This is a genomic window from Oligoflexus tunisiensis (assembly GCF_001748245.1).
GTDB lineage: Bacteria > Bdellovibrionota_B > Oligoflexia > Oligoflexales > Oligoflexaceae > Oligoflexus > Oligoflexus tunisiensis.
The window spans coordinates 2,063,843-2,119,164 of sequence record NZ_BDFO01000001.1 but is presented as its reverse complement, the minus strand read 5'-3'; the positions used below and the strand labels follow the sequence as shown (position 1 = coordinate 2,119,164).

Sequence of the window (55,322 nt, the reverse complement as noted above, 5' to 3'; positions counted from 1 at the left end):
GCTGCGAAAGATGGCAATAAGATGGGAAGCCGCCTCGCGCAAATGCCGCTTCTCATCAAGACCAGGAATCAATTCCTCGTTTTCCCAGCGATTGATAGTCCTCACATTGACATCAAGGATTTTGGCCAAGTCAACTGTCTTAAGTCCAAGGTCCTGCCGTGTGACGAAGATCGCGCGACAGACAGCGCGATTCTGTTTTTCGGCTCTCTCCGCGTCACTCATAGCTTGTTTGGATTTGACGGACATGATCAGGCCCTCCTGCCTTAAATCTTACCACCGTATCAGACATTTGTCGTATTTTGTCAAATATTAGGTTTTAATCGGCCATAACATACTATATTTAATCAGTTTATTTAATAGGCTATTTGTCGCATTGCAGCGCCGTCGGGCTCGGTTATTGACTTCCTCCCCACTTGTGCCATAGTTTATAAGATTTTTATTTTCAGGACACTCAACGCCGCCATGCACTCGTACTCCAACATTCTGAATTTTCTCCCGCAAACCTCGCGCATGGCTTGCGTCCGCATTCTTTTTGCCAACGGGTCGCTGACCTGTATTGGCCGCCTGACCGTTCCAACACGCTCGTAAGCCCAGGATGCAAGGTTCTCCCCGCGGAGTGCGCCTGGCAGCCTGGGGGCTTCCTCAACCATCATTTTCTTAATTAACTTTCTGAATATCTGAATGGAGCATCCATGCGTCTTCAGGTTCGCTGGGTTATTGCGCTTGCGTTGGTTACGGCCGCGGCCATGATCCTTTGGAATGAAATCTGGTGGGCGTTTACGCCCTGCACGTTCCTGTTGGTTGTCGCCGTCAACGATTTGAGGCAGACCCGGCATACGATTCGTCGCAACTTCCCCGTCATCGGCCATATGCGTTATCTTCTCGAATCGATCCGTCCCGAAATCAATCAGTACTTCATTGAATCCAACATCGATGGAACGCCCATCAATCGCGAAAAGCGCTCCCTCGTCTATCAGCGGGCCAAAAACCAACGTGATACCGTCCCCTTTGGATCCCAGCATGATATGTACGCACCAGGTTTTGAATGCGTGCATCACACGCTCTTTCCCACCCAGGTCAATGCCAAAAGCCTGCGGACGATCATCGGCGGCCCGGACTGCCGCCAGCCCTATGATTCCAGCATTTTCATCATTTCCGCCATGAGCTATGGCGCCCTCAGCAGCCGCGCGGTCGAGGCTCTGAATGCCGGAGCCGCGATGGGGAACTTTGCTCACAATAGTGGCGAAGGCGGCATCAGCGAATTTCATTTGAAACCTGGCGGTGACCTGATTTGGCAAATCGGTACGGGATATTTTGGATGCCGCACGCCCGCAGGCGACTTTGATGAGGAAAAATTCAGCCGCACATCCAACCTCCCGCAAATCAAAATGATCGAAATCAAACTCTCGCAGGGAGCCAAACCCGGCCTGGGCGGGCTTTTACCAGGGAAAAAAGTGAGCCAGGAAATTGCCCAGGTCAGAGGGGTCCTGCCGGGTCTGGATGTGGCTTCACCGCCTCGTCACAAGGCCTTCCGCACAAGCCGGGAAATGCTTGCATTCATCGCCAAACTCCGTAACTTAAGCAGGGGAAAACCCATCGGCATCAAAATGTGCGTGGGCCAAAAGGAAGAGATTGAAACGCTCTGCCGCGAAATGGTTGGAACTGGAATCATGCCGGACTTTATCACCATTGATGGCGCGGAAGGTGGCACGGGCGCTGCGCCCGTGGAGTTTACCAATCACGTCGGCCTCCCCCTGACCGAGGCCCTGGTTCTGGTCCACAACGCACTGGTCAAGCATCAGCTCAGGTCCCATATCCGCATCATCTGCAGCGGAAAGATTTTCAGTGGCTTCGATATCGTCAGAGCCCTGGCCCTGGGCGCGGATCTCTGCGCCTCAGCGCGCGGTATGATGCTGGCTTTGGGCTGCATCCAGGCGCTCAAGTGCGATTCGGATCGCTGCCCCACAGGAGTGGCGACCCAGGATCCTCATCTGGTTGCCGGACTGGTCCCCGCGGAAAAATCCTATAGGGTGGCCAGCTATCATCGCAAAACTCTCGAATCGGTCGCTCACATGATGGGAGCCATGGGCCTGCAGCATCTGTGTGAAATCACGGCCGACATCATTTCGAAACGCTCCGTCGACGGAGAACTCAAAACCCTCCGTGAAATTCATGGTGTCGCGCTGTACCCTTCCGGATCCCCGGATCTGGCAGGAACCAAAAATGGAACACTCGGTTAAACGGTGAAACGGCATGACCTGGGTCAACTACCACCATCTTTACTATTTCTATGTGATCGCCCGCGAAGGCAGTATTGCCAAGGCCGCGCGACGCCTGCGCCTCAGCCAGTCGACCCTCAGCATTCAGTTGCGCCAGCTGGAGGAACTCTTCGATCAGAAACTCTTTGATCGCAGTAAACAGAATCTGATGCTGACCGGTACGGGTCGCCTGGTTTACGAATACGCAGCGGAAATCTTTCGGATTGGCTCCGAGATGATGGAAGCCGTGAAAAATCGCAAGGAAGCGGGCCCGCTGCGCCTGCATCTCGGCATCCTGGACAGCATCCCCAAAGCCATGGCCCACGAGCTGGTCATCGCCGCCTATGCGATCGGGGACTGCTTTGTCTCGGTGGTGGAGGCCGGCAGCGAGGAACTGCTCAACGGCCTGAAGGCTCATGCCCTGCACCTGGCACTGACGAATTCGCACGCGCCCATGACCTCAAAATCCGGGCTTTTCAGCCGCTGCGTGGCCGACCTTCCGGTCACCGTGTTCGGTTCCCCCCGGTATGCAGCCCTGCGAGAAAATTTTCCTCAGTCACTCAATGGACAACCTTTCCTGTTCCCGACTCTGCACAGCAAGTTGCGCCATGATCTGGAACATCTGTTTGAACGGAATAATCTGAGCCCCAGGATCGTCGGGGAAAGTCAGGAAAGTGAGCTCGACAAGCGACTGGCTGCCTCGGGGCATGCCCTGATCGCCATGTCGAGCTATGGGGAGGAACCCCTCGTTCAGGAGGGTAAAATCATCGAGATTGGTGTCCTGGAAGCTCTGCGTGAGCAAATCTGGTTGACCGGCGTAAAAATGCACGTTGTCAATCCCATTGCGGCTCAGCTTCTGGAAACGTTCACTCTCACTGCACCTTGAGGTTTCCCGGGCGTCGCGGTCCGTCCATCTCCGGCTTTGCGCAGAATCAGAGCCATCATGGAACGGTGGAGCTGCGTTTGCTCATCAGGCCCATAGTAACGATCCAGACTCAGGGATTTGAGGCTCAGGATGCGACTGATGGATTCAAAGCGCTGACGCAACTGCTCCTTGGCAGCGAGACACAAAATGGGCCGCACATTCCTGACAGTTTCAAAAACCTGGTTTTCCATGGCTCGTACATAGGCACCTAAAGTCTGTCCTGGCAGCGCGTAGTAATTATCCACCAAGGTAATCTCGTCAGGTGACACAACGAACAAAGATCCGCGGTATCGATTGAATGAGAGGACAAAGAACCGATCCACACGGTGGGTATCCAGAGGCATGAGATGCAAAGGAGGCATTGTTCCGTGAATGGTAGGCGATAGCATGCGAATCTCCTTTCGTTGTCACTGACCGTTATCTGAAACAATCCACTGCTTTCTTCTAGTGATTCCGGACAGTAAGGGCCAGTATAAAAAATCAATGGCTGCCTTTGAGTTTATGAAGGTCCCCTTTTCCAGGGAAAAATGTTAATCCTTGGCAAACTCTTTAACTGAAGGGGGTGACATGCGATTTCTTTCTGTGACTGATTTTCATGAACTCATGAAGACACAAGAGTATCCCTGTATCTCGCTCTATCTGGACCTGGAATCCCCAACAGGTTTGAATCACGGTATCCACCCCAGGCTCTATGCACAGCTTGGTCACATTCGAGGTTCCATCTCCAGACTCTGCAACCGCGAGGACCGCGAACGGTTGCTGCAGCCTCTTCATGCCGCCGCCCGAAATCTCCATGCGATCCCTCATGAGGCCAAAGGCCTGGCCATGTTCCGATCCTTTGGCATGAGCGGCATTTTCCCGACATCCCTGCCGGTCCAGGATCATGTGGCCTTGAGCGACAGTTTTCATCTGAAGCCGATTCTGCCGATGATCCAGAATCAAAACATTTTTTATGTGATTACACTGACTCAAACCACGATGACGCTGTTTTCAGGAGATGCCACGGGTCTCAAGGAACTCAAGACTTATACGATGACGGACGGTGAAGGCGGCAAACTCCGATCGATCACGGCCAGGTTCAGCCGGAATGCTGCACGCGGAAGAGTCAGCCGTTATCCGGTGCTGAGCTATCAGTCCCCGACACGCCTCAACTCGTTCTTTCAGGATGCGCAGACCGATATGATCAACCGCATTCAGCCCAGCCCGGGGCCTGTGGTAACGGTGGGCTCAACCTATTTACGAAGGATGTTTGCGACCAACTGCAAAATACCGAACCTGCTCAAGGACGGCATTAATTTCCGTTACAGTCAGGGCAACCATGCGGTCCTCCATCGTAAGGCCTTGGCTCTTGTGGAGGATTACTTCAACAGTCGGGCGCTTGTTCTGTCCAACCAGTATCTGGCGCTGCTGGCCAAAGGACGTGCGTCCAACAACATGGAAGCGATAGCGGAATCCATTTTCATGGGGCGGGTCAATCATATCCTGATCGCCAAGGATCGTGCCCTCTACGGAAGGCTCGACAGGGGAACAGGACGCGTCATCAACCTGAAACAGAATATTGATCCCATCGGCGATGATGTTTTGTGTGACCTGGCTCAGGAAGTGATCCTGCGCGGTGGCAACGCTCACCTGATCCCGCAGAATATGATGCCCACCCCATCGCCGGTCGCAGCCCTCTATCGCTGGTGATCCCGTTCAGTGCGCTGGGGTCCCCATATTCCTCTCCTGCAGGTGCTCACGCACCGACTGCAGGCTGGGGATATGATCCCCGCGCATCACCGTGTTGCCCGCCTTGTCAATCAGGGCAAAGCAGAACTCCTTGGGCCCGCAGCGTAGTCTTTCGTGCAAGGGTCCATCGGGGTGATCCTCGATGGTGATCACCAGATCATCCTTATCCTCCAAAGCCGCGAATGTTTGCTCCGCGTTTTTGAATTCCGGATGCGTCCGATCAGGAGCCAGGATGGCAATCACGGATTTTTCGCCTTTGTAACGATCCAAATCCTCGGTGCTCAGCATGAATAATTCAGGAACACCTTTTAAACCCAATGTGGAAAAAATGTCGGCCATAAATCTCTCCTCAACAGCGTCAAGCACGCTGGGCTTCTGGCTGCATTATTCATGCCAGCACTTTTCTGATAGAATAGGGGGCAAAGCCTGGAGAGACCCCTCATGAGAACCCGTGGCCTCGTGTTTCTGCTTCTGACCTTGACGGCAGCCTGTCGCACGTCCCGTGCAACGGTGGACATCATGGATGCCAATGCCCCAACCCGTCCGCCCAGTGATGACTATCTCAACGTGGGCAAGTCAGTGCAGACCACTTTTGCCGTAAACTCCCTCAGCCTGCCTACGCCGAGGCGCAGCTACGATTTTCTGGAGCTTTCCCTGAAGGATCCAAACTCTGTGGTGATTACCCACAGCCGCGCCGACTACAAACCCGGCGAATCCATCGAAATCGATGCTCACAAGGACTATGAAATCATCATGAGTGCCATCGATGACGGCATCGAAATCTATTCCAGCAAATTCTGCAGCAAGCGCCAGACCTTTCGCGCCGAAGAGGGGGCCAACACCTTCACCGCCTTCCTCTGCGCAAAACCTGATCAACCCTGAGTTCAAACTTCATGCAGGAGGGCTGTATAGCCTTCCCGGTAGGTGGGATAAAGAAAACGATAGCCCGCATCGAGAATTTTGCGGTTGCTGATCCTCTTGTTGCCACGGGCCGGAATCTGCGTTCGATCCTCGGTGGACTGCAGCGTGGCCGGATCCATTCCGAGCTGTTGCGCCATCCAGCGGATCACCTCGTTGCGATCGGCGGCCTCACAATCCACTCCATTATACACCTGACGTTGCGCCTCGCTCTGCAGCACATGCAAAATCATGCCGACACAATCATCCCGATGAATCCGGTTGCTATAGATCCCACCCTGCGCGTAAATCCGTTCGACCCCTTCTTTTACGCGGCGCAGAAACCAGGTGCGCCCTGGCCCATAAATACCGCCCATACGCAGAATGGAATAATCCCCACGGCCCTCCATGAGCCACTTTTCGCCGCTCACCATAAAACGTGAAGATCCGGCCTGCGCCAGATTCTGATTCGTTTCATCGACCCAGCCTCCCTTTGACTCCGCATAGACGGATGTACTGGAAACATAGATCAGACGGCGGTAACCGCCCTGCTTCGCAACAGCCTCCACCAGATGGCGAAGACCGTCCTGATAAATCTTCTTATAACTCGCATCATCGGCCGCATCGGCTGCCGCACAGTAGACGATATCCCCGACATCGCGCAGGACCGTGAGCGACTCCGGCTGCAGAAGATCCGCCTGAATGCTTTTCACCCCCGGCCACTGCACGGGGCTGCGGCGCAGGACCGAGACTTCGTGGGTTCCGGCCGCCAGAGCTTTTTCCGCCAGAGCCTGCCCGACGTAACCGGCGCCGGCAATCAACAGTCGGGACATCAGTGGTTTCTTTCTGTTTCGGTTCTGAATTTCTTCAGCACATATTTCAGTTCACCGGTCGCCCGATAGAGGCAGCCGCTGTTATTCGATTGCATTTCCCCTTCGCTGCAGTAACTCGTGAGCAGCCGTGGACCGAGGGTTTTGGTCTGGGCCTCCAACCATTTTTGACAGGAAGCCACCGCATCCTTTTCCGAGGCTTTGGAGCAGAAGACCTTCACTTCTGATTTTTCCTGTTCCTCAACCGTTTCCGTCTTTACGTGAGTTCCGGCCCACGCGACCGCAGTCAAACAAAAGCCGCCCAAAACGATCAGACCTCGCTTTTTCATGCAAAATCTCCAAGCCAGATTTGTCTAAGGAACCATCCTGTGATAAACAAGGCCTTCAAACAGCTGCTCTGCTCATGGAGGCCTTGCTTGTCCAGGACACCTGATCTTATCAAACTCGAACCCGCCCTGCCATGGCTGTCGGAGCAGGGAAGTGCTGGATTTGTCCAGGCTCTGGGTCTCGACCGCCTTCTGCTGCAGCCTGCTGCTGGCAGCCGCGATGGCGCTCATCTTACGGCGATCACGGTCCGCCTGAACGAGGGGCCGACCTTTACCCTTCACGGAGCGTGCACGCCGACCGCTGCTGACTGGGTCTTTGTGGTCGAGGCGCAGGACCAGCCGCGTCTTCTTGATATGATCGGTCAGCTTCGCAAGGATCAGCATATCGAAATCTGCCGCAATAAGGATGTTGAGGCCAGTGATCGATTCACCGGCTTCAGCCGTCTCCATTTTATACCCGAAGCGCTGCCCCGGATGGACGAGTCCGCTCTGGATCTCAATCGCGAATTTCTCGGTCGCACCTTCAGCGCGCCGCTCCTGATCACGGGCATGACCGGAGGCATTAGCAAGGGCACGGAAATCAACCGTCGTCTGGCTCAGGCCGCGGCCCGCATGAATATTCCGATGGGTGTGGGCTCGCAACGCATTGCCCTCGATAACCCGGAATACGCCCCGATTTTCAAAGTCAAACCGCACGCTCCCGGTCTTTTCCTGATCGGCAATATCGGAATGTCCCAGCTCACCGGAGCGGATGCGCTCGAGATTTGTCAAAGGGCTGTGGAGATGATCGATGCCGATGCCCTGGCCATTCATTTCAATCTGGTGCAGGAGCTCGTGCAGGTGGAAGGTGACCGGCGATTCTCGGGCCTTTTGCATGGTCTGGAACGGATTTGCAAACATTTGCCGGTGCCCGTCATTGCCAAGGAAGTGGGCTGCGGCATGGCCCCGGACACCGTGCGTCGCCTGAAGCAAATGGGTTTCAGCGCCGTCGATATCGGCGGCAAAGGCGGCACATCCTGGTCGCATATCGAAGGTCTGCGCAGCCGCAGCGCTCTTTCCCAGGATCTTGGGGCGGGTTTCCGCGACTGGGGCATCCCCACGGCCTATAGCCTGGCCGTCGTGCATAAGGCCTTTCCTGAACTGCCCTTGATCGCCACCGGAGGCGTTCGCGATGGCATCACCGTGGCGAAAGCTGTCGCTCTGGGAGCGCGCCTGGTCGGGATTGGATTGCCACTTTTACGCGCTGCGCTGGAGAGTGAAGAGGCGCCGCTCGCGCTCTTGGAATCCCTGCGTCAGGGATTGAAGGTTACCTTGATGGCCACCGGCGCCGCCCGCCTGGATGATTTGTCGCAGCGGCTCGTTTTGGGTCATCCTTTTGAGCGGGAATTTGAAGCCATCGTTCGCGCCTAAGTCCTCGTAATCAAGGGCTGGACGCAACAATTCCAGGATGTCAGGTACGGTTCAAGAAAACTTGAACTGCGCTTGGCTTTCAGGCATGCTGAGGACGCTCTGTATCAGGCAGCTGACTCTGACCTTCCAGTGGAAATGAAACCATGACCGGTGAAAATCGCAATCTGTTTCAGAATCGCTACCAAACGGCCCAGACCCCAGTTTCCTCCCGTTTGCCAGGTTTTTATGAACTCCCTATCGGCCAGCGACGAGAAATCGTGATGGGCATGGGGCGCCTGGATCGGGGGCATACGCATCAGCTTGGAGATTTTGGCACTCTATCGGCGGAGCTGGTGGATGTCTTTATCGAGAATGGCGTCGGCACCTTTGCCATGCCGCTGGGGATTGCCACGAACTTTCTGATCAACGGCCAGGACGTTCTCGTGCCCATGGCGGTCGAGGAATCCAGCGTGGTGGCGGCGGCCAGTCACGGCGCCAAGCTCGCGCGAGCCGGCGGTGGCTTTCAAACCAGCAGCACCGCACCCGTCGGCACCGGCCAGGTTCAGGTCTTCCTGCGCGAGAGCTGTGACTATGAGAGCATTCTGAGCGCCGAACGCCAGAATCTGATCACTTATGCTAACGAAGGTCATCACCGTCTTCTGGCGCGTGGTGGAGGCGCTCAGAATATTTCCTGGCGCTATATTGAAGCCCTGAAATCCCTCGTTCTCTATGTGGACATCGACACCCGTGATGCCATGGGTGCGAACATGATCAATACGATGTGCGAGCGTCTTGGCAAACGCATGCAGGAACTTTTACCCTGCGAGGTGGGTCTCAGGATTCTCACCAATCTCTGCGACAAACGCATCGCCCGCGCGCACTGCAAAGTTCCCAAGGAAGCCCTGTCGAATCGCGAATTCAACGGCGCGGAAGTGGTCGAGCGTATTGAACAGGCTTATCTTTTCGCAGCCCATGATGTGTATCGGGCGACCACGCATAATAAAGGCGTCATGAACGGCATCGATCCCGTTGTGATCGCGACCGGCAATGACTGGCGCGCGGTGGAAGCCGGCGCGCATGCCTACTCCTGCCGCACCGGTGTCTATCAACCGATGACCCGCTGGTGGAAAAATAGTGACGGCGATCTGGAAGGCGACATTGAATTGCCGATGGCCTTGGGAACGGTCGGGGGCGTGACCACACTGCATCCCACTTCCCAGGCGGCTTTGAAAATTTTGGGTTCGCCGAACGCCCAGGGCCTCGCGGAAATCGTGGTCGCTGTGGGTCTGGCCCAAAATCTTTCCGCTCTGCGTGCATTGGCTTCAGAAGGTATTCAACGCGGCCACATGAGTCTGCATGAAAGCAATCTGCGTTTGGCCCAGCAAAAGGGAGCCCAGCGCCATTGAGAAGCGTGACGGTTCGAGTGCCAGGTAAAATACTTTTGACCGGCGAATACGCAGTGCTGGAGGGTCATCCCGCACTCAGTTTGGCCGTGGACAGGTATTTGACTGTGTCCCTCACCCTCAGTTCAAGCGGCGGCTGGCACCTGATCTCGGATATTTGGCCTGAGGCGCGCACTCTGGAACAGGCGGATGCCCAGGACATCGCGGCGGAACCTCTCCTTCAGGTGGCTGACTTTGCTCAGCATCATTTTGCATTGCCGCATGTCCGCTGCGAGATTCAGTCGGAACTCGATGTTCGCTTCGGGCTCGGCAGCTCCACAGCGCTGCGCCTGGGCGTGCTGCTGGCTGCAGCGGCTCTGTCACAGGGCTTTTCCAGCATCCCGGATAACATCCGCCTGGAAGCGGCGGCGCTGGCCTTTCGCATGCAGCGTGTGCAGCAGTCCTTTGCTTCCGGTTATGATGTGCTCACCCAGGCGCTCGGCGGGGTCATTCTTTGGACACCTGATTACCAGAACTGGCCTGGCTCTGCACTCAGGACATTGGATCCTGCTCCTCTCTCTCCCTATCTGCAGGTTTTTGTGGGCGGTGCGGGAGCCCCGACGCAAAAAGTCGGCGGCAGTGTGCGCACGGCCTTGGAAGAGAGCGGGCGGCAACGGGACTATTACGAAGCCTCCAATCGTGTGATCAAAAGCTGGCTGCAGCTCTGGCAAAACGAAGGCGAGGCCCTGCCCCAGCTTTGCCAGGATATTGCCGCTCAGCGGCACCTCTTTGAGTCTCTCCCTTATTTTCCCACGGAACTGTTTCGCAGTTTGGAACAATGTCCAGGTTTTGATCAAACCTGGACCGCCAAGACCACAGGAGCAGGAGGTGAGGACGCCATCCTGCTGATCGGCACCAGGGAACAAACACAGATGGCTGCCGAAGGCCTGGCTCGGGAAGGCTGGTATCGATTGCCCGTGCATCCGGCTGAACACGGCGCCAGCCTTTATTCCGGGACATCATTATGAATGCCAATTACAGCGCCACGGTCCCCAGCAATATCGCCTTTATCAAATACTGGGGCAAACGTCCGAACGCTCCGCAGTGGCCGGCGAATGACTCGCTTTCGATGACACTCAATCAATTGGCCACCCGAACCTCAGCCCGCCGGTATCAGGGGGACGATCACAGTCTGCGTCTCGGGGATCGGATGTATACCCGCAATGACAAGCAGCTGGGCAAGACCTTTGTGCATCTCGATCGTCTCGCCCTGCGCTTTGGTTTCACGCAGAAACTGCAGATCACTTCCACCAACAGTTTTCCCATGGGCGCCGGCATTGCCAGCAGCGCCAGTGGACTCGCAGCTTTAACGCTGGCCTCGCTCATGGCCTGGACGGATTCCAAAAATTGGGATGATCTCGAGCGCCACGGCTTTGATCGCACGATGCTGGCCGACCTGTCCCGTTTGGGTTCCGGCAGTGCATGCCGTTCCCTCTTCGGGGGTTTTGTTCAATGGGAGGCCGGACCGGATCCTGATTCCCAGCGCTATGCCTCGCTCTTTTCCGATGAGCATTGGGCCCTGCGGGATACCGTGGTGCTCTTCAGTTCGGAGCAAAAGGCGGTGGGATCCACGGCTGCGCATGAACTCGCCTGGAGCAGCCCCCTTTTTATTCCGCGACTCAGCGGTCTGCCGGAACGCATGGAGCTTGTGAAACAGGCTGTTGCGGATCGTGAAATTCAGGCTCTGGGTCTTTGGCTGGAAGTGGAGGCCCTCGAGATGCATGCGGTGATCATGACCGCGAGCCAGCCCGTCCACTATTTGAATCAGGAAGCCCTGCAATTTCTCGCCGATCTGCGACAGGCGCGGCAGCAGGGGGAAATCCATGCCTACTTCACAATTGATGCCGGTCCCAATATTCATGTGATTCATGAGGCAGGCGAACATGAGCGTCTCAAACTCTGGTTGCAAAGACGCATGGCCGCGGATCGCCTGCTGCATGACAGCGTGGGTGCCGGTCCGCGTTTGGACTTTCAAAGTGAGTGACAAAGCGTGAGTGAACATCCTAATTCCAAGTCTTCCTTGAATACCCGTCCTGCGCCGGTGGAAGCTCATGCGAGCGCCTGCGGAAAAGCCATTATCGTGGGCGAACATGCCGTGGTCTACGGAACGCACGCGGTGGCCCTGCCGCTCAAACAGATGCGCCTGCACTTGACGCTGACACCACTGCCAAGGCAGGAGCGGCAGCAAATTCACTTGACGATGGCCGGTCATGAGGCCTCGCCACGGGTCAACAGCGTGCTGTCCGATGCCATGGAACTTCTGGGCTCCGCTCCGTTTTCACTCAGTGCCAAAAGTCATAACGCTTTGCCGATCGGCGCCGGACTCGGTTCATCCGCAACTCTTTGCGTGGCCAGCCTGCGGGCTTTGACCTCAAGCCTCGGCTATGAACTGCCTCCCGCGCAGCTGGCCACCTATGCCAATGAACTGGAGAAACGCTTTCACGGTAATCCCTCCGGTTTGGATGCCGCGGTCGTCGCCTACGAGGCCTGTATCCTGTTCGCCAGAAGTCAATCCATTCTGCCGATCCAGTTGAAGGTTCCCGCTGGGCACAAATCCTGGGAATTCCTTTTGATCGACAGCTGTGTCCGCGCCTCGACCATGGCGATGATTCGTCAGGCTGAGCCTTATTTCAAAGGGCGCGCGGGGGAACGGCATCTGCAAAGTTTCGATCAACTGTCCTGGCTGGTTTATGGGGCCCTGCAGCAGGGTGATGTCAGCACCGTCGGGGCCGCGATGAATGAATGCGGTGACCTCCTGCGGGCGGCTTCCGTGGTCCCGGATAGCCTTGAGGCCATGATTAAGACCTGCCGCAAGATTGGATTGCCGGGGGTGAAAACCACCGGAGCCGGCGGGGGCGGCATGATCCTCGGACTGTTGGATCCGACCCAGGCCGATGCCCAGCAGGAAGCCGTGAAGGCCGCGTTTCCCAACCATTCCGTTTTTCGCGTGGCGATCGAATCCTGACGGGGCTACAATGGAGGGATTACGGAAAAGAGGCCAGACGTATGGATATCAAAGTCCTATTGAACGGACCGGTTCCCTTCGATCAACTTGCTGAGATGTATAACCTCGTCGGTTGGAATCGAGACGGCAGCCGCACCATCCCTGCGCTGCAGAAGATGCTGGAAAAAACCTCGCATTATGCCACGGCCTTCGATGGAAGCCGGCTCATCGGCTTCGGGCGCGTGATCTCGGATGATATCTTTCTCTTTCAGCTTTCCGATGTGATGATTCGGCCGGAATACCGCAAGCGCGGCATCGGGTCGCGGATTCTCAAAACTCTGATCGATGCCCTGCCGCCCAACGCTCATACCATTCGCATCATCGATGGTTTTATCAGTGCTTCGATCTGGGAGAAGCTGGGTTATCATACCGTCCCGGCTGAAAAGGTGATGTATGCGGTTCTGGAAAAGGACCCGTTGAAGGAAAAGAAATCCTCATGACCGCCACGCACTCGTCTAAAGCTCATCATATTTTTTAGCGAGTCCCCTGGCCTTGTCCACGGGATATTTCGCGCGGTTCTTGTCCATTTTCTGCAGGGCAGCCTCCACCGCATTGATGCCCAATTGATCCGCCAGATTCAAAAGACAGATCAGGACATCCCCGATTTCATCACGCGCAGCCTGGAGTTTCTCACCCTCCAGACGGCGGCTTTGCTCGGGCGTGAGCCACATGAAAAGTTCCAAAAGCTCTGCGGCTTCCACACTCACGGCGGCCGCCAGATTTTTGGGATCATGGAACTGACGCCAATCCCTTTCGTCCGAGAACTGCCGTATTTCAGCGATCAGTTTTGCGATGTCCATGAAAACCTTTCTTCTTCGCCGGCTGCGCTTTGGGTTTGATCGGACCGGGGGCCGCCTGAGGCAGGCGTGGAGCACCCGTCTGAGGTCTTTGCGGGGCACGGGCGCGATTCATTTTTTTCTGCTGCTTTTTGCTGAGATGCTCCTGCAGCTTTTCCTTTTCCTCATCCAGAAGGTGACCAAACTTCTCGGGAGTCACCACCTCACCCGGGCTGGCTTTTGCGGCCGCTTCAAACAGTTTCGACAGCATCCCGGCCTCTTCATGCTTATGGGTTTCCGCCGTATCCAGGGGACGCTTGCGGACGATGAAAAGATAATTGAAGCCCCGCAGAAAGAAATTTCCTTCAATGGCTGACGTGTGCCAGTGATTGCGCTTCAGGGATTTGTTGTGCCGGGTTACGCACACGATGTCGACCGGCTCAAAGAGCCGGCTCATGCGCAGAAAGAGTTCGAAGCCGATCGGACAGAAGGGCTTGTTTTTCGCTTGGGAATCGGACACATAGAGCGCAAAATAAGCACCCGGTTTCAGCACGCGGTGGATGTCCGCGATCACCTCCTCCATCGCTTCATAATATCCGCCGCCGCGCGCATCGAGTTCCCCGATGCACTGCTTGTCACCGGAGTATTTCACATGCGTGGAATACGGTGGGTCGATAAACACAAAATCCGCGCTGGCATCCTCCAAAGGGATATGGCGGGCATCCGCTTTGCGGACGTCGGGTCGTGAGGGGGCGATATCGAAACCAATCCCGCGCCGGTCCAGATCCTTGCAAACGTCCAGCGTTGTGCCGCTGCCGCAGAAGGGATCGACCACCACCGCGCCGGGTTTGGTGTAACGGTGGAGAAGGTTCCAGATCACATAGGACGGCGTGGCCCCGATATAGTCCGCATCCCCTTGCATGTCCTCACCATAGTGCTGCGAGGGAAAATCCCAGAGCGTGGTGGTCTGCATTTTGGGGGCTTTGGACGGTTTGGGCTGCGGTTTGAAACGATTATTGTTCATGTTCTTGTCTCATTTTCTGCAAGGGCCATGGTTCGGGCCAGATCTCATTCCAGTATGCGGGCAGCGGGGCTTCCAGAATGAGCGGCTTGCCGCCCACGGGATGTTTCAGGTCCAGACAGAAGGCATGCAGGGCGATGCGGCCTTCCCAATTCATGGAGGAGCCGTACTTGGCATCCCCGACGATCGGCGTCCCAAGCGAGGCGAGCTGCACGCGAATCTGATGACTGCGGCCGGTTTCCGGCTTCACACGAATCCAGCTTCGTTCCCCCTGGGTGGCGATCACCTCATAATCGAGCACGCTGCGCTTGGCTTCCGGATCCTTGGGACCGGTGATGCGGGTCAGGTTGCTGCTTTTATCCTTGGCCAAATAATGCTCAAGGCGTCCCCGCGATGCCCGCGGCTGGCCTTCGACCACGGCGACATAGATCTTGTTGAGCTGACGTTTGCGGAACATTTCATTCAAACGCGCGGCGGCCTTGCTGCTGAGACCAAAGAGCACCAGACCGGATACGGGCCGATCGAGAAAGTGAATGGGCACGCAGTAGCCTTTTTTTCCAGCCTCCTGGCGCTCCGCGTTCCACGCCCGCACGCTTTCGAGAAGCGTGGCATCACCACTGTGATCGGAAGCCACGGGCAGACGGGCTGGTTTGCTCACCGCCACGAGATGATGATCTTGAAAGAGAATGGTCAGGGATGAATCCATAGGTCCGTCACGTCGATTATGCGGATGAAGTTCCTGCAAGCAACGCAGACTAGGACAGGACTTCTGCCCTGTCAACAGCGCGTTGCGCGAGCCCACGGGCACCGGCTCCAGGCCCGGATGAGCCTTCAAAATCGGCGGATAAACCCCTGCCCTTTGTCAGATTTCCAAGCTGCAAGTTGAATTCAAAACTCAAACCTGGCGTCCGCCTGCCGAAAATGACCAGGACGAAAGGGTTCATCATGCACACCTGGCTTCTCATTCTGCTGCTGCTGTCCGGCTCCGCCTGGGCCAAGGACAATGACGCCTTCATTGACTACGATAAACTGGATCTGACCGTGACGGTCAAGGCACTGCGGGCGGGAAATCAGGACCCCAGCGGCCTCAACAGCTATTATTTCCGGCTGACTGCCGATGCCCTCCCCATCCTCAAGGAGGAGGTCAAAAAGCCCTTTGCCGAGCGCCTGAAGGTCGAGCGCGTGGTCGGCGAATTTGCGCAAATTGAAATCAAAAGCCTGAAGAACTGGACGCCGGACAAGAAACCCAATCCCTTGTTCAGCCTTGCGCTCAAAGGCGACCTCATCCGCGAGATTGCGGCCGAAACCATGCGGCAGTTCAAGGTTGCTGAAGAGGGTGTGTCCATCATTTGTCGCGTGGAAATGTTTGAACGCAGCAAGAAATTCGGCTTCTGGGGTGATGATCTGCTGGTGGGGGAAGCGACATTTCCCATTATTCCGGAAACTCTGCCTCATGGGCCGCGAGCGGAAAACCGTGAGCTGAAGATTGAAGATGACTCGGGAACGCTGGTGCGCGTAGCCGTGGTGTTCAAATATGCGGAAAAGAAGCCGGTCGCAACAAAAACAGCCGCAGATGCCTCGGCGGCTGCCCCGAAATAGCTCAAATCTCGTACACGACCACATCATCCGAGCGATACAGACGGTCGATGAACTCTTCCTTCTGTTTCACCACGACGTTGCGTTTTACCTTCAAGGTTGGTGTCAGCGCTCCATTCTCCACGGTGAAGGATTCCTTCATCACGCCCACGCGCTTGATCGATTCGTAACTGGCCAGGGGTTCGTTCACACGCTTGAGAAGCTTTTTCAGCTCCTCCTTGCGCGCATCCTCACCCAGGGACTTCGCATTCTCGCTTTCCAGAGAGACCAGGGCCACGCAGTATTTCTTGTCGTCGCCAATGATCATGGCGTCCTTGACCATGGGGTGCGATTTCAGGCTGTCCTCGATGGGCACCGGTGCCACGTACTTGCCACCCGAGGTTTTCAGGAGCTCCTTTTTACGACCCACGATCCGCAGGCGTCCGTCGGTATCGAGGGTCCCAAGATCACCCGTCGCAAACCAGCCGTCGTCCGACAGCACCTCGTGCGTGGCCTCCGGATTTTTATAATAGCCTTTGAACATGTAAGGGGCCCGGAATTGAATTTCACCGTCCTCGGCAATACGAATTTCACAGCCCGGGAAGGGCTTGCCGCAGCTGCCGATCACCGATTCATGCGCATCATTCAAAACGCCGAGGCAGAGGTTTTCCGTCAGACCATACACTTCCCGAATCATCATGCCAAATGCCGCGAAGAAACGCATGACTTCAGGCCGCGTTGGAGCCGCACCAGTGACCAGCATCCGGCAGCGATCGAGACCGAGGCGCGCCCGCAGTTTTTTGCCGACCAGGACGTCCGAAAGAATGCCGCCGATACTCTGATCCTTGGCGCGTTTGATGCGATCCTCCTCGATTCTTTGCTCACCCAGCGTTCGAGCCAGAGCAAAGACCGTGCGCTTGATCGGACTCGCTGTCAGCAGGCCAGCTTGAATCTTTTCATAAATCTTTTCCCAAAGACGCGGTACACAGAGGAGTACGGTCGGGCGGCAGCGCAGCAGATCTTCACCCAGAGTATCAATCGAGCGGGCAAACGCCACCTCGGAACCGGTCATGATGGAACCGATTTCCACCAACTGTCGTTCGGCGACGTGACTCAGCGGAAGGAAGGAAAAAAACCTATCCACCGTGCCTTCAGGCGGTTCCACGGTATCATAGGTGGCCGCCATCCCTTCGGCGATATTGCCATGCGAGTGAATCACACCCTTGGGTTTGCCCGTCGTTCCCGAGGTGTAGATGATGGTCGCGATATCGTCGTTGCTCAGCGCCACGGGTTCATCGAGGGTTTGCTTCGTTTCGTGCAGGATCGTGGGCAGGGCGTGGATTTTCGTCACGAATTGTTCCGCCAGCTTTTTAGCGACCTTCTCAAAGCTGACGATGCCGTTCAATTGGGTCTTTTGCAAATAAGGGATGCGATCGACGTGATCAACGACCAGCATGTCAGCGCCCGAGTGTTCCAAAATGTAGGTCACGTCCGCCTGCGAGGAGGTGGCGTAAACCGGCACGGAAATGGCTCCGATCGAAAGTATGGCAAGGTCAGCAATGATCCATTCGGGACGGTTGGCGGAGAGGATCGCAACCTTGGATCCTTTCTCCACACCCTGAGCCTGGAACCAGCTTGCAAGCAGGGAAACCTCTTCACGGTAACGTTTCCACGTCATGCTTACCCATTTGCCGTCGCGCACGCGGCAATAATAAAATGCCTTCTGATCCAGACGCGTTTGCGCCTGTTGAAAGAATTTCTCGGGCAAAGTCATCTTTGTGAACATAGGGAGTCCCCTGCTTAAGTATGAATTCTGTGGACGGATCAGCCTTTCTTATCACATGCGTCCTCCCCGACAAGGGCTTTTGTCAAAATCGTGTAAGATAAGCTTCCCAATCATAAGTAATGCCCCTAAACTAGGGTCCGTTCGCCTTTGGGCTGGCCAAATTTTCGCACAGGAACACCATGCAATTTTTGAAATTCTTCCCGGCTCTGCTCGTCTTCGCGCTGATCAGCTGCGCCACCTCCAGCCAGAAATCGGGAAAGCCCTACGATTTTTGTCTCTGTGGTCCGACGATCAATGCCGAGGCTGAGCCCCTGTGCGCGATCTGGGGCGAAAACAGCAATCCATCCGAGGGCACCCGGGTCTGGGCCAGCGAGCGCCGCCCGACCTGTAAGCCGGCCGACTGCGGCCAGCTTTTCAGCGGCCTTTGTGAAAAAATTCAAATGTCCGGCATCAGCCTCCCCACCCCCCCGGCCGCGACCGAGGCCTGTTACTGCGATGCGATCCTTATGGAAAACGACAAAGGCCAGGTGCAGCATTACTGTGCGGCCTGGGCCGAAGGCGGCAAAAATCTCTTGGAATACTATGCCTTGGATGAATGCACCCCCCAGCACTGCGGTCAGGCCCCCTTCGTCCTGGCTCCGAAGCTTTGCAAAAACGGATTCAAGCCGTTTTATTCGCCCCTTATGAACAAGCGCTAAAAAACTTGAGCGCAGGCCGCGTCGCTTAAGGATTGCCCCCAGGTGCCGATAGGCACCTTATGAAGCACGTCAATCAAATTCGTAAAATTGTTGAACAGGGTCGCCTGGATGAAGCCCATCAGGCCATCGAGGATCTCCTGGAACTGGGTCCTAAAAACCTGGAAGCCTTGAAATTGAAAGCCGCCCTTTTTGAGCACGTGGGGCGTTTCGACGACGAGGAGACCCTCTGGCGCCGCATCATCGAAATCGATAATGAGGACGAGGACGCGATCCGCTACTTTCAGAAGGCCCAGCTCGAGGACCGTGAGCATTATTACTTCACCGATCCCCTTCCGGGTGGTGGCCGCCGCTTTCTGGCCTATCCACGGACTTTGGTTTCGGTGTCCTTTATTGGTCTCGTCGGCTGTGTGAGTTTTCTCCTGCTCACGCGCATGAACGGGCAAATGATCGTGCAATCACCCATACTGCTGCTCGGGGCTTTTGCGCTGATGGTGGTCAGTCCCTGGCTGGCGATCATTTACCTCTACGTTCGCACCATTCGTTCGATCAATGTCACGAGCGCCGCCATCGAAGTCAGCACGCGCTTCAAGACTTTCCGTTATGCCTGGCCAGACATCCAACAGATATGCCTCGCCCATTCTGGCGAGCCGGAAGCCGGTGAGCTGAAACTTGTCATCGTGCCACGAGAGAAAAATGCCCCACCGATGAGTATCGACTTCGCCGAGGCGACTTCCGCCGTACGCGCCCGTAGGCACCTGATCCAGGAGATCCGCGACTACTTCCAGGATATCCGCTACGAGAACTTCGATTCCATACTCGTTGAAGGGCGTTCGATGCGACGCTTCTAAGTGCGCGTAACCCACGTAATCCCGCCGCGCCACGTTTTTTTTTAGCCCTTCCCTTGACACCTGAAAAAGGATACTTATTTTTCATTCGAAAAAGTGGCTGATCTGAGCCCATGGGCCGCTCATGTCTTCGTCGCTGAACGAAGCTGGGGCCTTATTTGAACCTGTCAAAATGTCGAGTGTTATTACGAGAGTTGGAGGCGAATTTTTTATGAAAATCAGACCATTGCAGGATCGAGTCCTCGTGAAGCGTGTTGAAGCTGAGGAAAAGACTGCCAGCGGCATTATCATCCCTGATAACGCCAAAGAAAAGCCCCTGGAAGCGGAAGTGATCGCGGTTGGCAATGGCCGTCGTCTGGAAAATGGCGAAGTCGTGAAGCCTGAGTGGAAAGTTGGCGATCGCGTTCTGATCAGCAAATACTCCGGTTCTGAAGTGAAGGTGAATGGCGTCGAGCACCTGATTTTGCGCGAAGACGACATTATGGGCGTCCTTGTTTAAGAGCATTCATTTTTAATTCCATCATTCAAATATGAGGAAATCATGACAGCTAAGACGATTAATTTTGGTGAAGAATCCCGCCGCAAGATTCTCGTTGGTGTCGACACCCTGGCGAATGCCGTGAAAGTTACTCTCGGCCCCAAAGGCCGCAACGTGGTGATCGACCGTTCGTTCGGCGCTCCTAACATCACCAAAGACGGTGTTTCCGTTGCCAAGGAAATCGAACTGGAAGACAAGTTTGAAAACATGGGCGCTCAGATGGTGAAGGAAGTTGCTTCCCGCACTTCGGACAACGCCGGTGACGGCACCACCACGGCCACTGTCTTGGCTCAAGCGATCTTCCGCGAAGGCGTGAAACTCGTGGCTGCTGGCCACAACCCAATGGAACTGAAAAAAGGTATCGACCTGGCTGTCAAAGCCATCGTTGAAGCCCTCGATAAACTCTCCCGTCCGACTCAGACTCGTGAAGAAGTCGCTCAAGTCGGCGCCATCTCCGCCAACAACGACCGCGATATCGGCAACATCCTGGCAGAAGCCATGGACAAAGTCGGCCGTGACGGTGTCATCACCGTTGACGAAGCCAAGGGTATGGAAACCACTCTCGAATTCACCGAAGGGATGCAGTTCGACCGCGGTTACCTGTCACCTTATTTCGTGACCGATGCCGAGCGCATGGAATGCGTTTATGAAAACGCTTTCATCCTTCTGAGCGAAAAGAAGATCAGCAACATGAAAGAGCTGCTCCCGGTCCTGGAGCAGGTCGCTCAATCCGGTCGTCCTCTCGTGATCATCGCTGAAGATGTCGACGGTGAGGCTTTGGCAACTCTGGTTGTCAACCGTCTGCGCGGCACTCTGAAAATCGCTGCTGTGAAAGCACCAGGCTTCGGCGATCGCCGCAAGGCCATGCTGCAGGACATCGCGATCCTGACTGGCGGTACTGTGGTTTCTGAAGACGTCGGCCTGAAACTGGAAAACACTTCCATTCAGCAGCTCGGCCAGGCCAAGCGCGTGTCCATCACCAAGGACAACAGCACGATCGTTGACGGCCAGGGTGCGAAAGCTGACATCGACGCTCGCGTTGGTCAGATCCGCGCTGAGATCGAAAACACCACCTCCGACTACGACAAGGAAAAACTGCAAGAGCGTCTGGCCAAGCTGGTCGGCGGCGTTGCCGTGATCAAAGTCGGTGCGGCCACTGAAGTGGAAATGAAAGAAAAGAAAGCCCGCGTGGAAGATGCTTTGAACTCCACCCGCGCTGCGGTTGAAGACGGCATCGTCCCAGGCGGCGGTACCGCTCTGATCCGTTGCCAGGCCGCTCTTGATACCGTGAAAGTCGAAGGCGAGCAGAAATTCGGCGTCGCCATCGTCCGCCGCTCCATCGAAGAGCCTCTTCGTCAAATCGCCCTCAACGCCGGCCTCGAGCCCGCTGTTGTGGTTGACAAGATCAAGGGCATGAAAGGCGGCGAAGGCTTCAACGCTTTGACCGAAGTCTACGAAGACCTCTACAAAGCCGGCGTCATCGACCCAACCAAGGTGACCAAAACCGCTTTGACCAACGCCGCTTCGGTTGCTGGTCTTCTCCTGACCACCGAAGCCATGATCGCTGACAAGCCTCAAGAGGCTGGCGCAGCGGCTGCTCCTGCTATGGGTGGCATGGGCGGAATGGGTGGTATGGGCGGCATGGGCGGGATGATGTAAGGTTTTGCCTTATATCTCGCTTAGTTACTGACCTTAGACACCTAATCGGACCAGAATTTCGGACCAAGTTGGGAATTCTGGTTTCGATGACAATTCAAAACTCCAACATTTTTCAGCGAACAGTGTTGGGGTTGAAAAGCAGATTGGAGGCTGGAGTTCATCTCTTGGCCTCCTTTCTTTTTATAGGAATTACTTTTTCTAAATTGGCTTTTCTTTCCTTTCGAGACCACTGCAGAGAGCTTGTGTTTTTGACACCTATACTGTGCACATAGATCATGGTTGTCTTAATGTCCGAATGCCCTGCCAGTTCTTTGACCTTCATGATGTCAACCGGTTCATCCATTCCAATTCCGTTAGCCAGATTGGTGAGAAAGGTATGCCTCAATGCATGGAAATGAATCTCACGTACCCCAGCCAGTTTAGTTAACTTGGAAAAGTTTTTGATTGTGTGGCTGCGCATGATGGAATAGAACGGTCGGAAGTCACCTGGATTGTCTTTGTACTGAAGCAGAATCTCATACACATCATCGTTCATCTCAATGCGCCTGAATCCGCCATTCTTTGTTTGGTTATTCAGCTTTTTGCCTTTAAAACTCCACGTTGACTGAACTGTTATCAACCTCTCAGAAAAGCTCACATGATCCATAGAAAGCGATGTAATTTCCCCTTTTCGCATTCCAGTCCGGAGAGCAAACAGGACCACTTCAAAAACTTTCTTGTGATTCCATACCTGCCATTCTCGAATGTAATCGACCATTAATTTGTTTCTATGTGGCTTTTGATAAGAACCCCCATTTTCAAGCCAATCGAGAAACTTATCTTCTTCATCAGGCCGCCAGTAATCATATGGCTGATCGCAGCACTCAGGCAGCTCGAAAGCCTTAAAAGGATTGTCCTTCATGTAGTCTCTCAAAAATCCAAACTTTGAGATCGTACATGCTAAAGTAAGAATCTCTCGCCGATAGGCGCTGCTCAAGAACTCACCTTCGTCAAAAAGTCCTTTTCTTATGCTTAAATATGGTCGGGTTTTTGGCTTCGTCTGCTTTAACTTCTTGGCGAGCGCCTCAATATCTCGAATACTCAGATCGTTTACTTTTATTGTTCCCATGAGTGGAAGAATATGGTGATTGAGTTGAGCCCTATAGTTTTTCAAGGTCGACTCAGCCACCTCACGCACAGATGCACGATGATCCAGAAACTTCTCTGAGAGATCCTTGAAATTACTTACCGCTGATGTTTGAGCAGACGCTTCTCCAGGGAACCACTGATCAAGTTCTTCCTGCCTGCGAATACAGCGAAGCAAAAAGTCTCGCTCCGTTACCGTTTTGATATTGATGCTTCGTCGAATATTCTGCTCGTCAGTGAATCGAACTTTATATGTGCCACTCGGGTTCTTTAGAAATGATCCTTTACCGTCTCGGCTTCGCATGATGATTCCTTCATTTGATAAGCGTCGCAACAACTTCTGCGACGACATATCTCACCGAGCGTCCAAATTTTTTTGGTACAATCTTCCCTTGGCTACGCCACTTCCTAATTGCATGCACAGAAACGCCAAGAATCTTAGCAAGCTCGTCAGAGCATACGTAGCGAGAAGAAATATTATCTATTTGATTTTCAAAGAGCACAGTGTTTCTTCTACCAAATTTCTTACCAGATTCCATTATCCAACCTTCACCAAGTTTACAAATTTGATATCTTGCTACTCAAGAAAAATTTATACTTTGTGCATATTTACAATTTCGATAACTCATCTCTGGATCCATCTATTGAGCATTCAAGATTGCTCTGAAAACCGGCGCCGTCGATCGAATGCTCGACGCTCTTAATAACCCACTCGCTATCGATCCCAGGTCCCAGGCCGCGTACATCAATTTTTCGTTCCGCAGCCAATTGCACATTGCCAGGAACTGTAAGTGTGAGGGTTTTCCCTTTGCGCACGACCTCACGGAACTTTGCCTCAGCCGCTTTGCGCGCGCCCACTTCCGTGATCTTGTTGTATTCTAGCTCTAGAACCACGCCGTCCTTGCCATACATGACATAGCGCTTTTCGCCAGCTTCATTGTCGTACCAGTAGGCTCGGACTCCGGTGTAGCGCTGGGTTTGATCGCCTGAATATTCAAAGCGGATCGGCTTTTCGATGCGAATGACTGGAATGGTGCCATCCGGGTTTGCCCCGCTTTTGTCGGCAGGAGTCAGCATCAGATAGCGACCGCTGACTTTGACCGTCAGATCATGACGCCGCCCAAGACGGCAAAGGAAAGCCAGATCGGACTCAGTCTGGTCCTCGTGTTCGATCGCAATGGATTTCAGCTCATCGAAAATCGCCGGCTTGAGCTGGTTGCGGCGTACAATCTCCTCTGCTATGGCGCCAAGCGTGGTCCCGTCCCAGGACTGCTCCCGCTGGCTTTTAAGCGACGAGCTCTGCTCCATTGCTGCGGCCTCAATCTTGACGATCCGCTTTCCATCCATGGCAACACCGACATGCTTTGTGGCAAAGCGCCCGACACTGGTCAGGACGTTGTCATAGCCAAGGGCCACGGAAAACTCTTGGCCAGCCTTTGGCCACTCAATGCCATCGTCGATCAGTTCCAGGGTCATCGCATCAGATTTCCAGGAGGCCTCATCCTTCACCGTCAATTTTAAAAGCCGCGAGCGGACTGCCTCGGTCAAATCCCTGCCATTGGTTTCGATACGGAAGTTTGGAATCATTCAAAAATCCTTATGGAATTTGTGACTGCGGTTGGACGTTTTAAATCGGGAAGGGTTATGAATGCCGCTGTTGGGAGGGACTTTGCCTCTCCAAGGTCATCGAATAGATGAAGCTTCTCCCAATTGGCTCTCAGCACCGCTTCCAGCGCCCCGGGAAGATCCCCATAGTATTTCCAGCAGATGAGGTCGAGTTCATCGCCGTCCTTGAGCTGCCATTCAGCCATAAAACTCAAGCTCCATGCTGAATTCAACTCGGCGTGGAATACCGTCACCATAAAAGATGGAGCGCGTTTCCTTGATCTTCTGAATGATCCAAAGTCCAAGGTTCTGACCAATCTCCGTGTCGGCATAGATGAGCCGCTGCGGTTTTCCAATGGCTGCCATGTCCCGGAGCCTTTTCAGGTGATCGATCCGCCCGGAAAATTCCGGATGAAGGACACCGGCAACAGTCAGTTTGTCCTCGGACGGTCCCGCGGCTTTTCCGATGACACCGATGTACTGGTAAATAGGAAGAGCACCGATGGGCTCCTGCTTCACCCACCTGTAGCCCGTTTCGCGCTCAACCTTCTCCGGGGAAAGCGTCAGAAGCTCGAAACTGAAATCCCCGAGACGTGCAAAGACCTCTTTTTTAAAGAGCGGAATGGGATCAAATGCCATCAGCTCACCACAACCGGATCGAGAAATGAAAAGCTCGGTACGTTTCGGAATGCCGACTGAATCTCGCCCTTGATCCTGCTCGCAACCTGGGCCGGTGCTGCCGGACCGGCCTCCACATGAATCGTGGCGTTGACCGTGATCACATTGCGTTGGGTGATGGGTGCAGCGGCTCCGGCCGCCTTCTCAATTGCGTGGGACGGCGGCGCCTCATATTTAAATCCTGAGTAATCAAACATGCCTTGAAGGGTGCTTTTCCCGGCAGTGGCGGCATCTGAGAGAAAGCCTTTGATATCGGATCCGACATTCTCCATCCACGGAAAGATCCCTGAGATATAGGGCCTGATTCGCGCGTAAATCCCTTTGAAAAAATCAAGGAAACGTTCCCACTTTTCCTTCACCCAGGCCACTGGATCCATGCTGAGCTTTTCCCCGATCCAGCCCCAGGCGGCGCCTGCGGTATTGGCGATCGATGTCCAAAGATTCTGAAACCATGCTTTCAAATCAGCCCAGGTTTTCTTCAGCTTTGGTCCGATCTCATCCCAGTTCCGCCAGAGATAAATCCCGGCTGCCGCGACAGCTGCAACGGCCGCTGCCACAGCCCAGCCCGCTGGCCCCATCGCAAGAAGGGCAGCACCGGCCGCGCGGGCGGCGTTCATGATCACGCCGAGCGAGGAGCGGGCAAGGGAACCTGATTTGACGAGCCCTTCCACAAGAAAATTTTTTCCAATACCGGCTCCGGTTCGAAGCCATCCAAAACCTCTGCGACCACGGGTGCCGGGCCCGAAAAGTCCAGCGCCCCATTTCCCCACGCGCCAAAGGTCAACGAAGCCTGAAAGCGCAAACTTCGCGGCAGCCATGGCCGCGCTGAATGCGAAGAGGGATCCGACACCAAGCATGATGTTTTTGGCCATGGTCTGATTCTCCCTGAGCCATTTGCCAAGTCCATCGATGATGGGCTGAATCGTGACCAGAAGGTCCTTCAGCAAAGGGATCAGGGAATTTCCAAGAGAGATTTTAATGTCATCCCAGGCGCTTTCCACCTTCTTGAGATCATTGATGGTCGATTCACTGAGACCCTTTTTGGCCTTTTCCATGTTGAGAATTTCGTCAAGCGCCTTGATCAGCTGATCCGCATTCTTTCCGCCTTTTTGAAACTCCATGAATAATTCCCTCACCCCGCTTCGCGTGCGCAAGAAGAAAATTTCAATGAATCTCAGCTGCTCGGACATGGGCAGCATCTGAATCCGCGTTTTGATTTCAGATGTCAGCTCCTCGCTAGTCTTTGTTCCCCCGAGAGGCTTGGTGCGGCTGATTTGAAGGCTTTTTAAAGCGTCATCGACCTTTTTTCCGGTACCGACAAATTCATCGGGCCTGATATCCTCCAACGTTGGTGTCAGATTCAACTCACTGAATATTCGCCCCATCTGCCGCTCAAATACCTCGCCCTTGAGCCCTTTGAGGGACTCCGCAAAAGCCAGGGCCATACCGCCGCCACTCATGGCCTTGTTCAGCTTCACTCCAAGGCTGTCAGAAGCCTTTTTCAGATCCTGATCCGGCATGGAGAGGAGCCGTTTAGCCATAAGGTTGAATGGGCCGGCGAGTTTCAAGGTCCTTTCCATGAAGCGGAGCGCGCCGCTGTCCACGGCAGCCAGAAGATTGGAAGCGGCCGGCGCATGCTCCTCGCCGCCCAGGGCCTTCGATACGGCCGCGCGTTTTGCGCTCCCGGCTCCCTTGAGCCTGAGATTGATATCCGAAAGAACATCCATCCAGTTCCGAACGTTATTGTCCTTATCCACGGTGCTGATATCCATGGCATCAAGAATCCTCTTCAGCTCCTTGGGCGGCTTGGCCATGCGAAGGAATATGGCGCGCATGCTCGTTCCGGCCATGGAGCCCTTGATGCCGGTGTTATGAAGAATCGATGATGCGGCGAGGGTCTGCTCAAGGGATGAGCCGACATCGACGGCCGGAGCCGCCGCGTATTTCAGCATTTCCCCGAGGGATTCAAGGCTGGAAGCGGAGGAGGAATAGGCGGCCGTCAGGGCATCGCCGACCCGGGCCATTTCCGAAACATCGATCCTGAATCCCTGCAGAACCTCGCTCGTAATCTCGGCCGTGCGGGCGAGGGATGTCATCGAGCTTTCAGAAAGGGCCAGCATGCTAGGCATGATCGCGATCATGTCATTGGTTCGATACCCAGCAGTGGCCAACTCGTTATAGGCTTCAGCCACCTCCTTTGCTGTGAAGATCGTCTCAGAGCCAAGTCTTCTGGCTTCATCCTTGAGACGCCTGTACTCCTCGGAGTTGGCACCCGACATGGCCTTGACCCTGACCATGGCCTTTTCGAATTCCAGGGCATGCCTGAGCGGAGCCGTAAAGAGATAGCCGCTGCCAAGTGTGAAATAAAGATGGCTCATGGCCTGTGACCTTAGATCCCGGGCGCGATCCCGAAGACGGTTCAGCTCCTCCTGCCGGCGCGCAAGATACTGCTGACGCTCGATGGCCTGATTATGCCTTCTTTGGGCATCGGTCAGATCCTCGACACTCAGCCCCTGCTTTTGAAGGGAGGATGAGTAGCGATTGGATGCCTCCCTTGCCCTTTCAATATGATGCTCAGTCCCTGCCACGGAGGCCGCATGGTCGCGCTCCTTTTTTTCAAGCTGCTCTAGGCTTTCACCCGCCTGAGAGGCGGCTTTGGCATGTGCGCGATGCGCGTCGGTGGCCTCCTTTTCCTCCTTTTTGGCCTCGGCCATGGCCCTTCCGGAGTCATGGACCTGCCTTTCAAGGGCTTCGAGTTTGGCAGTCTCCTCTTCAGTTGGCATGCCTGACATGAGCTTTTTCTGCTCAGAAAGCTGGCGGTTCATTTCATCAAGACGGGCGGCAGCTTCCGCTGCAGCGGCTGCGGCTCTCCGGGCTTCAGCTTCATAAATGTGCATAGCATCGGAAAGTTCCCGGGCCTTGAGCTTTTCCTTCTCCAGAGCCGCGGTGATCCGCTGGATCTCTGCCTCGGGAGCGCCCCCTTTGATGGCAGCGCTACGGGTCGCTTCAAGGGTTCCAATTCTCGAATGCGTGACGGCCAGAAACTGCCGTTTGCCTTCAAGCGCTCCCTCGGCGCCACGAAGCATGCGATCGGCCGCAGCCTTCGCATCCCTGGCCTCCTTCAGGCCATTTCTGAGCCTTTCAAGCCTTGCGATCTGCTCCTCTGTGGGACGCCGCGAGGCTTCAATCGCGGCACGCTCCCTGCCGAGTTCCTCGCGGTGCCGTGCATGGGCCTCGGTTGCCTGTTTAACTTTTTCGCGGGCTGATTCCATCCTCTGATCAAGCGCGGCATAGGCGGCCTTCTGCTGCTCAAGCTTCCCCCGAACATCGGAAAGGGCCTTTTTCTGGGCCTCGAGTTTCCCGGTCAGCCCGGCGATGTCATCCCTTGTCCGCTGGAGCCCCCGCATCTCAGACGCGGTGCGCTTCATTTCCCTCAGCGCACTGTTTACCCCGCGGAGCCTTTCATCAGCCGTTTGAAAAGTGCTTTTGAACGCGCTGTCTAATGCTGCGCGGATCAATACACTGACCTGTCTCGACATTTACCGCCACCTCTCCATCACCCGGACCCTCATTCGAATCATCCAGCGCCCCCAGCCATTCCTCAAATTCGCCCATGGTCATATCCAGGCACTCAAAGGCCGTAAAACCATAGCGCTCGCGCATGACGGACACAGCCCGCATGATCATGCGGAGCGAGCGGGCCGGGTCGGCTTTTTTCCAGGCTCCGCCTCGCCCGCTTTGGCTTCGCGGTGCATGAGCCGCCTGACATGGGCGTTGATCACTTCCATATCCTCTATCGAAAGTTCATCGAGCGCATCAGCCGGAAGATCCTCGCAGAACGCTTCAATCATGGCCCGATCGCTTTCAAGATTGATCTCCAGCATTCGGACAAGATCCGGACTTAAAAGAGCATCATCAGAGAGGGAAAGGTCCATTTTAAGGCCCGCACTTTTCTCTGCGGCATCCCTGGCCACACGAAGCGATGCCACCTGATGCCTGAGCCTTGCGGTATCGGGAAGGCTGATGGCGGCAATTGTTTCTCCCTTGTGCTCAAAGGGGTGAATAAGCTTATGGATCACTTGGATTTCTCCCATCTTAAAATCATGGCTATGCCATTAACCAAGCTTCAGGTTCTTTCTTGCCGACTCGAAGTGATCGAGAGGCCCGTGCTTCACAACACCATTTTGTGCATCGACGGCGAAGATGGGGATATTGTCGCGCGCGACAAGGAGCGACATGAGATTCATCTCCAGCGTCTGCACGCCCGCCTTGAGATCACCATTTTTTGCCGATCCCGGGTCAATCTTGAGAATGGTCCCGCGCATCGCATAGATCAGCTCCGATGTCGCGCCGAGTGCATTCTGCATGTGCCCGTGAACCACGGCATCAACCAGCCCTGCGGTCGGAGCACCGGCCAGAACATAACCTTCGAAGGTTTGCTCGGACATCTTGAACGTCACGTCCATGGCTTCAAGCACGGTCGGCATCTTGATCGGCATCGCCATGCCGGCGTTCAAAACCTCCTCGGTCTTGTAGGCAATTTTCGGAAAGGTGACCTCCTCCACAACGCCCGCGTAGTCGGTCGGCCCCAGGATCAGGTTGAAGTTTTTGAGGTACAGGGGAAATTTAACTGACATTCACGCCTCCTCACTTGCAGCAGATGGCAACAGCAGTGCCTTTGATCTGAGGACTGACTCCCGATTTCCAGATCCATTCGCAGAACCAGGTGGCATCCTCGATGACAGGAGTCGAAGTCTGAAGCTGCACACCACTCCCGCTTGTTATATGGCAGCCGCCACCAACGAGGATTTCGCCACTGCCACAAAAAGCGGAAACTTCCGCCGTATGCAAAACAGTGGTTTCTGCCGAGACGCTCCTGCAGCTGCCGACCGTCCCCTTGGGTCCCTGAGGACCCATAGGTCCGGTATTGCCTTTTGGTCCCTGAGCTCCAGTTGGCCCCATGGGCCCTCTCTCTCCTTGCGGTCCTCTCAATTCTTCAATGCTGATCGAGCTTCCATCAGCGCAAACTATCTTTGGATTCCTCCGGTCGTCATACCAGCAGCCCTGTCCGGGCTCACCCATGTCACCTTTGTCACCTTTTGGACCCTGATCACCCTTTGGGCCTTTGAGCGCTGCGACTTCAATCGATGATCCATCTGCACAAACAATTTTTTGTGCCTGATTGTCGTATGAGCAGCCCCTGCCTGGGTCACCAGGTTCGCCCTTGTTACCCTTGTCTCCCTTAGGACCGGCCGAACCAGGTTTTCCTTCATTACCTTGAGGACCAGGTTCGCCTTTGGGACCGGCCGGTCCTGGCTCGCCTCGATCACCCTTCAAACCCTGCGAGCCGGCTTGTCCTTTCGGTCCCTGTGGCCCCTGAGGTCCGGGCTCCCCCTTCTCGCCTTTCGGACCCTGAGGCCCCTGAAGACCTGTGGGCAACCCGACCCATTTCCCTGTGGCATCAATCACCGGATTTTTGCCGACATGAAGCGAGCGGACATTCACATCAACAGGCATGTTCACATTGCCTGTGGCCCCGGAAACAATCACTGATGCAGGGCAGTTCACCCTGTCTTTGCACTCACCGAATGGGGCGGTTTTGTGAATTCTGAGCGTAAGATCCCCTCCCTTGCTGTTGGTGCCGATATTGTCGATAAGGTAGGTGTTCTCAAACGTGGGACTTTCATTATCGGAAAAAAGCGGTGCCGTTTGCTGCGCGAACACGGCAAATCCAAGACAGAAAATAGCTGCAAATAAAATCAGGCGAAATGAATTCATTGGGCTCCTTCCCCAAAATTTTCGTAGTATTTATTGGTGTTGAATCCTTCAAAATGAAGCGTCTCGGCCACGGCGGTTGGCGTGAAGCTGTACTTCCAGTAGACATCGCCGCGGGCCAGAGCATCGGCTGTGTTACGTTCCGTATCGCCCCTACATTCGCCGCCGACAATGGCTCCCTCACGGATCAGATCCGAAAAAAAGTTATTCACTTTTCTTTCAACCGCTCCTATGAAGTCGCGATTGATCCCTGCTGCCACGGCCCAGCGGGTTGAGGCGGCTATGGCCTCCTCGATGGCATCGGCGATGCGGACCTTTTGTATCTGACTCGTTTTTGAGTCCGATGAACTTCCTGTGCCCTTGGCTCCCCAGACCCTGAAGCCTCCATCCTCACGGATAAGGGTCGCAACCTGCATTGCGTTATACTGCTGGGCCGTAGACTCGGGATCATCCATCTCAAAGGAGACCCCCACATTTGTTCCAAGAATTCCATAAAGCGGCTGATTCGATGGCGACTGCCAGAAGTTGATCCTGGCAAAAACGCCGGCCACATGGGAGCTGGCCGGGACAGCACTGGTCTTGTCGCCGTCTGCGACCTTGACCTTCGGCGAGACGACATAAAGCCGCGTGTTGCCATTGAGGCCCCTGAATTTTTTCAGCTCTTTTTCATCCTCCGGGCCATCGACAATCGCAATCGCTTTAAGGCGCCGCGCAACGGCTACGAGTTTTGTCACAATTGGATTTGCGGTATCAGCCATGTATCAGCTCCCCCGTGGTCTGTTTCGATTGTTTTCGGGTTCCGGCGCAGGCGTCGGATTGGGTGCCGGCGTCGGGTTTGGTGCCGGTGCAGGATTCACCGTGTCCTGCGTGATCTCGCTGCCAAAGCCGGGCACAATCAGAATCTTGGGTTTGTATCCCGTCACCGATTTGGCCATCGGCAAGGCATCGATGGCTTTTAAAATGTCGGCCTGGGAACCCGATACTGACTTCACAAGGACCATGCGCGCAAGGCCCTGTTCCTGAACACCGATCACGGCCTCGTAAAGCGTTCCCTTGTCCCCCTTTGATCCTTCCGGATAAATGGCTTCAAGAGCGGCCTTTTTTCCAAGGAAAGCTGCAGGAAAATTGACGACAAGTTCCTTGCTTTGTGGCGCTGTTCCCACAATCCCGACAACGCTGGTTGATGGCGAACGGATTTCCTGGGCTTCGCCAGTCGCTTGGCTGATGATGATTCCATGCACGTAAAGTGCGTCACTCATATTTGACCTCGAATGATCCATGAAAGATTCGTTTAAGTTTGCCGCGGGCCTGAACTGATACGAAAAGAGCGGCGCGAATCGCCTCAATTTCCCGCTCGGATGGAATGTGCCGGGGATCGACCTCATACTCAAAGTGGGAAAGCGGAATGAACCTGATATTTGAAAATCCAACCCAGCGCATGGCCGTCCGAATTGCAAAAAGTGTCCCATGGAGCCGCATGAATTCCTGGATCTCCTCATCGAGCCTTTTGGGGTCAACGGCATACGGAAGGAGCGGCTCAAGGCTGTATTCCCAAAGGATGGCCTCCCTGATTTCAGGGTCCGCGCGAAGCCGGACGTTCTCTATCGGTGCCGGATCGAACGATGGATAAAGCTTTCGTAAAATCGGCTCAATCATGCTGTCTCCACCGCCAGATCAAGAGTGGAGATCACCGCATAGCGCTCAGGCTGAACCGGAATATTGCTGACAGGCGAGCGCAGAACCACTGACCGGACGCCTGTATGGTGCAGCTCCTTGATGATCCAGCTTACGGTCGGAACCCAGCCGAGACGCTTTTCGGCTTCAAACCTTTCCCGGAAATTTTTCTCAATCGTGGCCTTGTGATCCTGGCCAAATCCCGGCATGAGGGAAATCGTCGCTGCGATCGGAAAGGGCGTTGTGAGAGCCGCGCGGAATGTCACCGAATCCAGCGCAGGTTTGACCGTTTCCAGTTTGAAGGCTTCCGTCAGGGCGGAAACCACAGCCGCCTTGAGATCAGCTGCCTCGCTGCTCACGAGCACATGAACGAGAATGGCCCCGCCCGAGACCTGAACATGGGCATCCTTGACTGCGGCCGAGCGCGCATCCCTCCCTGTGCCAAGGGTGGCTTCGCCATAAAGAAATGAAAGGGCCTTGTACATGGCCACGGTTCCCGCCGGCGAGGCGAGATACCTTGTGCCGCGCATCCTCGCCCGGAAGGCTTCATAGTCCTCACCCGGACGGAGTTTACCCTTGAAGATAAATTCAAGGTCGTTTGACAGCCTTATAAGCTGCGCGTATGCCGCTGCGTTGGTCTTCTCGGTAATGATGACCCGCAGCAGGGTGATCTCGACCAGAAGATGATACGCGGGATCCGCAGGGGTCGGCCTTGTGAAACCAGGGATTTTCTCCCGGGCGAGAGCCGTAAAGCGATCGAGGTTCTCCTCGAGGCTTCTTTGAAAGTCGGGGGTTTCGATAATTTTTGGCAGCTGCATGACTATGTTTCCACTTCAATATTGTTTGTCTCAAGCTCAAGCGAGACCTTGATCCGCTCGCCGTTTTCCTGGCCGATGACCGTTCTGAGTCTTGCCCCGGGAATCGTGGCCTCGATGCTGTCGGAAAGGTCAGCCGTCAGATCCAGGACCGAGCCGGCTGTGATCTGGCGGCCGAGGTATTTCAGATGATTGACCCCGTACCAGCGGAGCATCGGCCGTGAACCTTTTTGCGTTTTTATCGCCCGCCTGACCGCCTGCCGGATCCAGGCTTCGCCACTGATGAGATTTCCCGTCCCTTCGTCCATTCCCATCATGTGATTTTTCCCTTCATGATCGGACCGCCATTGGGCGTTGTGCCTGTGACCACCGCGTTCTCCGTGATATGGCGGATAATCGCATCGGCGACCTTTTCCCAGGCCCCGTCCGCATCGCCGTCCGTGGACTTCGCTGCCGATTTGAGCGCGGCTGCGAGGCTTTGTTCAGAACCCTGAAGTGGCACATCATCCCCCAAAGGAATCAATTTTTTCAATCAGCCCTGGTAGCTCCGTGGCAGCAGGGAGAAGATTTTGCGGCCCCATCATGGTTGAAGTCTTTGATTTGCTGATCGACTTCAAAGCGTCGGAAATCGTCTTCATAAGCCCAAACTTTGCCCTGCTGAATATCTCGAATTTGTCCGTCCAGAACTCCATCCGCGACCCCTTCACAATCACGCTGAGATCATCCGGCCGTCTGATGGTGAGTGTGTGGGCCGCATGGTCATAGGAAAGCTCAAGGCCGTCCGGATATTTTCTAAGCGTGAGGTTTTTTTCCTTCGCGGGAGCCGGATGGGTCGATGAATATAGCCCGGTCAGGACAAAGCCTCCGGCCAGCTCCCCGCCCGGGGCCAGAACAAGACACTGCTCGCCAGGTTCAGGCGGATCCCAGTCGATCGTGTTTCCGGCGCGACGGGCAAAACAGGGGAGCCAGGTCGTGTAAAGATTCTCACCGAGCCTTACCCTGGCCCTGGCCCGCTCATGATCCACAGCCAGGATCTTCCCTGGCCTTAGAAGGTTATCCATGCGCCGCGAGAGATCCTGGATCGCCAGCTCATTATCCATCAGCCTTCTCCCCGTTGATGGTGGGACTGAGGACCGGACTTATGAATTGAGCTGCTGGACGTGGATACGGCCGCTCGTAATCAATTCGCGCCGACATCGTAAGCACCGCCACGCGCTGGCTGCCTGCCATGTCATGCGAAAATTCGACATTCATAAAAAGAAGCTTCAGGACCTTCCGCATGAGAGCCTCACTCGACTCGATCGCATGCTCGATTCGCGCGCGAAGATCAGAGAGTTCCTGCTCGGCATCACCTTTGACGATAAAGCCGCCTTCGATTTCGATCATGACCTGCCGACGTTCAAGACCATTGCCTTCCTCGATCAGCCTATCCCTGTGAATGAACATATTCACGCAAGGCAGATCCGCTTCGGATATCTTTTGCACGCGAGCGGAAAAACGTTTCCAGTCTGGGAGAGCCTTTCCGAGCACACATTCAATTTCGGTTCGGATCGCAATCAGCATTCAGAATGTTCTTTCCACGCTGCGTCCGTCGACCGGGTGAAGATCAATCTCCACGAGGCCTGCGCCGGACATTTTTTTAGGCTTGAGCGAATAGGTCTGGCCGGTCCTGAGACGCCTGATAACATCGCCGCTCTCCATCAGTCCCGCATCCTCATCCAGAACCAGGATACGGATCACCCGCGTAAAGCGGCCGGGCTCGAAGCCCTCCGCTTTTTCATCAAACTCTGTGAAAATTGCCTGAAACACATGCCCGTCAATCTCGAAGCTTTCGGAAAATTCAGGAGCCGGCATCAAGCCACCGTAACAAGTTCTGCAGTGTTCGGGTCAAAGGTCGCAAGCAGCGGCGCCGACTGCAGCATGACCAGCCGCTGGCTTGGATCCTCAATGGTCCATGACTTTAGGAAGGTTTTTTGCGGAACCAGATTGGCATCAAGATCATGAATTGCCCCAAAGAATCGGATGCCGTCCACCCCATCGCAGCATAAAAGCACCTGATTTTCATCGATATAGGCCTTTCCGTCATCGGAAACGGCGTCGTACACGTAGATATCAACGTTTCCAAAATTTCCTTTGTAGACGAGGCTATCAAAGGACTGGGCACTGGGTGTTTGCAGGAGTCGAAGCTCAGCGCCACGAATATAGTCAGGCAGCATCCTTTGCACTTCATCGCAGGAAAGAAAAAGGTCATAGGCGCTCTCGTGCATGATCATCATCCCTGGCCGCCTCTGCCTCAGGTTAAGACGGGCCATGTTCGCCTGTCTTTTCTGAATCCAGGAGCGCATCGGAAAAGCCTTGTTGGCCCAGGACTTGTCACCTGTGAGTTTGACGCCGAGTGATTTGTCGCGCTCAAAGTCGAGCACAGCATCAAGGCCATCGCCTTTGATGGTGAGCATTCCTGTTTTGACCACCTCGGCCGCCATGAGTTCGATCCTGTTCATCCATCTATCCTGAAGGCGCTTGATGTCTCGGGTCAGAAGGATTTCAAGACGCTGCATCGGGGTCAGCTCCCCACCAAAACCCTCGCCTGCGAGGCGGGTGAAGCCACGGTCGGGCGTCAGATCCGTTTTTTCCTTGATGTAGGCTGGTTTGAAGGACTTCGTCCGATAGCCCTGGCTTCTGATCATCGGGGCTTCGTTGAGCGGGTGAACGAAAGGGGCAATACCGGCTTTGACGCCAGGAGCCTCATCAAAGTAAACCTCCTCCCGCAGCGACTGGACCACCGTCGGAAAGAATCTATCCGCAAAAAACATCGGGCGCGGCACAAGGCGCTCGATAAGGCGGTTCAGATAGTAGGTGCCGTAAATGGGCAGCGTATTCATGAATCAGTCCTCCCCCTTGTCGATGAAAATACAGCGAGGGATCAGATCCTCCTCCACGCTCGAAATCGTGTGACCGCTCCCCACGTTAAGATCAAGGCCCAGAAAGGCGCCTGTTCTGAACACCAGGACTTTCCTGTCGGCATCCGTTGCGTCAATTTCATGCTGGAGAATGCAGACCGGTTTTTCACTTCCGTCCGCGATGGCTGTTCCGTCCTTTGCCGTTTTTGAGCACAAAACGTATTTTCCGGAGGCTGTTTTCCGCCCGAGAATTGCACCGGCCGTAAGCTTTTGGCCTTTTTCAATCGTCACCGAATCGCGGCGGGCCGGAAAATTGCCTCTATGAATAAAAGCCGGTCTATGTTCACCGGCCGTTCGCCAGGACGGCTGATAGTCGTAACTCATTTGCCCCCCCGGATTTTAAACTCATCGATTTTTTGCGATAGATGAAGAGCCGCCTCAAGCTGCCGATCAAGTATCGCTTTTTCGTCCCCAGTTCTGGCAGATTCTGACACTGGGGGGGTGTTGAGTTCAGCCAGCTGTGCATCGTGTTCCTTCTGAGCGGCATTCGAAATAGTTCGGAGCGGATTTTTTTGCGCTTCCTCAAGAATTTGCATCGCGGCATCCTGAACTGAAACACCGCGATCGATCAGGGCGCTTAAAAACCCATCCGACACCTGGCCTTTTCCGAGTGCTCGGATTCGGGATTTGCGCTGATCCTCAGCAGCAATGCGGGCAAGAGTCACCTTTTCGCCTTCCGTCATGAAATACCGGGCAATATCCGGGTACTCTTCGGCGATATATGCTGCCGTAATTTCTTCTGGCTTCACAGTCTTCTCCCCAAGAAATGATATGATTTTTTCAAAAGTTGAAATTCCATCGACAAGTCCCTGCGTACGGGCTTTTTCGCCCACCAGGACCCCGCCCTGGCCGTACTTTTCCAGGACAATCTCACGGCTTATGCCGCGATTTCTGGCCACTTTTTGTATAAAAATCTCAGCCAGGGCGTCGGCACGCTCCTGCAGAGCCTTTTCTCCTGCCTCTGTTCCTGGATCGATATTTTTGTTTGGTGATTGGCTTGCGACGACGCGAATTTCATTATCTGAAATTCCGCAGTGAGCCACTATTTGAACGCCAATGCTTCCGACGATGGCGGAATCCGAGGCATAAATCCTATCACAGGCACTTGCGATCCAGTATGCAGCGGACGCGCCATAGTCTGAAATGTAAGCGAAAATCGGTTTTCTGCCCCGGGCCTCAAAAATAGCGTCCGACAGCTCTGAGCAGCCTCCGGCTTCACCACCAGGGCTGTCGATTTCAAATAGAATGCTTTGAATCGAAGCGTCCTCTATCAGTCTATGGAAATCGTGCATTAGTGTTTCGTATGCGGTGGCTCCGCAGTGCCTAGTCATGAGATTTGAACGCATGAAGAGTGAGTCACGGACCGGGATGATGCCCACCCCGCCCCGATTGTAAGCCCTGTGGGCATTTTTCACCGATTCGCCAGGAAACCTTTCAAGTGCTTTTCCCCTTTTATGAGTCCTGACTACCGAGATCAGATTTAGCAAAGCCTCATCAGTCATGGCCCAGTTGGTTTTCATTAGATAGTTAAGAGCGTAAGACAAAAGGCACCTCGCGTTGGCACGAGGAAAAGATAGATTGATGGGAGACAGTTGTGAAGTTTTCGATTGTCCGCTAATTTGCGGACATTTGCGAGCAGCTATAGGTATTGACAGACTTACTTCTACCGAATTCGGTCAGTTATGGTTCAACTCTCTGCATTTGATGGATGGGATAGATTGTTACAAAAAGTTGGATTGAATCGTCAGAGGTCCCTTATCGATGGAATCGAAATTTTCGAATCCGGATCTTCTGTCTAAGAAAATAACAAGCTGCTCATTGCGTTTCCGATTTCTGATCCTGCCTTGAAAAAATTCGCTGCTCCTCTTCATACTCGCGAATATGCTTTTCAAAGTCGCGTCCCTGGTTCTCAACAATCATACGCCGAGATTTGACACCATTTTCAATGTCCACTTCATTTGCCCTGGCCTCCTTCAAGGGATCAATTGACTCCATCTCGCTTCCGCACCACTGGGTGCAGAGGTAGGCCCGGCGTTTAAGTGGGTCCTTGAAGAATTCCGGGGCTTCGAGCATGCCTGAGCGTATCGCATCAGTGATTACCCATTCCCACACCGGCTGACAGAATTCGGAAACCAGCCAAGCCCTGCGCGTTTTGAATGCTTTCCAGGCCTCCAGTATTGCGCCTCTTGCGGCAGAGTAGGACGACTGGAAGTGCTGGGTCAGCACTTCATAGGGGATGCTCAGTCCAATCCCAATTTGCTTGATGACGGCCTGAACGAAAGGATCATAGTTCGAGTTGGGGCGGCCTGGAGCGGCGGCACTGATCTTTTCGTTAGGCAGGAGCCGAACCAGCTTTCCTGGACCGAATTTGACCATCTGACGCTTCGGCTCCACCTGCCCTGTAGGAGGAGAATCCCGATCCTCAATGGCATCGATATCATTGCCAAAAATGTCGGACTCTGAGGTGACAAACATCGAGAAATAGGCATTGATCACAGCCGCCGCGATCTCTGCGTCGGAATACCGGGAAATCTGTTTAAACTTCTCAATTATCGGAGCCAGGGCAGGCTCGCCACGACTCTGTCCGAGAAGCCTTTGATGATAGACGTGAAGAGCCAGAGGCATTCCTTCATCATCGAAGCGCGGCACACGAACGGTTTCCCTGCCCACAAAACGATCAGGACCTGCTTTTACGATGTGATAGGCGATTGGAAAGCCATCCCTCAGCTCCACTCCTTCGCGTATATCAATATTCGGATCAGTGCACCGGTCGGGATTCTGAAGCCTTGCACCATCGATCAGCTGAACTGTGGTCGATAGTATTGCGCCTGGGCGTTTCGCATGCCTTCGGATGGCCACACAATCCCCATCAAGAAAGGCCGCTCGCAGCACCTGAGCCTGCATCATTGGAAAGCTCGCCTTTCCATGAAAGTCCGCTGTATCCGACTTCATATGCAGCTCAAATATTCTCTCGGCCCTGCGCTCAAGCTCCCGCGCTTTGGCCTCAGGAATCCCGATCAGCTCATGGTCAATCCTGGCCTGGGGCCTGATGCCATCAGACACCACGTTGGTTACAAAATTTTCCACGGCGCCCCGGGCAATGCCCTCGTTCCGATCAAGATCGCGCGACTGATCACGAAGGGTCGGCATGGCTCCGAGCAGCGCCTCGTCAGCGCTTGCAGTGGCAGGGTACCACTCGGAAGACGCCATACTGCGCCGCGACGTTGACCGATACGGAGCATCGGCCGTCGGCTCGGTCCAGGCGGACTCCCTGGTAAACCAACCCTTCAGTCGGGCAGCGAGTGATGGCTTTTGGGCCTTAACGGGGGATTGCATCGACCATTCCTCCTCCCCTTCGGCGTGTGATAGCCAGCTTCAGCTGAGCCTCCCTCCGATAAAGATCCCGGAGATCCGCCCTGGAAACCCTTCGTCGATTTTGATTGACCTCAATATCAATCTCCTGACCACCGTCCTCGACCCTGGCTATCGCCTGCTGCACCGATTTCAGCTGCTCTTCAAGAGTCATCTCCCTGCCCTTTTCTCAAAGTTTTCACAAACCTGGTCGATATTAATCCCATCCATATTTTCGCGTGCTGCGTGCGCGTACCTCAGGCAGTCATGGGCATGATCAGCAACTCCTGCAACGGTTTCGTAGACCATCTGAAACTTCCCTTCGACCTTCCGCCAGATTTTCTTCGGAGCCGCGAGCTCCTTGAAAAAGGAATCGGGGAGGTTCTTATGAAAGTGGATGATCTCCGCATCACGATACCGGGCCTTTGGGTTGGTGCCGAGGGCCTCGCGATACTCCTTCATTCGCTCCATAGAGCGCTCCAGGGACGAAAAAAGGCGGCCATGGGTCGCGAGCTTTCCAACCGGGAAAAGGAAGACCTTGGCCTCCTTTTTTATTGTGGGATGATCGATATAGGGAGCAGCGGGGCCTTTGGAGCCTTTGATCGGCAGGATTCTTTGCTTTATATGCCGGCTGCAGAAGTCGTAAACCGCCCCGGTGTTATGACCGCCGGTATCAACGCAGGTGGTCGCAATGCGAAGTCTCGATACGCCATTGCTGTGCGGATAGGAAGTCCTGAGCCTTCTTTGAACGCGGGCCCAGAGCTCGGGAGCGTTCGAATCCCCCGGCTCAATCCAATAGTCGAGCACCCAGCTTTCGTTCCCGCAGCCCCAGCCCACGACCACAATGTCAACATGAGTCGGGTGGGTATCGACGCCCGCGGTGATTACGCCTATTCCCTCCGGAAGCTTTGCCTCCGGCCAGTAATCCTCCCTCAGTTGCATCAGATCGTTTGGATCACAGCTAGTGATCGTATCGTCCTCGTAGGGCTCGCCCAGGCAATTGTTGACAAAGACCTTCATTTCGACTGGATTGGCCAGACCTTTTCGAAACTGCTGCAGGCTGCTTTTCCATGACCACATGCCCGGAGGGGCATAGAGGGCCGGCAGATGATAGCCTCTGCCACCATCCACTGAAGTGGCAGTAGGGCGCCACTCCGCACGGGTCAGCATCTGGATTTTGTCCTGCTCGAAATGCCGATAGCCACAGAGGATGCAAGGATAGGCGGGATCATCCGTCGTAAGATCAAAATTTGCCCACACCAGAACCTGCATTTCACCGCAGCTGAGGCAAGGCACGAAGAGCTTTCTCTGATCAGTAGTCAGGTATTCCCGCTCTATCCGGCAGTAGTCTCTGATGGTGGGCGTGGAGTTGTAGAAGATTTTCTTGCGGCCGTCATAGGCCGACGTGCGGCCGAGGGCGAGGCCGCACGGATCGCCATGGCCCTGACAGTCCTCATCGTAAGCAGAAACCTCATCGAACGCCAAATACTGGGCCGACTCCGAGCGCAGGGATGGTTCCGAGGTCGATGTTGCAAGGTTGATATGGCCACCAGGAAACTGCTTTGAAATCAGAGTGTCCTTTTCCCGTTTGCTGTCGGGCAGCTGTTTCTGATATTCGGCTACCCTCTCACGAAGATCGCGACAGTTTGCGATAATGGGATTGATCCTCTGCTTGGAAAATTTCTCCCGCAGCTCATCGGTCGGCTGCACGATGATCATGGGAGCTGGCGCCACCCCCATCACCCAGAGCATCCAGGCGAGGATCGTGAGTGTCCCTCCTGTCTGCCAGCCTTTCATCAGAACAACACGCTCGATGCCGTTATCGGGCATAAGCGCATCCATGAGCTCGTGGAGATAAGGAGTTCGAGAAAAATCGACGAGACCCGGGAAAGGGTTTTTGCCGGATACGAGATAGAGGTTTTTTTCGGCATATTCAACAATACTGATGTCAGGGTTCGGCATCAAACCGTAATAAAAGTCAGGCACCACCGATCCGAGGCTTGAAGTCATCAGGTCACGCTTCAACGGACTTCTCCATTGAAAGCACCGCAGCACCAAAGCGTTCGTCGAGCATGTCTCTTAGTGCTTTTCTGATCGTGGCCTTTTGAAAGGTGCGGAATGCGAGCCCCATCTCGTCAAGGTCCCCGGCAAGGGCCGTCACCGAATCGTTCCCATGCCTTTTTCGGAGAAATTCCACGACAAGTCGCTTCAACTCAAATTCACTTTCATTAGGGACATTTAAGAGGCTATCCCTTGTGCCGCGGGCGACGGTAAAAGCCTCGGCACGGAACTTTTCAATGCTTGTCAGCCTCCCAGCCTCCCGCTCAAACGTCAGTTTCTCCAGCAGAGCTTCATAGTGTCGCTTGACCCGGTTGGCCTCTGTCACGCTCATTTCATCATGGGGCCAGTCAGATGGAGTATCCGCCGGCCGATTGTCCTTTCTATGATCCTTGTTCTGAATCCAGGCGTGGCACCCAAGCGAAATTATGATTCGAGTGCCATCCTTATCCTGAATGACCGCTCCCTCAAGCCTTGTCCCATTCTTGATCGCCCTCAGCACAGCCGAATGATTGACCCCAACTATCCGGGCAAATTCTCTGATCGAAGCTGTTGGCAAATCCAAAGCATGACTCCTGAGCCGGCATATCCGGCACAATCGAGTCATAACTCATATCTGATTCACTACAAAGTTTGTGAGTGTCCGCAAATTTGCGGACGCAGGGAATGCTTAAATCCCTTGAAAGTCCGGCTTCACCCGGCAGGAAGAGACATCGTAGTGTCCACAAATTTACCAGGGATAGGTCTATAAGTCTTTCAGCTAAAGATGTTCACGAAGGCAAGTGGTGCCGGTGACGCAAAATTTTTATCAAACCGAGCGGGAGGGGGTGGTTGATCGTCAACTGACCGTTTTTATTGATGAAAGGACCCATGCAATCATAGAAGTTGACTTCGCGCGCAAAGAATTTTCATCAAGTCATATCGCGGCATTGTTCCCCTCTTCGTCAAAAAAAGTGACAAGGAAACCTGCATCACAGTCTGCGCATCGAGCGTCGATGGAACTCTTGGCGGGTTTATCTTCGGTCAGGTAGACTTTGCAGAAGGGGCAATGGAATCCCCAGCAGTCTGTTTCTCTATCTTCAATATCTGCAAATACACGTCGCATATAGCTTTCCTTCAGTTCAGGCGTGACTATATAACGACTTGTTTGGAAAAGGAATGCGGAACCAGTTTCGCACTTAGAAGCTGGAAATGGGGACCATTCGCTTCCGATTGTAAACCCCATATCTCGATTAATTCTCTTAAGTAACAGATTGTTGCAATATTGAAACTGTTCTTATAGACTCGGGTTCAAGCGACGAAAAATGATTCGGAACTCAACTTATGATGTCAAAAAAAAATCTTAAACGTCAATTGCGTAAGGCAAAGAAAATGACTCAACAGCGGTCGAGTGTTGGAAATCCCGAAGACCTTGAATCTTTAAAGCGTTGGCGCGAAAGACATTTTGTAAGTACGTCTATCAACGATGGAGACCATCTAGAAGAAATTGTTCAAAAAATCTGTGAAAGAATTGGCGTTCCCGACCTCGTGTTTCGAACCCCCAAATTCATGGATGGACCAAATCAAAAGGAAGTGGCTGACATTCTCGTTTTACTTGGTACTACTCTGATTGCTTTTCAGATAAAGCACAAAACCCTCAGCCCTGAAAAAGACGAAGCCACGATTCTGGGGCGCGCTGGGGGATTAGTAGACAAGGCAATAGGTCAATTTGAAACCATTATTCGTCTATTGAAAAATCGCTTGCTGCCGCCTCTAACAAATCTGAGAGGAAATCAGATCGATATTGCTTCGACTCCAAATCTGAATCTTGTCTGCATTTCCGTCGTAGCTTTCCCTGGCGTTGAAAATTTTCCTGAAGAGAAAAAGTTCGAACTCCAGAATGGATTTAGACTTTTTCGAGACTATCCTGTGCATATCTTCGATATCAATGACTTTGACAAGGTTTCAATCGAATTGGATACTTTGCCGGATCTTCTAAGTTATCTTGATCGACGCCGCGACATGCTAGAAGGACAGATGATTGGCGATCTTAATGAACTTGATTTCTTGGCTTTCTACAAAACCAAGCTACCCGAAATTGAAGAGGAATTCGCAGGGCCGATCGATGGAATAGCATTGGAGCCAGGAATTTGGGACTATTATGTATCTCACCTCGCGCCTGCAATCATTCGGAGAAATGAGCTAAACTTGACTTCATATATTGTAGACAAGATTTTGCAAGGATCACATCGGTCAATCGGGTATGAAATAAATCATGACCCAGAGCTGTTAGCTGTTGCTCCTCCAGGATCCGTCGAAGCGCATTTTCAGCTATCGACAGATTTGGCCAGTCTTAAGCGTCTGGCCAGACGCGCGATTGGAGAAGCTGTGAGAGATTGTGCATTGCGAGCAGATGTAAACTTGAAGACAAGGCGCTTTCCTATTGCTTTCAGAGTAATTAAGCACCTGGATGATTCGGAAATAGCAGTAGTGATTTTGACAGTAGTTGATGCTGAGGTTAGTCGGCAACAGCGTGCTGCTTTGCTTCGAAATGCCTGTTTCGCTGCATATCGCAGATTGGAGTTGAAAGCAGTAATCGGAATTGCCATTGAATCTGCTTCATCGCTGCAAAGATCCGAAGATTTTTTTGTGGCGAGGGACGTTGTCTTTGACGAAGCATCTGCCAAAGCAATCGACGAATTTGCAAACAGGACATTTGGTCCCTTGAAGGGGTTAAAAAGCTCCGAATATGGAGGGGATGATATTACTCCGAAAACTTGAAGGATATCGTAGTTTTGAATGACTCTTAGCTAAGGGTGGAGTTGCTAATGAGGCAATGCTTCAATTTTGGATAGCTATTGAAATCGTGGATTTTCCCCAAACGGAACCCCATGGCATACAGGAACAGACACGATGATCGGCTATTCCGTCCTCCAACAAGTCATCGAAGTTCAAGCCTGCCAGACTCAAACACCTCGCTCTCGATAATGCACTCAATTTTTTCTGCCGCTCAATAATGGGAGTAGCACCTAAGTTTCCGCACTTATGGCTCGAAGGTCTACAAGGCTTTGGCATGGGCAATTATTGCATATTCATTCATTCGGTTACCCGCCGAGAAGGCATTATATTCGGCAGGAGGTACTGTGATTAAATTTGAAACCGCAAGCTCTCGTTTATCTGCAAAGATAAATTCACTACCTGAAACAGACACAGAAGCACTCCTTCCCGAAGAAGTAAAAAAAATACTACCAATTATGGCACCCAAAGATCGTAATGATTTTAACTTCTACATGGCACATATAATCGCCAAAAAATCCTCCCAAGAAAATGAGATTGGTTTGCAGAATTGGCTTCGAGAAGGAGTTGTAGATCGAATAGGTACCGGTCATCTGCGGATGTCTGAAATAATCGATCTTTCCAATAGGATTTACGCCGCACATTTGAGCAAGAAGCCATCAAAATCAAATCGCCAAGATGATTACTTTAAGAGAATTATTGAACTACTTATTCAGATTTCGAGGGAGTTGGCCTTCCAATGAAGTTCTTTCGATGCATAAAATTTGAGAACTTGATCCATTCGCTAGACCGGAAAGACAGTAAGAAATGGACACAACTTGGGGCTAAAACTGAGGATCCATGGTGGACACTCAAAGAAAACTACGAGTATGCAAAATCATTTGTATCCAAGGTGATTACAAAACAGCAATCAGCATTTATTGAAGGCAGCTTCAACTACTCAGCTTATCAGGGCGCGCGCTTTAACCCTCCTAAAAGTTGCCGATCACTGTATCTCAGCGAAGATCCAGAAACATCTCTATTAGAAGTTTCATATCATGTCTTCAGCAAGAACTTCAAAACACTAAAGAGCTTTAATCAAGCACAACAAAACTCCAAGCTTACTTTCAAACGAAGTTTGCCTGAAGTTCTGGATTTCTACTTGGTTGTCTTTCACGTTGAATGCAATCTCGCTAAAGCAAATATTGCTGATATGTCGAATCGGGAAAATCTCTACAATTGTTTGGTGGAACTTGGTTATGATCGCTATATCGATAAGAACAAAAGACACAAGGATTCAATTAATTTTTCAATGAGCAATGACTACAGCATTTGTCAGCAACTAGCAGCTTGTTCATTAGCCAAAGGAATAAAAGGCATAAGATATGAATCCGCGCGTCTTTCAGAAAGACGAAATCTAGTAGTCTTTAAAGACGGACACATTACCATTGGCCCTGAATTTGCGATCGTAAATGTACAATGCAAGCCTTCGTTTGAGGATAGGCGCCATGAGTTTAAAATTTATCAGGGGGAAAAGCAAATCTCTCGTTACCTATTGGACCCTATCCACAAAAGGTCTTTGAGAGTCGTCCATCGCTTTCAGCCGATCGACGGAGTCAAAGACGACAAAAGGGAAACTATACAGCAAAAATTCCACGCCGCTTGATTTTGTTTATTCCGTTCCCTTAGAGACAAGAGCCACTCTTACTTCCCGCTTGGCATTGTCAGCCTGCAATCAGGAGTCTAATTGACGGAGAAAGCCAAAAGTTCATCGATCCTGCACAAGCTATATCTAACTACGCTAATGCCGCTCCTGGCAGTTGGCGTTCCATTGTTTATTACTGCAGCCATCCAGATTGTTCATGATAGGACTGTGGTGGCTGAGGACGTACAATGCGTGAAGAATAGCGTAGAGTGGGGTTCATGCACACCCCAGGAATTGGAGTCCTTTGAGAGGAAAATCGGCTTCCGATTCCCTGATGATTATCGGGCTTTTATTCTGGAATCCAACGGTGGAACACTAGATTCCGCGATGGTCTTCAAGGGCAACAACCAAGGCAAGATGGTTGAAGAGGGCATAGAGACCTTTTACGGATTTGGAGCACCAAATTGGGCGGATATCCAAAGTTCTTATCAAACCTATCATATCAATCAAAGACGAATGCCGGACTATCTGATAGCTATTGGAAGCGATGCAGGGGGAAACCAGATTGCAATGCTTTTGAATAATCTGGCCTTTGGATATGTGGTCTATTGGGATCATGAAAATGAGGTGGACTTTGACGATCCTGAAGAAGCAAAAAGCCCGGTAAGAAACTGCACACTCATAGCGAAATCATTTAGTGAATTTTTGGCTATGCTTCAATCTCAAACATAATCAATCCTGATGCAGGTAGGTTTTCTTGCGGAGATAAATACTTGTTATCTTAGATTTTTAGTGCCAGCGCAGCCGTCGTGTGACTCCGTTCAGACTTCATACTCTCATTTGCCTGCGGCATGCCTTCCGGACTTAGACCGATCCCACGCCGTTGCTCAGGGCTTAAATCCGGTCCATTCAGTTTGAACGATTTTTGTTAGACTTTGCGGTTAAACAATAGGGAGATCAGAGAGGGATCATATTCTGAAGCAGTGGGACGCTTGATTGCGTCCCAGATTGTCGATACGAGTCAGATAATGCGGACGGCGAAGAATTCACTATTGATGTTTGCGCCATTACGGTAAATGCTGGCACTTGCCGTACCTCCACTCTCAGACTTATTCGCCCTTATCTTGTATGTTGTGGAAGGCGAACTCGAAGGAATATTTGCAACAAAAGAAAATGACAAACAGCTAATAATATCCGCAGCAGCAGCGGACGGACTATAAACATAAAGCGCTTTGGCTTGCTCTTGTACGATGTTGTCTAGACCATCCGTGATAGATACGTTGATTTGAGAAGTCGCACCAGTTGCCGCTGCTGTTGATACCCGAGCACCAATATTAGCAATAACCAGCCATACACCAGGAGTCAATGTGATTGAAGCATTAGCCCAATCAGAAGTGCTTGTGCCAAACGATTGCGTTGACGGCGGAGTTTCCCACGTGATTTTCTGTCCTACGTATCCCTCTTCAATAGGAACACCGTCATTCTTACCCACAATGCCACCTGCTGGGGTAATCGAGCCATTAAAAATCTTATTGCCACCAAACGTTTGAGTAGTACTGTCGGCGCCATGAGTTACGATTCCTGAAGTGGTAGGCCCTGCTGGAACAGTAGCTGCTGAAAAGTTGTGCCATGTGTTTGACCCTATATACCCATAGAATGCTTCTGATCCAGGGGATCCATCGAAAATAATCTCACCTTTGACAGGATCCAAAACACTTTCCGTACCGCTGACAGTTGGAGCATTAAATCCTGCTCCTCGAAACTCTTCGCTTTGCGCAAAAACTGAACCGGAAAATGTGAACAGCAACGTAGTACTAATCAGCAAATTTCTCATCGTATTCTCCTTATTGAGATAATGTGATTCAATTTGGTTATGGGGTCCACGTGGGTTTACTTGCCAGTTCAATGTCCCCCGAGACTGACCAAGTGGTGTTTATGGACACTACAGAGCTAAGCAGAATTTCGATAACCCCGCTCGACGCACTTAAAGCCGCTATGGAGGTTCCGGACGTCTGTGCATTATTGTTGTGTACAGCTACAGCCTACTTGCTGTTGACGCCTGTAATGCCGGATACCGTAAGCGCCACAACGTTGCTGTTTGCTTGGCCTGAGATAGTTCCACTAAGGTTAAATTTTAGGCGAAGGTTGCCGTCTTGGTCTTGGTAATAAATGCCAACTGCACGCGTGGTCGTCCAACCTGTTCCTGTTACAGTGAAGTTAACTTGCCCCATTCTTGGAGCAACCAGCCCTCTTTCATCACTAGTCGCCAAAGCAGAACTCTGCTCGAAGTGAGCGATTTTTGTTCCTGTGGTTGTGTCCAGAAATGATTTCGGACCTGCAAACTCTTGCAAGCTAGGTCCAGCCGTAACAATACCAGGGGTCGTAGGACTTGCGGGAGTCGCAGACGCCCCAAGGTTAATCCACTGCGTCCCGTCATACCCGTAAAAGGCAGACCCGGAATCATCAAAAATTATATCACCGAGGACTGGCCAGTCTACACTTGAAGTTCCATCTACTGTTGGTGCATTGAACACACCACCACGCAACGGCTCATTAGAAAATCCTGTCATCGACAGGAAACACATCAATGCAGCACTTAATAACAAATTTTTCATAGTATTTCCTTATAATGTGACTCTTTCTTGTAACAAACTGAGGAGGGGGCGCTATCGCGATCCCTATTGGCTTACGAGTGGATTATTGAATGCGAACTGCGAGTAGACGCGTATTCTGGTAAGTGCGGATGGTGTTAGAACCTGACCCTGCAACTGCGTGACGCAAAACAATCGTTTTAGTACCCGAGCCGATAATGAGAGGATGAATGATACTAAAAGAGCCGTACTGAGAGTCTCCCACAGAACCCGGACTTACGCCAATAAAAATGTGGCTTGATTGATTAGCCAGCGTAACCCCATCTGTGGAGTTATATATCTCCGCGTATCCTTGTGTTGAACCGCCGGTACTAAATGATGTAAAGTCCTGAGTCCCCATAGCAAACACAAGCCAGTTACCTGCCGTAAGGTTTAAGCTCAAACCGGATATTGCTACAGGGCTACTCGAAGTCGAAGTTTGTACTGATCCGAGTGTTGCGGCTAGAGTTTCACCCACATAACCTTGCGCTACAGGTACACCATCAGTCTTACCCACGATGCCACCAGCGGGAGTAATTGATCCGTTAAATACCTTGTCGCCACCAAAAGTTTGAGCCCCAGTTGTTCCGTCAGTTACGATCCCTGAAGTACTAGGACCTGCAGGAGTGGAAGCTGCCGAGAGGTTATGCCATAGGTCAGTTGCACCAGCATATCCATAAAAAGCACCCGTATTCGCTCCTGAGGGTACAAAGACGATCTCACCCTGAGCAGGATTGGCAACTCCTTCAGTATCAGTTACCGTGGGAGCATTAAAGCCCGTTCCACGAAGCTCTTCGTCTTGCGCTAAAATTGAACCGGAAAATATGAATGGCAACACAGCACTAAACAGCACCTTTCTCACGGTATTTCCTTTATTGAGAAATATGATCCAAATTTCATAATAGACAGTGGGGACGCTGGATTGCGTCGCTAATTTTGTGCATTATTGGATGCGGATTGCAAAGAACTGGGAGTGCGCAGAGGCTACATTGCCAGCTGTTCCTGTATAGTCAGCACTAGCAACAGCATAAATTGTTGTATCGGAAGAAACATTGAAATATGCAACGGATGTTCCAGGGAATCTTGCATTGGTTACTCCGGTTGACTGGTCCCTTGTTAGAGAGGGCGTTTGTAACGTGGCGCTGATTGTGCTGATAGACTGTTGGAATAGGGTCCACGTCGACGACGGAGGAGCGGCTCCCAGTTTTAGAAATGCCATCCACACTCCAGGAGTAAGAGTAATGCTGCCACCGGTAACATTGAACCCAGTCCCAGTCGCTGCAAATGTAGTATCTGAAAGCGTGGCAGTCTTTTTCTCTCCAATAAGGCCTTGTGCAATGGGCGCACCATCAGTTTTTCCTACTATTCCGCCAGCAGGAGTGATTGAGCCATTAAATGTCTTGTTACCACCAAATGTCTGGTCTGTATTAGTTACATATCCAGAGGTACTAGGGCTAGCTTCAGTCGAAACTGCAGAAATATTCCTCCACGTTCCGGTGTTATCTAGCCCATAGAAGTTATTGTCACTGGTATCAAGAATGATGTCGCCTTTGAAAGAATTCTCCCAATTGTCTTTGTCGCTTATTGAGGGAGCGGTGACTCCACCTCCGCGGAGCTCTTCTCCTTGCGCAAAAATTGAACTCGAAAATGTGAACAGCAACGCAGCACTAACTAGCAGCTTCTTCATCGTATTTTCCTTTATAGAGATAATGTGATTCAAGTTTTGTAGCAGACATCAATCGATATTGAAGTGAAGAAAACTTGAGTTGAAAAATTCAAACCTTTATTAAATTAGCGGTTTCTTTAATCGTATGTTCTACGGTGCAGACAAAAATATAGGATCTTGATTAAAAAATGACCGCGAATAATGTTGCATTCGCACGCTTACCTAACGCCATCCAGTGCAACCTCTAAAATCGGTTTAGCTGATCATGACGATTTGAAGTCTGATTCAATCCATGCAGGATCCGAAGGAATGGATTACACTTCAAAGGAGTCTAGGGACGCTGATATCAGCATGAATTCGTAATTGACTTAGATAGAGAGTCGGATGAGGGAATCGCGGCAGCGGCCCCTATTTTTTTACCGTCGATTAAGTTATGACCCAAAGCGTTTCTCTCGCAAGAAGTATATATAGTTGATTCAACCTCAATGATCGAGGGCGAATAATGAGGACCTAAAGGCAAATCGGAAGAGCTGGAGCATCGTAGTCAACCTGCGATTGTCCTAATTCTCGAACATGACTATTCAATGGACGAGGCAGCAGAAGCAGCCGGCGTGTTGAGAAGAATTGTGCATCGCTAGTTGATGCCAATTCGTCATGATAACGATCGAAACAATGATCCACCGTGGCCTCCACCTGATCATCAAAATGCCAGAGGGGTTTCGTATTCTTCTGGTCCTTGAGCAGATAGAGGATGCGAAAATGCTTGCCGTTCATTACCCGCTGGAAAATCCCGACATGAGGATAAGGCTTCCAGGAAGGGTTCTGCGAAAAGTCAAACTTGAAAACATCCTTGCGGCCGCGTAGGGCATTGGGGAACATGCCTCGCGGAATGAGGGACTTGGCAGAACGCCTTGCCGTCTTGGGGATTGCGACATGGCCATCAGGCTTCCACGTTTCGCCGTCCTGCTGCTTGACCATGTAGCCGTCAACCGAGAAGACACGGGCCTCAAGGTCATCGCCCGAAGCCAGGTCCGCCCGGATGCCTTTTCTCGTCCACTGGTTTCGCATTGTGAACCGCTGGGGAAGGTCGGCTCTCACCCTGGATGCGGCCTTGTCAGCGGTCTGGTTCAGCGCCTTCTGCAGGCGCTTTACCTCCTCAATCAACTCAGCCGCTGACCAGTTGGGGGAGCGATCGTCGTCAATCACATCTATGATCAGCATGCTGACCCCAATTCAGCGGATCGCCCAGAAATCTCCGGAAAGCTTTGGTTCTTCGATAAAGCGGTATGGAAGATAGCCATAGCCCTGCTCACCCCAATCCTCACCCCAGTCCTCGCCTCAGCTGTTGCGGATGATAAGGGCCTCTTTCGTGTCGTCGTAGCCGCATACGAGAACGGCATGACCATCCTCGCGCTTTTCGCCTGCCGTCATGCTCGGCCGGAAGGGGGAAAGGGCATTCTCTTTGGGTTCGGAGCACCCAATGGTTACACTCAGTGTCCATCGATTTACCAGGGGTTTCTATGAAGGCCCTATGGGGTCCGCTTTTCACAGATCTAAGTGGTGCCGGTGACGCAAAATTTTTATCAAACCGAGCGGGAGGGGGTGGTTGATCGTCAACCATTGAACCTATGAGCTCTAGAAGGACCCTTAACTTCTATTCCCTGGCAGAAAAGGGCTCCATGCACTTACTTACTAGCGAGGATAACTATTCAACGTCGGAAAAGTGCTTCTGTATGATCTAAACTCATAATTTTTTCTGAATGCCTATCTAGCAATAATAAATCGACGTTAATCTTATCCCTTTGTCTCGCGCTCGACAAAACAGAGAAATTACCTGACGCTTTTATACAACTGCTTAATACGGCTCATATAATCATTAATTATTAATACCCGTCCAAGAACAAAACCTTCAATTTATCCAGCTTGTTCCGACACCTTATCAAAGTAATTTCTTATCGAGGATTGTGCTTTGACGCTTAGCTGGAATGAGATTCGTAAAAGAGCAGTAGCGTTTTCTAAAGAGTGGAAAAACTGTAATGCCGAGCGCGGTGAGTCACAAAGCTTTTGGAATGATTTCTTTGCAATATTTGGAATATCGAGAAGACGAGTAGCAACCTTCGAATTCCATGTAAAAAAGATAAACAATAAATCTGGATACATTGATCTCTTTTGGCCAGGAACTCTACTTGTTGAGCAAAAGTCATCTGGCAGAGACCTTAAAAAGGCTTTTGATCAAGCAATCGAATACTTTGAAGGCTTAACCGAAGAGGAATTACCCCAATATATACTTGTCTCTGATTTTAAAAGATTTGCATTTCATGATTTGGAAGGTTCCAGCGAACCAATTCTTTTTGACCTAAAAGATCTACATAAGCACATTCACCTTTTTTCTTTCATACTCGGACATAAAAGACAAAACTTTGAGCACTCTGAAGAGGCAAATATCAAGGCAGCTGAACTCATGGGCCAGCTTCGCGACAGTCTATGGAAGGGTGGTTACAAAGGAACAGATCTTGAGGTCTTTCTTGCTCGGTTGATGTTTTGCCTTTTTGCAGACGACACTGGAATTTTTGAAACAAAAGATCACTTCACTTACTATCTCGAAACCAAGACAAGAAAAGACGGATCCGATCTCGGGTCACAAATCATCAACATTTTTGATACTCTAGATACGCCTCAGAACAATAGGCAATTGAATCTTGATGAAGACCTTTGCAAATTCCCCTATGTTAATGGCGAGCTATTTCGCGATCGCATAAAGATTCCAGCATTTTCGTCTGAATCACGAGAACTGCTCCTTAAGTGCTGCAAATTTAACTGGGAAAGAATTTCTCCTGCAATCTTTGGATCTATGTTTCAGTCAGCCTTAGACCCGGAAAGCCGTCGTGATCTCGGAGCCCACTATACATCAGAACGAAACATACTCAAAGTGATCAATCCTTTGATCATTGAGAATTTTCGAAAAGAATTTGAAATATGCCGTAGACAAGAAGAGAAACTAAAACAGCTACTTGAAAAAATACGAAAAATCAAGGTCCTTGACCCCGCTTGCGGATGTGGAAACTTTTTAGTCATAACATATAGGGAGCTTCGACTCTTAGAAACTGACATACATATTGAACTAAAAAAGACACTCGGTGAAAAACATACTGTAATTTTGGATTCAGGCTATCCTGGAATTGACGTTGATTCAATGCTTGGATTTGAAATACTAGAATTTGCGGCTAAGGTCTCGCAAGTTGCTCTATGGATCGTAGATCACCAGATGAATATTCATCTTTCGCAAGAACTGGGCGAACTTCTACATCGTATTCCTTTAAAAAAATCAGCGAGCATTAAAGTAATCAATGCATTGGATGTTGAGTGGGAGTCTTTTGCACCTGCAAGCAAAATAAGCTTTATTGTTGGAAACCCTCCTTTTGTCGGAAAGAAGGAGAGAAGTAAGAGTCAACAAGCAGACATGAATAAAGTCCTGGGAAAAAACGAAGGACACAAGAACCTCGATTACGTTTGCTGCTGGTTTATTAAAGCAGCTAGATACATCGAATCAAATCATAACATCCGATGCGCCTTTGTGGCTACAAACTCTGTATCAAAAGGAGAACAAGTCAGTCTCCTATGGTCCATTCTAAATGAAGAGAAAATTAAGATAAATTTTGCTTACCAAAGCTTTAAATGGACAAATGAAGGGCGAGGGAAAGCAGGTGTTGGTGTCGTAATCATCGGATTTAGCAAGACCGTTCTTACTCCGCAATTACTGTTCAAATTCGACGAAGCCACTAATGATCATATTCGAAATGAAGTTGAAAGCATCAGCCCATATTTGATAGAAGGCAACGATATATATGTTGAGAAACGGAAATCACCACTTTGCGGCACTCCAAAGATGATTTACGGCAATACACCGATAGACGGCGGCCAATATATACTTTCTGATAAAGAAAAGAAAAATCTTCTTGCATCCGACAAAAGAATTGAAAAGTACATTCGACGTTTCATAAGCACTAAAGAATACCTGCGCAACATTCCTATTTGGTGTATCTGGCTGGAAAATGCGAAGCCTTCAGACCTAAAAGACATCCCCGAGTTGAAGAAAAGGATAGCAGCCGTCAGATCCGAGCGCCTAAAAAGCGATCGGGCCCAAACAAAAAAAATGGCAGAAAATCCAACTCTTTTTGCAGAAATTCGCCAACCGAAATCAGACTATATGCTTTTATTCAAGGTTTCATCTGAAAGAAGAAAATATGTACCGATTAGCTTTCAGAAAAAATCTGACATACTTCACAACACATGCATTGCACTTCAGTCTAATGACCAATATTTATTCGGCATTCTTTCGTCATATATGCACACTCTTTGGCTTCGAATAATTGGTGGCACCCTTGAACACCGACTCCAGTACTCAATAGAAATAGTCTATAATAGCTTTCCACTGCCTTTGAATATCAATCAAAAAACAAAGGATGCTGTCATTGAAGCAGTTAATAATCTTCTATCTATCCGTAAAACTCTCCTATCTGAGAACACTTTCGAAAATTTGTACGACCCAGACTTAATGCCTCCAAGGTTGTCCAAGGCCCACATGAATCTCGATAAAGCAATTGAAAGATGTTACATAAAAGGGGAATTCAAAGATGATGACCATAGGATCAGTCATTTACTAAGCTTGTATGCTTACTATATCGAAAAAGAGCAAGACAAAACGAAAACAGCCTGAACATATCTGCTTTCTCGCGCTTAAGTTTGGAGTCAGGCATCTGTTGGGAGTCGCTCGCATCGAACAGAGTATTATTGCGCCGCATGCGAATTAGGACTTGAGCAGACTTCTGATCGGGTTCATTTCTGTTACATCGTTTTCATTTTGGCAAGTCTAACCAATACCATAATTT

At 52.2% G+C, this 55,322-nt stretch carries 61 protein-coding genes (1 of these 61 cut by a window edge); 20 read left to right on the top strand and 41 right to left on the bottom strand.

All coding sequences use genetic code 11. The annotated features are described in order from the left end of the window. A protein-coding gene (locus tag OLTU_RS09245) for an antitoxin Xre/MbcA/ParS toxin-binding domain-containing protein (protein ID WP_141732473.1) crosses the window boundary here: on the bottom strand, positions 1-246 show its 5' portion. It extends 159 nt beyond the left edge of the window; 246 of the gene's 405 nt are visible here — the first part of the coding sequence; its start codon is at positions 244-246; its stop codon lies beyond the left edge, outside the window. A 446-nt stretch (positions 247-692) separates the two neighbouring features. Here OLTU_RS09245 and OLTU_RS09240 point away from each other — a divergent pair, with 446 nt between their 5' ends. Together OLTU_RS09240 and OLTU_RS09235 are read left to right on the top strand one after the other, a co-directional pair. Further along, positions 693-2,240 carry an FMN-binding glutamate synthase family protein gene (locus tag OLTU_RS09240; protein WP_141732472.1) on the top strand — a complete coding sequence of 516 codons (1,548 nt, stop codon included), beginning with the start codon at positions 693-695 and terminating at the stop codon, positions 2,238-2,240. 13 nt (positions 2,241-2,253) lie between these two features. Next, a complete protein-coding gene (locus OLTU_RS09235; RefSeq protein ID WP_141732471.1) occupies positions 2,254-3,144 on the top strand; it encodes a LysR family transcriptional regulator in 891 nt (296 codons plus the stop codon). Here OLTU_RS09235 and OLTU_RS09230 read toward each other — a convergent pair. Further along, positions 3,108-3,572 (bottom strand): hypothetical protein, encoded by a 465-nt coding sequence (locus OLTU_RS09230; RefSeq protein ID WP_141732470.1) that lies wholly within the window; start codon positions 3,570-3,572, stop codon positions 3,108-3,110. The genes OLTU_RS09235 and OLTU_RS09230 overlap by 37 nt on opposite strands. Positions 3,573-3,750: 178 nt before the next feature. Between OLTU_RS09230 and OLTU_RS09225 the strand changes: the two genes are divergently transcribed. Continuing rightward, on the top strand, positions 3,751-4,872 hold the full coding sequence (locus OLTU_RS09225) for a baeRF3 domain-containing protein (RefSeq protein ID WP_141732469.1): 1,122 nt from the start codon (positions 3,751-3,753) through the stop codon (positions 4,870-4,872). A gap of 6 nt (positions 4,873-4,878) precedes the next feature. Here OLTU_RS09225 and OLTU_RS09220 read toward each other — a convergent pair whose 3' ends face one another. Then, positions 4,879-5,250, bottom strand: coding sequence for a DUF4174 domain-containing protein (locus OLTU_RS09220; protein WP_141732468.1), 372 nt, complete (start codon positions 5,248-5,250; stop codon positions 4,879-4,881). A 102-nt stretch (positions 5,251-5,352) separates the two neighbouring features. Between OLTU_RS09220 and OLTU_RS09215 the strand changes: the two genes are divergently transcribed. Continuing rightward, the gene (locus OLTU_RS09215) at positions 5,353-5,793 is read left to right on the top strand and encodes a hypothetical protein (RefSeq protein ID WP_141732467.1); all 441 of its coding nucleotides are present in this window, start codon (positions 5,353-5,355) and stop codon (positions 5,791-5,793) included. A gap of 2 nt (positions 5,794-5,795) precedes the next feature. On the opposite strand, the gene OLTU_RS09210 is transcribed toward OLTU_RS09215, so the two are convergent. Beyond that, positions 5,796-6,641: an SDR family oxidoreductase gene (locus OLTU_RS09210; protein WP_141732466.1), complete on the bottom strand. Its 846-nt coding sequence runs from the start codon at positions 6,639-6,641 to the stop codon at positions 5,796-5,798. Beyond that, entirely contained in the window at positions 6,641-6,967 is a 327-nt protein-coding gene (locus OLTU_RS09205; RefSeq protein ID WP_141732465.1) for a hypothetical protein, read from the bottom strand. The genes OLTU_RS09210 and OLTU_RS09205 overlap by 1 nt, the downstream gene beginning before the upstream one ends. An 87-nt stretch (positions 6,968-7,054) precedes the next feature. On the opposite strand from OLTU_RS09205, the gene fni reads away from it, so the two are divergent. The 6 genes from fni to OLTU_RS09175 all read left to right on the top strand — a co-directional run bounded on the left by fni (position 7,055) and on the right by OLTU_RS09175 (position 13,239). Next, on the top strand, positions 7,055-8,374 hold the full coding sequence (fni, locus tag OLTU_RS09200) for a type 2 isopentenyl-diphosphate Delta-isomerase (protein ID WP_141732464.1): 1,320 nt from the start codon (positions 7,055-7,057) through the stop codon (positions 8,372-8,374). A 143-nt stretch (positions 8,375-8,517) separates the two neighbouring features. After that, positions 8,518-9,759, top strand: coding sequence for a hydroxymethylglutaryl-CoA reductase, degradative (locus OLTU_RS09195; RefSeq protein ID WP_141732463.1), 1,242 nt, complete (start codon positions 8,518-8,520; stop codon positions 9,757-9,759). A 5-nt stretch (positions 9,760-9,764) separates the two neighbouring features. After that, the gene (locus OLTU_RS09190; protein ID WP_176736465.1) at positions 9,765-10,763 is read left to right on the top strand and encodes a mevalonate kinase family protein; all 999 of its coding nucleotides are present in this window, start codon (positions 9,765-9,767) and stop codon (positions 10,761-10,763) included. Next, positions 10,760-11,779, top strand: a complete 1,020-nt coding sequence (gene mvaD, locus OLTU_RS09185) for a diphosphomevalonate decarboxylase (RefSeq protein ID WP_141732461.1) — start codon at positions 10,760-10,762, stop codon at positions 11,777-11,779. Before OLTU_RS09190 ends, mvaD begins: the two co-directional genes overlap by 4 nt. Before the next feature lie 6 nt (positions 11,780-11,785). After that, complete coding sequence (gene mvk / locus OLTU_RS09180; protein WP_141732460.1) at positions 11,786-12,760, top strand: mevalonate kinase; 975 nt, start codon at positions 11,786-11,788, stop codon at positions 12,758-12,760. A 41-nt stretch (positions 12,761-12,801) separates the two neighbouring features. Then, positions 12,802-13,239 (top strand): GNAT family N-acetyltransferase, encoded by a 438-nt coding sequence (locus OLTU_RS09175; protein ID WP_141732459.1) that lies wholly within the window; start codon positions 12,802-12,804, stop codon positions 13,237-13,239. 15 nt (positions 13,240-13,254) lie between these two features. On the opposite strand, the gene OLTU_RS09170 is transcribed toward OLTU_RS09175, so the two are convergent. From OLTU_RS09170 to OLTU_RS09160, 3 genes are read right to left on the bottom strand one after another with little or no spacing between them, the layout of a single operon-like run. Further along, positions 13,255-13,599, bottom strand: coding sequence for a nucleotide pyrophosphohydrolase (locus OLTU_RS09170; protein WP_141732458.1), 345 nt, complete (start codon positions 13,597-13,599; stop codon positions 13,255-13,257). Then, positions 13,574-14,599, bottom strand: coding sequence for a TRM11 family SAM-dependent methyltransferase (locus OLTU_RS09165; RefSeq protein ID WP_141732457.1), 1,026 nt, complete (start codon positions 14,597-14,599; stop codon positions 13,574-13,576). Before OLTU_RS09165 ends, OLTU_RS09170 begins: the two co-directional genes overlap by 26 nt. After that, on the bottom strand, positions 14,589-15,302 hold the full coding sequence (locus OLTU_RS09160; RefSeq protein WP_141732456.1) for an RluA family pseudouridine synthase: 714 nt from the start codon (positions 15,300-15,302) through the stop codon (positions 14,589-14,591). Before OLTU_RS09160 ends, OLTU_RS09165 begins: the two co-directional genes overlap by 11 nt. A 239-nt stretch (positions 15,303-15,541) precedes the next feature. Between OLTU_RS09160 and OLTU_RS09155 the strand changes: the two genes are divergently transcribed. Further along, positions 15,542-16,195, top strand: coding sequence for a hypothetical protein (locus OLTU_RS09155; protein WP_141732455.1), 654 nt, complete (start codon positions 15,542-15,544; stop codon positions 16,193-16,195). A gap of 1 nt (position 16,196) precedes the next feature. Here OLTU_RS09155 and OLTU_RS09150 read toward each other — a convergent pair whose 3' ends face one another. Further along, a complete protein-coding gene (locus OLTU_RS09150; protein ID WP_141732454.1) occupies positions 16,197-17,957 on the bottom strand; it encodes an AMP-dependent synthetase/ligase in 1,761 nt (586 codons plus the stop codon). A gap of 179 nt (positions 17,958-18,136) precedes the next feature. On the opposite strand from OLTU_RS09150, the gene OLTU_RS09145 reads away from it, so the two are divergent. The 4 genes from OLTU_RS09145 to groL all read left to right on the top strand — a co-directional run bounded on the left by OLTU_RS09145 (position 18,137) and on the right by groL (position 21,697). Next, a complete protein-coding gene (locus tag OLTU_RS09145; RefSeq protein WP_141732453.1) occupies positions 18,137-18,655 on the top strand; it encodes a hypothetical protein in 519 nt (172 codons plus the stop codon). Between the two features lie 59 nt (positions 18,656-18,714). After that, positions 18,715-19,503, top strand: coding sequence for a tetratricopeptide repeat protein (locus OLTU_RS09140; protein WP_141732452.1), 789 nt, complete (start codon positions 18,715-18,717; stop codon positions 19,501-19,503). Between the two features lie 208 nt (positions 19,504-19,711). After that, positions 19,712-19,999 (top strand): co-chaperone GroES, encoded by a 288-nt coding sequence (gene groES / locus OLTU_RS09135; protein WP_141732451.1) that lies wholly within the window; start codon positions 19,712-19,714, stop codon positions 19,997-19,999. 42 nt (positions 20,000-20,041) lie between these two features. Next, entirely contained in the window at positions 20,042-21,697 is a 1,656-nt protein-coding gene (gene groL, locus OLTU_RS09130; protein WP_141732450.1) for a chaperonin GroEL, read from the top strand. 157 nt (positions 21,698-21,854) lie between these two features. Here groL and OLTU_RS09125 read toward each other — a convergent pair whose 3' ends face one another. The 27 genes from OLTU_RS09125 to OLTU_RS09005 all read right to left on the bottom strand — a co-directional run bounded on the left by OLTU_RS09125 (position 21,855) and on the right by OLTU_RS09005 (position 42,843). After that, positions 21,855-23,126 carry a tyrosine-type recombinase/integrase gene (locus OLTU_RS09125; RefSeq protein ID WP_176736464.1) on the bottom strand — a complete coding sequence of 424 codons (1,272 nt, stop codon included), beginning with the start codon at positions 23,124-23,126 and terminating at the stop codon, positions 21,855-21,857. Positions 23,127-23,136: 10 nt separating this feature from the next. Beyond that, positions 23,137-23,361 carry a helix-turn-helix domain-containing protein gene (locus OLTU_RS09120; RefSeq protein WP_141732448.1) on the bottom strand — a complete coding sequence of 75 codons (225 nt, stop codon included), beginning with the start codon at positions 23,359-23,361 and terminating at the stop codon, positions 23,137-23,139. Positions 23,362-23,431: 70 nt separating this feature from the next. After that, positions 23,432-24,298 (bottom strand): phage late control D family protein, encoded by an 867-nt coding sequence (locus OLTU_RS09115; RefSeq protein WP_176736463.1) that lies wholly within the window; start codon positions 24,296-24,298, stop codon positions 23,432-23,434. 107 nt (positions 24,299-24,405) lie between these two features. Then, a complete protein-coding gene (locus OLTU_RS09110; protein ID WP_141732446.1) occupies positions 24,406-24,633 on the bottom strand; it encodes a tail protein X in 228 nt (75 codons plus the stop codon). Further along, positions 24,626-25,066 carry a phage tail protein gene (locus OLTU_RS09105; RefSeq protein ID WP_141732445.1) on the bottom strand — a complete coding sequence of 147 codons (441 nt, stop codon included), beginning with the start codon at positions 25,064-25,066 and terminating at the stop codon, positions 24,626-24,628. The genes OLTU_RS09110 and OLTU_RS09105 overlap by 8 nt, the downstream gene beginning before the upstream one ends. Beyond that, positions 25,066-28,533: a phage tail tape measure protein gene (locus OLTU_RS09100; RefSeq protein WP_176736462.1), complete on the bottom strand. Its 3,468-nt coding sequence runs from the start codon at positions 28,531-28,533 to the stop codon at positions 25,066-25,068. The genes OLTU_RS09105 and OLTU_RS09100 overlap by 1 nt, the downstream gene beginning before the upstream one ends. Positions 28,534-28,570: 37 nt before the next feature. Further along, a complete protein-coding gene (locus OLTU_RS31840; protein ID WP_218109938.1) occupies positions 28,571-28,786 on the bottom strand; it encodes a hypothetical protein in 216 nt (71 codons plus the stop codon). Between the two features lie 2 nt (positions 28,787-28,788). Continuing rightward, positions 28,789-29,184 carry a hypothetical protein gene (locus OLTU_RS09095; protein WP_141732443.1) on the bottom strand — a complete coding sequence of 132 codons (396 nt, stop codon included), beginning with the start codon at positions 29,182-29,184 and terminating at the stop codon, positions 28,789-28,791. A gap of 36 nt (positions 29,185-29,220) precedes the next feature. Then, entirely contained in the window at positions 29,221-29,742 is a 522-nt protein-coding gene (locus tag OLTU_RS09090) for a phage major tail tube protein (RefSeq protein ID WP_141732442.1), read from the bottom strand. A 10-nt stretch (positions 29,743-29,752) separates the two neighbouring features. Then, on the bottom strand, positions 29,753-30,883 hold the full coding sequence (locus tag OLTU_RS32870; protein ID WP_141732441.1) for a collagen-like domain-containing protein: 1,131 nt from the start codon (positions 30,881-30,883) through the stop codon (positions 29,753-29,755). Further along, positions 30,880-31,638: a phage tail sheath family protein gene (locus OLTU_RS09080; protein WP_141732440.1), complete on the bottom strand. Its 759-nt coding sequence runs from the start codon at positions 31,636-31,638 to the stop codon at positions 30,880-30,882. The genes OLTU_RS32870 and OLTU_RS09080 overlap by 4 nt, the downstream gene beginning before the upstream one ends. A 3-nt stretch (positions 31,639-31,641) precedes the next feature. Further along, complete coding sequence (locus OLTU_RS09075; protein ID WP_141732439.1) at positions 31,642-32,139, bottom strand: phage tail sheath protein; 498 nt, start codon at positions 32,137-32,139, stop codon at positions 31,642-31,644. Beyond that, complete coding sequence (locus OLTU_RS09070) at positions 32,132-32,536, bottom strand: hypothetical protein (protein ID WP_141732438.1); 405 nt, start codon at positions 32,534-32,536, stop codon at positions 32,132-32,134. Before OLTU_RS09070 ends, OLTU_RS09075 begins: the two co-directional genes overlap by 8 nt. Then, positions 32,533-33,372 carry a baseplate J/gp47 family protein gene (locus OLTU_RS09065; RefSeq protein WP_141732437.1) on the bottom strand — a complete coding sequence of 280 codons (840 nt, stop codon included), beginning with the start codon at positions 33,370-33,372 and terminating at the stop codon, positions 32,533-32,535. The genes OLTU_RS09070 and OLTU_RS09065 overlap by 4 nt, the downstream gene beginning before the upstream one ends. Before the next feature lie 2 nt (positions 33,373-33,374). Beyond that, positions 33,375-33,686 carry a hypothetical protein gene (locus OLTU_RS09060; RefSeq protein WP_141732436.1) on the bottom strand — a complete coding sequence of 104 codons (312 nt, stop codon included), beginning with the start codon at positions 33,684-33,686 and terminating at the stop codon, positions 33,375-33,377. Next, positions 33,683-33,871 carry a hypothetical protein gene (locus OLTU_RS09055; RefSeq protein WP_141732435.1) on the bottom strand — a complete coding sequence of 63 codons (189 nt, stop codon included), beginning with the start codon at positions 33,869-33,871 and terminating at the stop codon, positions 33,683-33,685. The genes OLTU_RS09060 and OLTU_RS09055 overlap by 4 nt, the downstream gene beginning before the upstream one ends. Position 33,872: 1 nt before the next feature. Next, positions 33,873-34,469: a phage baseplate assembly protein V gene (locus tag OLTU_RS09050; protein WP_141732434.1), complete on the bottom strand. Its 597-nt coding sequence runs from the start codon at positions 34,467-34,469 to the stop codon at positions 33,873-33,875. Then, positions 34,462-34,854: a hypothetical protein gene (locus OLTU_RS09045; protein ID WP_218109937.1), complete on the bottom strand. Its 393-nt coding sequence runs from the start codon at positions 34,852-34,854 to the stop codon at positions 34,462-34,464. Before OLTU_RS09045 ends, OLTU_RS09050 begins: the two co-directional genes overlap by 8 nt. A gap of 78 nt (positions 34,855-34,932) precedes the next feature. After that, positions 34,933-35,223 (bottom strand): hypothetical protein, encoded by a 291-nt coding sequence (locus OLTU_RS09040; RefSeq protein ID WP_141732432.1) that lies wholly within the window; start codon positions 35,221-35,223, stop codon positions 34,933-34,935. Next, a complete protein-coding gene (locus OLTU_RS09035; protein WP_141732431.1) occupies positions 35,223-36,251 on the bottom strand; it encodes a major capsid protein in 1,029 nt (342 codons plus the stop codon). Before OLTU_RS09035 ends, OLTU_RS09040 begins: the two co-directional genes overlap by 1 nt. Before the next feature lie 3 nt (positions 36,252-36,254). Next, positions 36,255-36,653 carry a head decoration protein gene (locus tag OLTU_RS09030; RefSeq protein WP_141732430.1) on the bottom strand — a complete coding sequence of 133 codons (399 nt, stop codon included), beginning with the start codon at positions 36,651-36,653 and terminating at the stop codon, positions 36,255-36,257. After that, on the bottom strand, positions 36,650-37,831 hold the full coding sequence (locus OLTU_RS09025) for a S49 family peptidase (RefSeq protein WP_218109936.1): 1,182 nt from the start codon (positions 37,829-37,831) through the stop codon (positions 36,650-36,652). Before OLTU_RS09025 ends, OLTU_RS09030 begins: the two co-directional genes overlap by 4 nt. Positions 37,832-38,144: 313 nt before the next feature. After that, complete coding sequence (locus OLTU_RS09020) at positions 38,145-39,665, bottom strand: phage portal protein (protein WP_141732428.1); 1,521 nt, start codon at positions 39,663-39,665, stop codon at positions 38,145-38,147. Next, positions 39,649-39,855 (bottom strand): hypothetical protein, encoded by a 207-nt coding sequence (locus OLTU_RS32275; protein WP_218109935.1) that lies wholly within the window; start codon positions 39,853-39,855, stop codon positions 39,649-39,651. Before OLTU_RS32275 ends, OLTU_RS09020 begins: the two co-directional genes overlap by 17 nt. Further along, entirely contained in the window at positions 39,852-41,705 is a 1,854-nt protein-coding gene (locus OLTU_RS09015; RefSeq protein ID WP_141732427.1) for a terminase gpA endonuclease subunit, read from the bottom strand. The genes OLTU_RS32275 and OLTU_RS09015 overlap by 4 nt, the downstream gene beginning before the upstream one ends. Continuing rightward, on the bottom strand, positions 41,695-42,303 hold the full coding sequence (locus OLTU_RS09010; RefSeq protein ID WP_141732426.1) for a hypothetical protein: 609 nt from the start codon (positions 42,301-42,303) through the stop codon (positions 41,695-41,697). The genes OLTU_RS09015 and OLTU_RS09010 overlap by 11 nt, the downstream gene beginning before the upstream one ends. Positions 42,304-42,654: 351 nt before the next feature. Next, entirely contained in the window at positions 42,655-42,843 is a 189-nt protein-coding gene (locus tag OLTU_RS09005; RefSeq protein WP_141732425.1) for a hypothetical protein, read from the bottom strand. 218 nt (positions 42,844-43,061) lie between these two features. On the opposite strand from OLTU_RS09005, the gene OLTU_RS09000 reads away from it, so the two are divergent. From OLTU_RS09000 to OLTU_RS08985, 4 genes are all read left to right on the top strand, one after another. Further along, complete coding sequence (locus OLTU_RS09000; RefSeq protein ID WP_141732424.1) at positions 43,062-44,498, top strand: hypothetical protein; 1,437 nt, start codon at positions 43,062-43,064, stop codon at positions 44,496-44,498. 362 nt (positions 44,499-44,860) lie between these two features. Then, complete coding sequence (locus OLTU_RS08995; protein WP_141732423.1) at positions 44,861-45,256, top strand: hypothetical protein; 396 nt, start codon at positions 44,861-44,863, stop codon at positions 45,254-45,256. Between the two features lie 29 nt (positions 45,257-45,285). Continuing rightward, a complete protein-coding gene (locus tag OLTU_RS08990; protein WP_218109934.1) occupies positions 45,286-46,158 on the top strand; it encodes an RES family NAD+ phosphorylase in 873 nt (290 codons plus the stop codon). 81 nt (positions 46,159-46,239) lie between these two features. Continuing rightward, positions 46,240-46,869 (top strand): SMI1/KNR4 family protein, encoded by a 630-nt coding sequence (locus tag OLTU_RS08985; protein ID WP_141732421.1) that lies wholly within the window; start codon positions 46,240-46,242, stop codon positions 46,867-46,869. Positions 46,870-47,158: 289 nt separating this feature from the next. Here OLTU_RS08985 and OLTU_RS08980 read toward each other — a convergent pair whose 3' ends face one another. The 5 genes from OLTU_RS08980 to OLTU_RS08960 all read right to left on the bottom strand — a co-directional run bounded on the left by OLTU_RS08980 (position 47,159) and on the right by OLTU_RS08960 (position 51,654). Further along, on the bottom strand, positions 47,159-47,971 hold the full coding sequence (locus OLTU_RS08980; protein ID WP_141732420.1) for a hypothetical protein: 813 nt from the start codon (positions 47,969-47,971) through the stop codon (positions 47,159-47,161). Positions 47,972-48,179: 208 nt separating this feature from the next. Continuing rightward, a complete protein-coding gene (locus tag OLTU_RS08975; RefSeq protein ID WP_141732419.1) occupies positions 48,180-48,752 on the bottom strand; it encodes a hypothetical protein in 573 nt (190 codons plus the stop codon). 82 nt (positions 48,753-48,834) lie between these two features. Further along, positions 48,835-49,629, bottom strand: a complete 795-nt coding sequence (locus OLTU_RS08970) for a hypothetical protein (protein WP_141732418.1) — start codon at positions 49,627-49,629, stop codon at positions 48,835-48,837. Between the two features lie 81 nt (positions 49,630-49,710). Continuing rightward, positions 49,711-50,454 (bottom strand): hypothetical protein, encoded by a 744-nt coding sequence (locus tag OLTU_RS08965; protein WP_141732417.1) that lies wholly within the window; start codon positions 50,452-50,454, stop codon positions 49,711-49,713. 489 nt (positions 50,455-50,943) lie between these two features. Next, a complete protein-coding gene (locus tag OLTU_RS08960) occupies positions 50,944-51,654 on the bottom strand; it encodes a hypothetical protein (RefSeq protein ID WP_141732416.1) in 711 nt (236 codons plus the stop codon). 748 nt (positions 51,655-52,402) lie between these two features. Between OLTU_RS08960 and OLTU_RS08955 the strand changes: the two genes are divergently transcribed. Then, positions 52,403-55,150, top strand: coding sequence for a class I SAM-dependent DNA methyltransferase (locus tag OLTU_RS08955; RefSeq protein ID WP_141732415.1), 2,748 nt, complete (start codon positions 52,403-52,405; stop codon positions 55,148-55,150). The last annotated feature ends 172 nt before the right edge of the window (positions 55,151-55,322 follow it).

Excerpts from the sequence above, each read along its gene's own strand:
- groES (WP_141732451.1), top strand. The coding sequence starts at position 19,712 with ATGAAAATCAGACCATTGCAGGATCGAGTCCTCGTGAAGCGTGTTGAA.
- OLTU_RS09060 (WP_141732436.1), bottom strand. The coding sequence starts at position 33,686 with ATGATGGGAATGGACGAAGGGACGGGAAATCTCATCAGTGGCGAAGCC.
- OLTU_RS09025 (WP_218109936.1), bottom strand. The coding sequence starts at position 37,831 with ATGACTGATGAGGCTTTGCTAAATCTGATCTCGGTAGTCAGGACTCAT.
- OLTU_RS09005 (WP_141732425.1), bottom strand. The coding sequence starts at position 42,843 with ATGCGACGTGTATTTGCAGATATTGAAGATAGAGAAACAGACTGCTGG.
- OLTU_RS09150 (WP_141732454.1), bottom strand. The coding sequence starts at position 17,957 with ATGTTCACAAAGATGACTTTGCCCGAGAAATTCTTTCAACAGGCGCAA.
- OLTU_RS32275 (WP_218109935.1), bottom strand. The coding sequence starts at position 39,855 with ATGACTCTTGAAGAGCAGCTGAAATCGGTGCAGCAGGCGATAGCCAGG.
- OLTU_RS09080 (WP_141732440.1), bottom strand. The coding sequence starts at position 31,638 with ATGGCTGATACCGCAAATCCAATTGTGACAAAACTCGTAGCCGTTGCG.
- OLTU_RS09145 (WP_141732453.1), top strand. The coding sequence starts at position 18,137 with ATGCAATTTTTGAAATTCTTCCCGGCTCTGCTCGTCTTCGCGCTGATC.
- OLTU_RS08975 (WP_141732419.1), bottom strand. The coding sequence starts at position 48,752 with ATGAAAAATTTGTTATTAAGTGCTGCATTGATGTGTTTCCTGTCGATG.
- OLTU_RS09030 (WP_141732430.1), bottom strand. The coding sequence starts at position 36,653 with ATGAGTTACGACTATCAGCCGTCCTGGCGAACGGCCGGTGAACATAGA.
- OLTU_RS09235 (WP_141732471.1), top strand. The coding sequence starts at position 2,254 with ATGACCTGGGTCAACTACCACCATCTTTACTATTTCTATGTGATCGCC.
- OLTU_RS09160 (WP_141732456.1), bottom strand. The coding sequence starts at position 15,302 with ATGGATTCATCCCTGACCATTCTCTTTCAAGATCATCATCTCGTGGCG.
- OLTU_RS09195 (WP_141732463.1), top strand. The coding sequence starts at position 8,518 with ATGACCGGTGAAAATCGCAATCTGTTTCAGAATCGCTACCAAACGGCC.
- OLTU_RS09210 (WP_141732466.1), bottom strand. The coding sequence starts at position 6,641 with ATGTCCCGACTGTTGATTGCCGGCGCCGGTTACGTCGGGCAGGCTCTG.
- OLTU_RS09140 (WP_141732452.1), top strand. The coding sequence starts at position 18,715 with ATGAAGCACGTCAATCAAATTCGTAAAATTGTTGAACAGGGTCGCCTG.
- OLTU_RS09175 (WP_141732459.1), top strand. The coding sequence starts at position 12,802 with ATGGATATCAAAGTCCTATTGAACGGACCGGTTCCCTTCGATCAACTT.
- OLTU_RS08965 (WP_141732417.1), bottom strand. The coding sequence starts at position 50,454 with ATGAAGAAGCTGCTAGTTAGTGCTGCGTTGCTGTTCACATTTTCGAGT.
- OLTU_RS09120 (WP_141732448.1), bottom strand. The coding sequence starts at position 23,361 with ATGGAATCTGGTAAGAAATTTGGTAGAAGAAACACTGTGCTCTTTGAA.
- OLTU_RS08980 (WP_141732420.1), bottom strand. The coding sequence starts at position 47,971 with ATGAGAAATTTGCTGATTAGTACTACGTTGCTGTTCACATTTTCCGGT.
- OLTU_RS08960 (WP_141732416.1), bottom strand. The coding sequence starts at position 51,654 with ATGCTGATCATAGATGTGATTGACGACGATCGCTCCCCCAACTGGTCA.
- OLTU_RS09035 (WP_141732431.1), bottom strand. The coding sequence starts at position 36,251 with ATGAATACGCTGCCCATTTACGGCACCTACTATCTGAACCGCCTTATC.
- OLTU_RS09110 (WP_141732446.1), bottom strand. The coding sequence starts at position 24,633 with ATGGCTGAATGGCAGCTCAAGGACGGCGATGAACTCGACCTCATCTGC.
- OLTU_RS09075 (WP_141732439.1), bottom strand. The coding sequence starts at position 32,139 with ATGAGTGACGCACTTTACGTGCATGGAATCATCATCAGCCAAGCGACT.
- OLTU_RS09125 (WP_176736464.1), bottom strand. The coding sequence starts at position 23,126 with ATGCGAAGCCGAGACGGTAAAGGATCATTTCTAAAGAACCCGAGTGGC.
- OLTU_RS09240 (WP_141732472.1), top strand. The coding sequence starts at position 693 with ATGCGTCTTCAGGTTCGCTGGGTTATTGCGCTTGCGTTGGTTACGGCC.
- groL (WP_141732450.1), top strand. The coding sequence starts at position 20,042 with ATGACAGCTAAGACGATTAATTTTGGTGAAGAATCCCGCCGCAAGATT.
- OLTU_RS31840 (WP_218109938.1), bottom strand. The coding sequence starts at position 28,786 with ATGCGGGCTGTGTCCGTCATGCGCGAGCGCTATGGTTTTACGGCCTTT.
- OLTU_RS09070 (WP_141732438.1), bottom strand. The coding sequence starts at position 32,536 with ATGATTGAGCCGATTTTACGAAAGCTTTATCCATCGTTCGATCCGGCA.
- OLTU_RS09115 (WP_176736463.1), bottom strand. The coding sequence starts at position 24,298 with ATGACCCTGGAACTGATCGACGATGGCATTGAGTGGCCAAAGGCTGGC.
- OLTU_RS09165 (WP_141732457.1), bottom strand. The coding sequence starts at position 14,599 with ATGAACAATAATCGTTTCAAACCGCAGCCCAAACCGTCCAAAGCCCCC.
- OLTU_RS09215 (WP_141732467.1), top strand. The coding sequence starts at position 5,353 with ATGAGAACCCGTGGCCTCGTGTTTCTGCTTCTGACCTTGACGGCAGCC.
- OLTU_RS09100 (WP_176736462.1), bottom strand. The coding sequence starts at position 28,533 with ATGAAGCGCACCGCGTCTGAGATGCGGGGGCTCCAGCGGACAAGGGAT.
- OLTU_RS09155 (WP_141732455.1), top strand. The coding sequence starts at position 15,542 with ATGCACACCTGGCTTCTCATTCTGCTGCTGCTGTCCGGCTCCGCCTGG.
- OLTU_RS09220 (WP_141732468.1), bottom strand. The coding sequence starts at position 5,250 with ATGGCCGACATTTTTTCCACATTGGGTTTAAAAGGTGTTCCTGAATTA.
- OLTU_RS09205 (WP_141732465.1), bottom strand. The coding sequence starts at position 6,967 with ATGAAAAAGCGAGGTCTGATCGTTTTGGGCGGCTTTTGTTTGACTGCG.
- OLTU_RS09020 (WP_141732428.1), bottom strand. The coding sequence starts at position 39,665 with ATGCAATCCCCCGTTAAGGCCCAAAAGCCATCACTCGCTGCCCGACTG.
- OLTU_RS09105 (WP_141732445.1), bottom strand. The coding sequence starts at position 25,066 with ATGGCATTTGATCCCATTCCGCTCTTTAAAAAAGAGGTCTTTGCACGT.
- OLTU_RS09230 (WP_141732470.1), bottom strand. The coding sequence starts at position 3,572 with ATGCTATCGCCTACCATTCACGGAACAATGCCTCCTTTGCATCTCATG.
- OLTU_RS09090 (WP_141732442.1), bottom strand. The coding sequence starts at position 29,742 with ATGTCAGTTAAATTTCCCCTGTACCTCAAAAACTTCAACCTGATCCTG.
- OLTU_RS09225 (WP_141732469.1), top strand. The coding sequence starts at position 3,751 with ATGCGATTTCTTTCTGTGACTGATTTTCATGAACTCATGAAGACACAA.
- mvaD (WP_141732461.1), top strand. The coding sequence starts at position 10,760 with ATGAATGCCAATTACAGCGCCACGGTCCCCAGCAATATCGCCTTTATC.
- OLTU_RS09000 (WP_141732424.1), top strand. The coding sequence starts at position 43,062 with ATGATGTCAAAAAAAAATCTTAAACGTCAATTGCGTAAGGCAAAGAAA.
- OLTU_RS09050 (WP_141732434.1), bottom strand. The coding sequence starts at position 34,469 with ATGGATAATGAGCTGGCGATCCAGGATCTCTCGCGGCGCATGGATAAC.
- OLTU_RS09040 (WP_141732432.1), bottom strand. The coding sequence starts at position 35,223 with ATGCCGGCTCCTGAATTTTCCGAAAGCTTCGAGATTGACGGGCATGTG.
- OLTU_RS32870 (WP_141732441.1), bottom strand. The coding sequence starts at position 30,883 with ATGAATTCATTTCGCCTGATTTTATTTGCAGCTATTTTCTGTCTTGGA.
- OLTU_RS09170 (WP_141732458.1), bottom strand. The coding sequence starts at position 13,599 with ATGGACATCGCAAAACTGATCGCTGAAATACGGCAGTTCTCGGACGAA.
- OLTU_RS09065 (WP_141732437.1), bottom strand. The coding sequence starts at position 33,372 with ATGCAGCTGCCAAAAATTATCGAAACCCCCGACTTTCAAAGAAGCCTC.